The 57,671-nt window shown below is 70.5% G+C and carries 46 protein-coding genes, 1 tRNA gene and 1 riboswitch (1 of these 48 running past the window's edge); of the genes, 25 read left to right on the plus strand and 22 right to left on the minus strand.

Going from position 1 to position 57,671, the window contains the following annotated elements:
* Nucleotides 1-123: 123 nt before the first annotated feature.
* Together ACIBM5_RS21570 and ACIBM5_RS21575 are read right to left on the minus strand one after the other, a co-directional pair.
* On the minus strand, nt 124-2,193 hold the full coding sequence (locus tag ACIBM5_RS21570) for a cell wall-binding repeat-containing protein (RefSeq protein WP_396008321.1): 2,070 nt from the start codon (nt 2,191-2,193) through the stop codon (nt 124-126).
* A gap of 293 nt (nt 2,194-2,486) precedes the next feature.
* The gene (locus ACIBM5_RS21575) at nt 2,487-4,571 is read right to left on the minus strand and encodes a cell wall-binding repeat-containing protein (RefSeq protein ID WP_396008322.1); all 2,085 of its coding nucleotides are present in this window, start codon (nt 4,569-4,571) and stop codon (nt 2,487-2,489) included.
* 378 nt (nt 4,572-4,949) lie between these two features.
* Here ACIBM5_RS21575 and ACIBM5_RS21580 point away from each other — a divergent pair, with 378 nt between their 5' ends.
* Together ACIBM5_RS21580 and ACIBM5_RS21585 are read left to right on the plus strand one after the other, a co-directional pair.
* A complete protein-coding gene (locus ACIBM5_RS21580) occupies nt 4,950-5,945 on the plus strand; it encodes a glycosyltransferase family 2 protein (protein ID WP_391588122.1) in 996 nt (331 codons plus the stop codon).
* Nucleotides 5,945-6,358 carry a GtrA family protein gene (locus ACIBM5_RS21585; RefSeq protein WP_391588121.1) on the plus strand — a complete coding sequence of 138 codons (414 nt, stop codon included), beginning with the start codon at nt 5,945-5,947 and terminating at the stop codon, nt 6,356-6,358. The genes ACIBM5_RS21580 and ACIBM5_RS21585 overlap by 1 nt, the downstream gene beginning before the upstream one ends.
* Before the next feature lie 136 nt (nt 6,359-6,494).
* Here ACIBM5_RS21585 and ACIBM5_RS21590 read toward each other — a convergent pair whose 3' ends face one another.
* A complete protein-coding gene (locus ACIBM5_RS21590) occupies nt 6,495-8,585 on the minus strand; it encodes a hypothetical protein (protein WP_396008323.1) in 2,091 nt (696 codons plus the stop codon).
* Between ACIBM5_RS21590 and ACIBM5_RS21595 the strand changes: the two genes are divergently transcribed.
* From ACIBM5_RS21595 to ACIBM5_RS21605, 3 genes are all read left to right on the plus strand, one after another.
* Nucleotides 8,572-8,778 carry a hypothetical protein gene (locus tag ACIBM5_RS21595; RefSeq protein ID WP_391588119.1) on the plus strand — a complete coding sequence of 69 codons (207 nt, stop codon included), beginning with the start codon at nt 8,572-8,574 and terminating at the stop codon, nt 8,776-8,778. The genes ACIBM5_RS21590 and ACIBM5_RS21595 overlap by 14 nt on opposite strands.
* 354 nt (nt 8,779-9,132) lie before the next feature.
* A complete protein-coding gene (locus tag ACIBM5_RS21600) occupies nt 9,133-10,437 on the plus strand; it encodes an acyltransferase family protein (protein ID WP_396008324.1) in 1,305 nt (434 codons plus the stop codon).
* A gap of 83 nt (nt 10,438-10,520) precedes the next feature.
* A complete protein-coding gene (locus tag ACIBM5_RS21605) occupies nt 10,521-12,461 on the plus strand; it encodes a hypothetical protein (RefSeq protein WP_396008325.1) in 1,941 nt (646 codons plus the stop codon).
* A 105-nt stretch (nt 12,462-12,566) separates the two neighbouring features.
* Here the strand turns inward: ACIBM5_RS21605 and ACIBM5_RS21610 are convergent, their stop codons facing one another.
* From ACIBM5_RS21610 to rfbB, 6 genes are all read right to left on the minus strand, one after another.
* Nucleotides 12,567-13,451, minus strand: coding sequence for a glycosyltransferase family 2 protein (locus tag ACIBM5_RS21610; protein ID WP_396008326.1), 885 nt, complete (start codon nt 13,449-13,451; stop codon nt 12,567-12,569).
* 172 nt (nt 13,452-13,623) lie between these two features.
* Nucleotides 13,624-14,958: a lipopolysaccharide biosynthesis protein gene (locus ACIBM5_RS21615; protein WP_396008327.1), complete on the minus strand. Its 1,335-nt coding sequence runs from the start codon at nt 14,956-14,958 to the stop codon at nt 13,624-13,626.
* The gene (locus ACIBM5_RS21620) at nt 14,955-15,656 is read right to left on the minus strand and encodes a glycosyltransferase family 2 protein (protein ID WP_396008328.1); all 702 of its coding nucleotides are present in this window, start codon (nt 15,654-15,656) and stop codon (nt 14,955-14,957) included. The genes ACIBM5_RS21615 and ACIBM5_RS21620 overlap by 4 nt, the downstream gene beginning before the upstream one ends.
* Nucleotides 15,649-16,047: a DUF2304 family protein gene (locus ACIBM5_RS21625; protein WP_391588113.1), complete on the minus strand. Its 399-nt coding sequence runs from the start codon at nt 16,045-16,047 to the stop codon at nt 15,649-15,651. Before ACIBM5_RS21625 ends, ACIBM5_RS21620 begins: the two co-directional genes overlap by 8 nt.
* Before the next feature lie 18 nt (nt 16,048-16,065).
* The gene (gene rfbD / locus ACIBM5_RS21630; RefSeq protein WP_396008329.1) at nt 16,066-16,968 is read right to left on the minus strand and encodes a dTDP-4-dehydrorhamnose reductase; all 903 of its coding nucleotides are present in this window, start codon (nt 16,966-16,968) and stop codon (nt 16,066-16,068) included.
* On the minus strand, nt 16,965-17,948 hold the full coding sequence (rfbB, locus tag ACIBM5_RS21635; protein WP_396008330.1) for a dTDP-glucose 4,6-dehydratase: 984 nt from the start codon (nt 17,946-17,948) through the stop codon (nt 16,965-16,967). Before rfbB ends, rfbD begins: the two co-directional genes overlap by 4 nt.
* 53 nt (nt 17,949-18,001) lie before the next feature.
* Here rfbB and rfbA point away from each other — a divergent pair, with 53 nt between their 5' ends.
* The 4 genes from rfbA to ACIBM5_RS21655 all read left to right on the plus strand — a co-directional run bounded on the left by rfbA (nt 18,002) and on the right by ACIBM5_RS21655 (nt 22,654).
* Nucleotides 18,002-18,898: a glucose-1-phosphate thymidylyltransferase RfbA gene (gene rfbA / locus ACIBM5_RS21640; RefSeq protein WP_396008331.1), complete on the plus strand. Its 897-nt coding sequence runs from the start codon at nt 18,002-18,004 to the stop codon at nt 18,896-18,898.
* A gap of 45 nt (nt 18,899-18,943) precedes the next feature.
* A complete protein-coding gene (gene rfbC, locus ACIBM5_RS21645) occupies nt 18,944-19,552 on the plus strand; it encodes a dTDP-4-dehydrorhamnose 3,5-epimerase (RefSeq protein WP_391588109.1) in 609 nt (202 codons plus the stop codon).
* 140 nt (nt 19,553-19,692) lie between these two features.
* Nucleotides 19,693-20,661, plus strand: coding sequence for a UDP-glucose 4-epimerase GalE (gene galE, locus ACIBM5_RS21650; protein ID WP_396008332.1), 969 nt, complete (start codon nt 19,693-19,695; stop codon nt 20,659-20,661).
* Nucleotides 20,662-21,093: 432 nt separating this feature from the next.
* A riboswitch (cyclic di-AMP (ydaO/yuaA leader) is annotated at nt 21,094-21,315 on the plus strand.
* A gap of 4 nt (nt 21,316-21,319) precedes the next feature.
* The gene (locus tag ACIBM5_RS21655; RefSeq protein ID WP_396008333.1) at nt 21,320-22,654 is read left to right on the plus strand and encodes a transglycosylase family protein; all 1,335 of its coding nucleotides are present in this window, start codon (nt 21,320-21,322) and stop codon (nt 22,652-22,654) included.
* Nucleotides 22,655-22,883: 229 nt separating this feature from the next.
* Here the strand turns inward: ACIBM5_RS21655 and ACIBM5_RS21660 are convergent, their stop codons facing one another.
* Together ACIBM5_RS21660 and ACIBM5_RS21665 are read right to left on the minus strand one after the other, a co-directional pair.
* Nucleotides 22,884-24,917: a PIG-L family deacetylase gene (locus ACIBM5_RS21660; RefSeq protein ID WP_396008334.1), complete on the minus strand. Its 2,034-nt coding sequence runs from the start codon at nt 24,915-24,917 to the stop codon at nt 22,884-22,886.
* A gap of 139 nt (nt 24,918-25,056) precedes the next feature.
* The gene (locus ACIBM5_RS21665; RefSeq protein WP_396008335.1) at nt 25,057-26,205 is read right to left on the minus strand and encodes an NlpC/P60 family protein; all 1,149 of its coding nucleotides are present in this window, start codon (nt 26,203-26,205) and stop codon (nt 25,057-25,059) included.
* Between the two features lie 226 nt (nt 26,206-26,431).
* Between ACIBM5_RS21665 and ACIBM5_RS21670 the strand changes: the two genes are divergently transcribed.
* The 6 genes from ACIBM5_RS21670 to ACIBM5_RS21695 all read left to right on the plus strand — a co-directional run bounded on the left by ACIBM5_RS21670 (nt 26,432) and on the right by ACIBM5_RS21695 (nt 32,556).
* Nucleotides 26,432-26,761, plus strand: coding sequence for a hypothetical protein (locus tag ACIBM5_RS21670; protein WP_020552300.1), 330 nt, complete (start codon nt 26,432-26,434; stop codon nt 26,759-26,761).
* Nucleotides 26,762-27,077: 316 nt separating this feature from the next.
* Entirely contained in the window at nt 27,078-27,881 is an 804-nt protein-coding gene (locus ACIBM5_RS21675; RefSeq protein WP_396008336.1) for a hypothetical protein, read from the plus strand.
* The gene (locus tag ACIBM5_RS21680; protein ID WP_396008337.1) at nt 27,871-29,184 is read left to right on the plus strand and encodes a hypothetical protein; all 1,314 of its coding nucleotides are present in this window, start codon (nt 27,871-27,873) and stop codon (nt 29,182-29,184) included. The genes ACIBM5_RS21675 and ACIBM5_RS21680 overlap by 11 nt, the downstream gene beginning before the upstream one ends.
* On the plus strand, nt 29,184-30,695 hold the full coding sequence (locus ACIBM5_RS21685) for an SCO6880 family protein (protein ID WP_391588102.1): 1,512 nt from the start codon (nt 29,184-29,186) through the stop codon (nt 30,693-30,695). The genes ACIBM5_RS21680 and ACIBM5_RS21685 overlap by 1 nt, the downstream gene beginning before the upstream one ends.
* 58 nt (nt 30,696-30,753) lie before the next feature.
* On the plus strand, nt 30,754-32,097 hold the full coding sequence (locus tag ACIBM5_RS21690; protein WP_391588273.1) for an ATP-binding protein: 1,344 nt from the start codon (nt 30,754-30,756) through the stop codon (nt 32,095-32,097).
* Nucleotides 32,098-32,556 carry a hypothetical protein gene (locus ACIBM5_RS21695; RefSeq protein ID WP_396008338.1) on the plus strand — a complete coding sequence of 153 codons (459 nt, stop codon included), beginning with the start codon at nt 32,098-32,100 and terminating at the stop codon, nt 32,554-32,556. It begins immediately after the preceding gene.
* 242 nt (nt 32,557-32,798) lie between these two features.
* Here ACIBM5_RS21695 and ACIBM5_RS21700 read toward each other — a convergent pair whose 3' ends face one another.
* The gene (locus ACIBM5_RS21700) at nt 32,799-33,065 is read right to left on the minus strand and encodes a hypothetical protein (protein ID WP_391588100.1); all 267 of its coding nucleotides are present in this window, start codon (nt 33,063-33,065) and stop codon (nt 32,799-32,801) included.
* Nucleotides 33,066-33,184: 119 nt separating this feature from the next.
* Nucleotides 33,185-34,105 (minus strand): DMT family transporter, encoded by a 921-nt coding sequence (locus ACIBM5_RS21705; protein WP_396008339.1) that lies wholly within the window; start codon nt 34,103-34,105, stop codon nt 33,185-33,187.
* Nucleotides 34,106-34,354: 249 nt separating this feature from the next.
* Here ACIBM5_RS21705 and ACIBM5_RS21710 point away from each other — a divergent pair, with 249 nt between their 5' ends.
* Nucleotides 34,355-34,822 carry a DUF6328 family protein gene (locus tag ACIBM5_RS21710; RefSeq protein ID WP_396008340.1) on the plus strand — a complete coding sequence of 156 codons (468 nt, stop codon included), beginning with the start codon at nt 34,355-34,357 and terminating at the stop codon, nt 34,820-34,822.
* A 10-nt stretch (nt 34,823-34,832) separates the two neighbouring features.
* Here the strand turns inward: ACIBM5_RS21710 and ACIBM5_RS21715 are convergent, their stop codons facing one another.
* Together ACIBM5_RS21715 and ACIBM5_RS21720 are read right to left on the minus strand one after the other, a co-directional pair.
* The gene (locus tag ACIBM5_RS21715) at nt 34,833-35,102 is read right to left on the minus strand and encodes a hypothetical protein (protein ID WP_391588097.1); all 270 of its coding nucleotides are present in this window, start codon (nt 35,100-35,102) and stop codon (nt 34,833-34,835) included.
* A 76-nt stretch (nt 35,103-35,178) separates the two neighbouring features.
* Nucleotides 35,179-35,733: a MarR family winged helix-turn-helix transcriptional regulator gene (locus ACIBM5_RS21720; protein ID WP_391588096.1), complete on the minus strand. Its 555-nt coding sequence runs from the start codon at nt 35,731-35,733 to the stop codon at nt 35,179-35,181.
* Nucleotides 35,734-36,101: 368 nt separating this feature from the next.
* On the opposite strand from ACIBM5_RS21720, the gene ACIBM5_RS21725 reads away from it, so the two are divergent.
* Nucleotides 36,102-37,370, plus strand: a complete 1,269-nt coding sequence (locus ACIBM5_RS21725) for an MFS transporter (RefSeq protein ID WP_391588095.1) — start codon at nt 36,102-36,104, stop codon at nt 37,368-37,370.
* A 241-nt stretch (nt 37,371-37,611) separates the two neighbouring features.
* Here ACIBM5_RS21725 and ACIBM5_RS21730 read toward each other — a convergent pair whose 3' ends face one another.
* Nucleotides 37,612-39,228 (minus strand): SpoIIE family protein phosphatase, encoded by a 1,617-nt coding sequence (locus ACIBM5_RS21730; protein WP_391588094.1) that lies wholly within the window; start codon nt 39,226-39,228, stop codon nt 37,612-37,614.
* A gap of 223 nt (nt 39,229-39,451) precedes the next feature.
* Nucleotides 39,452-40,783, minus strand: a complete 1,332-nt coding sequence (locus ACIBM5_RS21735) for an NAD(P)/FAD-dependent oxidoreductase (RefSeq protein ID WP_396008341.1) — start codon at nt 40,781-40,783, stop codon at nt 39,452-39,454.
* Nucleotides 40,784-41,002: 219 nt separating this feature from the next.
* On the opposite strand from ACIBM5_RS21735, the gene ACIBM5_RS21740 reads away from it, so the two are divergent.
* Nucleotides 41,003-41,746, plus strand: a complete 744-nt coding sequence (locus ACIBM5_RS21740; RefSeq protein ID WP_396008342.1) for a TetR/AcrR family transcriptional regulator — start codon at nt 41,003-41,005, stop codon at nt 41,744-41,746.
* A 153-nt stretch (nt 41,747-41,899) separates the two neighbouring features.
* On the opposite strand, the gene ACIBM5_RS21745 is transcribed toward ACIBM5_RS21740, so the two are convergent.
* The 4 genes from ACIBM5_RS21745 to ACIBM5_RS21760 all read right to left on the minus strand — a co-directional run bounded on the left by ACIBM5_RS21745 (nt 41,900) and on the right by ACIBM5_RS21760 (nt 47,367).
* A complete protein-coding gene (locus ACIBM5_RS21745) occupies nt 41,900-42,352 on the minus strand; it encodes a universal stress protein (RefSeq protein ID WP_396008343.1) in 453 nt (150 codons plus the stop codon).
* A 95-nt stretch (nt 42,353-42,447) separates the two neighbouring features.
* Complete coding sequence (locus ACIBM5_RS21750) at nt 42,448-43,488, minus strand: phosphotransferase family protein (RefSeq protein ID WP_396008344.1); 1,041 nt, start codon at nt 43,486-43,488, stop codon at nt 42,448-42,450.
* Between the two features lie 155 nt (nt 43,489-43,643).
* A complete protein-coding gene (locus ACIBM5_RS21755; protein ID WP_396008345.1) occupies nt 43,644-44,789 on the minus strand; it encodes an acyl-CoA dehydrogenase family protein in 1,146 nt (381 codons plus the stop codon).
* A 682-nt stretch (nt 44,790-45,471) separates the two neighbouring features.
* On the minus strand, nt 45,472-47,367 hold the full coding sequence (locus ACIBM5_RS21760; protein ID WP_396008346.1) for an asparagine synthase-related protein: 1,896 nt from the start codon (nt 47,365-47,367) through the stop codon (nt 45,472-45,474).
* Nucleotides 47,368-48,039: 672 nt separating this feature from the next.
* On the opposite strand from ACIBM5_RS21760, the gene ACIBM5_RS21765 reads away from it, so the two are divergent.
* Nucleotides 48,040-49,386, plus strand: a complete 1,347-nt coding sequence (locus ACIBM5_RS21765; protein WP_396008364.1) for an MFS transporter — start codon at nt 48,040-48,042, stop codon at nt 49,384-49,386.
* 97 nt (nt 49,387-49,483) lie between these two features.
* Here the strand turns inward: ACIBM5_RS21765 and ACIBM5_RS21770 are convergent.
* Nucleotides 49,484-49,557 (minus strand) — tRNA-Met (locus tag ACIBM5_RS21770).
* 319 nt (nt 49,558-49,876) lie between these two features.
* On the opposite strand from ACIBM5_RS21770, the gene ACIBM5_RS21775 reads away from it, so the two are divergent.
* The 6 genes from ACIBM5_RS21775 to ACIBM5_RS21800 form a co-directional block, all read left to right on the plus strand.
* A complete protein-coding gene (locus tag ACIBM5_RS21775; RefSeq protein WP_396008347.1) occupies nt 49,877-51,301 on the plus strand; it encodes a cytochrome P450 in 1,425 nt (474 codons plus the stop codon).
* Nucleotides 51,302-51,383: 82 nt separating this feature from the next.
* Nucleotides 51,384-52,658, plus strand: a complete 1,275-nt coding sequence (gene lhgO, locus ACIBM5_RS21780) for an L-2-hydroxyglutarate oxidase (RefSeq protein ID WP_396008348.1) — start codon at nt 51,384-51,386, stop codon at nt 52,656-52,658.
* A 149-nt stretch (nt 52,659-52,807) separates the two neighbouring features.
* Nucleotides 52,808-55,027 carry an FGLLP motif-containing membrane protein gene (locus ACIBM5_RS21785; RefSeq protein ID WP_396008349.1) on the plus strand — a complete coding sequence of 740 codons (2,220 nt, stop codon included), beginning with the start codon at nt 52,808-52,810 and terminating at the stop codon, nt 55,025-55,027.
* Nucleotides 55,028-55,039: 12 nt separating this feature from the next.
* Nucleotides 55,040-55,768 (plus strand): tRNA (guanosine(46)-N7)-methyltransferase TrmB, encoded by a 729-nt coding sequence (gene trmB, locus ACIBM5_RS21790; RefSeq protein WP_396008350.1) that lies wholly within the window; start codon nt 55,040-55,042, stop codon nt 55,766-55,768.
* A 140-nt stretch (nt 55,769-55,908) separates the two neighbouring features.
* Complete coding sequence (locus tag ACIBM5_RS21795) at nt 55,909-57,591, plus strand: PrsW family glutamic-type intramembrane protease (RefSeq protein ID WP_396008351.1); 1,683 nt, start codon at nt 55,909-55,911, stop codon at nt 57,589-57,591.
* 40 nt (nt 57,592-57,631) lie between these two features.
* Nucleotides 57,632-57,671, plus strand: partial view of a YcxB family protein gene (locus ACIBM5_RS21800; protein ID WP_396008352.1) — the start only. It continues 449 nt past the right edge of the window; 40 of the gene's 489 nt are visible here — the first part of the coding sequence; it begins with the start codon at nt 57,632-57,634; its stop codon lies beyond the right edge, outside the window.

Raw genomic sequence — 57,671 nt, forward strand, 5'->3', positions numbered from 1 at the left:
CCCGGCGCCGCCCCCGCCGCCCCCCCCCCCCCCGCCCCGCCCCCCCCCCCCCCCCCCCCCCCCCCCCCCCCCCCCCCCCCCCCGGCCGGTCGCTCGTTGGGTGCGGGTGCGGACGCGCTCGGGTCAGCCCCGGTGGGTGGGCTTGGCCGGGAGCGATTCCAGCGGACTCCGGTCGGAGGTCGGGCCACGCTCGGCGGCCGGGCCGGGCGCGGCCGGCGCCTCGAGGCTGCGCGCGCCCGGGGCCGCCGGGACGTTGGTCGAGGTGACCATGCCGGGCAGGGCAATCTCGCCGGCGATCGTGTCGCGCACCGATGAGGACAGCGCGCCCTCGTCACCGAGCACCGCGACGTAGCCGATCGAGGCGCTGTTGACCCTGAGGTAGTCCTGCGTGGCCCAGTTCAGCCGGTCCGGGTCGCTGAGCAGGATCGGCGCGTGGTTGCGTGCCATCAGCGCGCCGCCGGACATCGCGTCGTGGAAGCTGCGCATGGTGGCCACGCCGGCCGCCGTCGGCGGCGGGTCGAACATGCCCTTGGCGGTCTCGGTCGCGGTCTCGATGGCCGTGCGACCCGTGATCGAGTAGTAGTACTCGGTCGGACTCCCGTACTTCAGCGCGTCCGCGGCCGGGTCACCGATGCCCATCACCTTGGCGTTCGGGTGCGCCAGGATGTAGTCGTACACCGAGGCGGGCAGCGTGTCGCCGTCGGTGAGCAGCACCACGGCGTTGTTGGCCGCGGCCGCCGGGCCCGCCGACAGCGCGTCGTAGTACTCGCGTCCGGTCGCGAACAGCACCCAGGCGGGATTCGGGTTGGTGGCGTCGGCGATCGCGATGGCGGTCTCGTACTGGGTGCGACCACCCAGCCACACCGCGTTGTAGCCGAGCGCACGCACCCGCGCCGCCACCGGCTCGAACAGCGCGGTCGAGTCACCCAGCAGATAGACCGTCTTGCCCGCCGGCAGGATCCGCCTGATCTCGGTCTCCGCCGACGCCGACAGACTGTTGCGATCCGTCAGCAACAACGGACCCTTCTTCGCCGCCGCGAGCGGAACACCGACCAGACCGTCACCGTAGTAGTCGTTACGGGTCAACACGACCGCATCGGCCTGCTCGCGGCCGTTGCCGGCCGGGGCGCCGACGGCAGCCCACTGCTCCTGGGACGCGGCGGTGGCGGTCTCCACCGCGGTGCGGCCACCGAGTCGGTTCACCACGTTGACCCGAGTGGACTGCCAGGTCGGCTCCACCGCGCAGTCGCCCGGTCGGCCCAAGGTCACCTCGGGGTCGTCCAGGTGCTGCATGGCAAGTGTGTCGCAGTGCCCGTTGTAGTCGTTCGTCTTCTTGTACTTGGTGTAGAGCAGCGTCGAATTGTCGGGCGACGGTGCCATCCGCGCGTACGGCGTGCCCGGTGTGAGCCCCACATCCACCACCCCGCCTTGGAGGTCGACCACCTTGGCCGGCCACTCCGCCTGGCTCTGGCCCGGCGTGGCCGGGGCGCGCAGGATGACGGTCGTACCACCGGGCGCGAACTCGGCGTCGGTGGCCGGGGAGGCGAATGCGGTCACGGTGCCGTCGGCGTTGCGCCGGATCACCCGGCGTTCGGTGTTGGGCGCGCCGTAATCCTGCAGCGACAACAACATGGAGCCGTCCGCCCCGACCGAGATGTTCGTCACCATTTGGCCGACCAGCGCCGGGATCGCGTCCTGGAGCACGAACGCCTCCGAGTCGCCGTTGGCGTAGATCGAGTAGATCCTGCCCCGGGTGACGAAACGCAGGTTGGCACCGCCCGGCGCCCACGCCAGCGCGAACGGCTCGGCGTTGTAGATCTCGCTGCCCAATTCGATGCGCCGAGCGTCCGTCCCGTCCGGGCGCGAGGTGTACAGCCGCCACCCGAACGACGCCGCGGGGTAGTCGTGGGCCCAGTAGGCCACGCGACTGCCGTCCGGCGAGAAGACCGCGCCACGCGACGCGGTCATGCCGGGCGGCAGCAGCGGACGGGACGCGTTGGTTTTCGGGTCGACCACGATCGCCAGTGGGCTGGGCGCGGTCGAGCCCGCACGGCCTTCGGCGGTGTACGCGACGAGGCCGTTGTTCCCCGCGTAGGTGGCCTGTGCGGGCGCGGCGGCGAACACGATCGTGCCGAATGCCGCCGCGGCCCCGGCCGTGATTCCGCACAGGAATTTATTGCGTATGAATGACATACGTATCTTTCGCCAAGGCGCACCAAAGATCCTCGCCGGCCCGGCCGATATCCCCACCCGCCGAACGACCGGCTTTCATCCCCGGTCACGCGATCATCAACACCGATGGCATGTTAGCGGGCCCCACCGCACAAAGCCATCGAGTTGTTCGGCGCATTCCGAGGCAAGGAAAGATCGTCGACGGCGGCCGAGAAATCGTTCGGGAAACGCAAAAGCCGGTCCCGACCATCCGAATGGAGGCCGGAACCGGCTTTTTTACGACGTCACCGTCGAAATATCGCGCAATGCGGAGATCAGCCGGCGTGCGGGAACTTCGGCAGGTTCGGCTTCTGCGCGACCAGGCCGGCCTTGGCCGGACCCAGGTCGGCGATCGGGCCGGACGTCGCCGGGGCTCCCGGAGCCGGCGCCTTCAGGCTGCGCGCGCCGCTCTCCGCACGCAGGGTGTCGGAGCCGGCCAGACCCGGGAGGGCGATCTCACCGGCCACCGAGTTGTAGACCGAGGAGGACAGCGCGCCCTCGTCACCGAGGATCAGCGCGTAGTTGACCGACGCGCTGTTGCCGCGCAGGTAGTCCTGCGTGGCCCAGTTCAGCCGGTCCGGGTCGCTGAGCAGGATCGGCGCGTGGATGCTCGCCATCACCGCGCCACCGGACATCGCGTCGTGGAAGCTGCGCATGGTCGCGACGCCGGCCCCGGTGGGCGGGTAGAACATCTGCTTGGCGGTCTCGGTCGCGGTCTCGATCGCGGTCCGACCGGAGATCGAGTAGTAGTCCCGGTCACCGTCGAGGTAGAGCGCCTCCGCGGCGGGATCGCCGATGCCGAAGACGTCCGCGTTCGGGTGCCGGCTCAGGTAGGCCTGCACCGAGGAAGGCAGGCGGTTGCCGTCGGTCAGCAGCACGACGGCGTCGTTCGACGCCGCGGCGGGACCCGCGGACAGCGCGTCGTAGTACTCCAACCCGGTCGCGAAGAGGATGTTCTTCGGGTTCGGGTTGGTGGCGTCGGCGATCGCGATGGCGGTCTCGTACTGGGTGCGACCACCCAGCCACACCGCGTTGTAGCCGAGCGCACGCACCCGCGCCGCCACCGGCTCGAACAGCGCGGTCGAGTCACCCAGCAGATAGACCGTCTTGCCCGCCGGCAGGATCCGCCTGATCTCGGTCTCCGCCGACGCCGACAGACTGTTGCGATCCGTCAGCAACAACGGACCCTTCTTCGCCGCCGCGAGCGGAACACCGACCAGACCGTCACCGTAATAGTCGTTACGGGTCAACACGACCGCATCGGCCGGGAGTCGACCGTCGGCCACACCCTTGTCGGCCCACAGCTCCGCCGAGGCGGCGGTCGCGGTCTCGACCGCGGTGCGGCCACCGACCCGGTTCACGGTGTTCTTGCGGGTCGGCTGCCACGCGGGCTCCACGGCGCAGTCGCCCGGGGTGCTCAGCTGACGCTCGGCCGTGTCGGCCACCTGCACCGCGAGGGTGTCGCAGTGGCCCTGGTAGCCGGTGCTCGCCTGGTACTTGGTGTACAGCAGGCCGTGGCCGTCGGGCGCGGGCGCGAGCTGGGCGTAGGGCGTGCCCGGGACGAACGAGCCGGGCACGCCCGCACCCTGTCGGTTCACCGCCACGGCCGGCCAATCGCTCAGCGGCTGGCCCGGCTGCGCGGGACGGCGCAGCACGGCGAATTGGCCCGACGGGTCGAATTCGGCATCCGCGCCGTCGGCGGCGAGCACCGAGGTCACCCCGGCGTAGGTGCGCAGCACGACCCGACCGCCCTGGGTGGGGCCGGCCCCGGTCGGGCGCAGCGAGATCAGCGCGGCGCCATCCTTGGCGATCGACAGGTGCGTGACGTCGTTGCCGGCGAGCTCGCCGGAGGGCTGGTTGTCCAGCGGGAACGCGTACGAGGTGCCGTTACTGAACACCGAGTAGAGCTTGCGGTCGGCGACGAACAGCAGCTCGCTGCCGTTGGGCCACCAGGCCAGCGAGGCCGGTGTCACGGAGGGCAGCCCCGGGCCCAGGTCGATGGCGCGGATGTCCGAGCCGTCGGGACGGGCGGTGAACAGGCGCCAGCCGGAGCCGGCGGTGGGGTAAGGGTTCGCCCAGAACGCCAGTCGGCTGCCGTCGGGGGAGAACACCGCGCCGCGGGATGCGTTCATCCCGGCCGGAAGCGGGAGCAGTCGCTTGGCGTTGGTCGTCGGGTCGACCACCACGACGCGCGGGCTCGCCGACGAGGAGCCACTCGTGTTCTGGACGGTGTAGGTGACGAGGCCGTTGTTCCCGGCCGGGGTCGCGCCCGCGGGTGCCGCCGAGAGTACGACGGTGCCCAGCGCGGCAGCGGCGCCGGCGGTCACGGCACAGAGGAATTTGTTGCGTATGGACGACATACGTCTCTTTTCGGAGCGGCGCATCGAGAGGAGACTCGTCGCCCGCGCACATGTTCCCCCACCTGCGCGACCGATTGTTCACACCCCCCGGCTGCGCAATCGGTGCAACCGAACGGGATGTTAGCGCGTGCGTACGACACTCGAGGGATCGCGATTGTCATCGTTCTGCATCAAGACAGCCATCGGGTTGGCGGCGGGCTCCGGCGGGCGGCGTGCTTCGGACGATCCGTGCAAGAATGATCGGCACTCCGACGGACAGCCCCACTCGCACCCGCCCAGCGCCGTCCGAGTGCGCCCGCAGGTGCCGAGGGCAGGCTTCCCAGAGATGTCCGTGGTGAAGATCTGGCTCTGCGCCCAGACGAGGAACCGGTGAAGTCAATGCTCTTGTCTCTCGTGGTGCCGTGCTTCAACGAAGAAGCCGTCCTCTCCACGTTCCACGAGACGATTCGCGAGGAACTGAAGGACATCGGGGCCGATGTCGAGATCTGCTACGTGGACGACGGCAGCTCCGACGGCACCCTGCGCATCCTTCGCCAACTCGCCGAGAAGGATCCCGCCGCCAAGTACGTCTCCTTCAGCCGCAACTTCGGCAAGGAGGCGGCGATGCTCGCGGGCCTCGAACAGGCGACCGGCGACGCCGTCGTGATCATGGACGCGGATCTCCAGCACCCGCCGGAGCTGATCCCGCGCATGCTCGACCTGCACCTCAAGGGTCACGAGCAGGTCATCGCCAGGCGCAGTCGCGAGGGCGACAAGCGGTTCCGCAGTTTCCTGAGCAGCTCGTACTACAAGCTCGTCAACAAGTGGGTTGACGTCGAACTCGTCGACGGCGTCGGCGACTTCCGACTGCTCTCGCGCAAGGCCCTGGACGCGCTGCTGTCGATGCGCGAGTACAACCGCTTCTCCAAGGGGTTGTACTCGTGGATCGGCTACGACTCGGTGATGTTCGAGTACAAGAATGTCACGCGTGAGCTCGGGCAGACCAAGTGGAGCTTCGGCAAGCTGCTCAACTACGGTCTCGACGGTCTGATCTCGTTCAACAACCGACCGCTGCGGGTGGCGATCTACTTCGGGCTCACGCTGTCCGCGGTGTCCCTCGCGTACACCCTCACGTTGGTCGGCATCGCGATCTTCCAGGGCATCGCCACCCCGGGTTACATCACGATCATCGCCGCCGTCACCGGCCTCGGTGGGCTGCAGATGACGATGCTCGGCCTGATCGGCGAATACATCGGCCGCATCTACTACGAGACCAAGCGCCGACCGCACTATCTGGTGCGCGAGAGCACGTCCGATCGGGTGGATGCGCCGCGCACCGTCGCGACCATTCGGGAAACCTCCGTGGACGTCGGCACGCGGGAGGTCACCCACTGATGCTGCGCCAGGCATTTCGTTTCGCGATCGTGGGCGTCGTCAACACCGGCACGTACTACGCCCTCTATCTCACGTTCAACCATTTCGTGCCGTATCTGGTGGCGCACATATCGGCATTCGTGCTGAGCATGATCGGCTCGTTCTTCATGAACTCCTGGTTCACCTACAAGACCAAGCCGACCTGGAAGAAGTTCCTGCTCTTCCCGCTCACCAACATCACCAACTTCGTGATCACCACCGTCGGCGTCTACGCGCTCGTCTCGTGGGTGTCGATGGACGAGCGGATCGCCCCGCTGGTGGCAGCCGCCGCGGCCATCCCGGTGACGTTCCTGGTGTCCCGCCGGATCATGGTCCCGGGGACCGAACAGGACAAGGACCTGGTGGGCACCAAGGCACCCACCGGTTCGCCCTGACTTCGACCGACTCCCGCGTACGCCCGTCCCGGCTGCGCTGGGCCACGCCGACAACGCCACGCTCGACCACCATCGCCACGACGGCCGCCTGCATCGGCGGCCGTCGTGGCGATCGTCCACGTCTACGGCCCGGCGCCTACTTGGTCTTGCCGGGCCCGGTCGCCGCGCTCTTGCAGCCGTTCGCGGGGAAGCCGATCGTGGGCATCGGCCCGGGCACCTCGCGCGGACCCAGGACCGGCATCGGGCGGAAGTCGTACGTGCACCGGGTCGGGTTGCTGAACAGCACGTCGACACCCAGGTCCGGGCGGTTGCGCCGAAGCACCTGGAGGGTGGTGGCGGTGTCCCAATCGTCGGTGTAGACCCGGAACGGCGTCTTCGGGAACTTGTTCACGATGCGTTCGGTCAGTTCCTGCGGTGTTTCCTTGGAACCCACCGGCGGCTTCACGTCCATGGACAGAGCCAGGTTGCGCATGAGCACGTCCAGCCACAGCGTGCCGTAATAGTTGCCCTGCCAGTCATCGGACATCTGGATGATCGTGGCGTGGTTCTCGTACCGCGGGTTGGCCTTTTGCGCCGCAAGGATCAGCTGTCCGAGTCGGGGATAGTCGAGCTTGCGCTCGAGGAAGCCGACACCCCAGCTCGTACCCTCCGGCTGCGGCTTGCGCCAGACCTCGCGATCCGGGCTCGCGTTGAACGCGATGGTCACCACGACGCACAGGGCCAACAGGCCTGCGGACAGCGGCCGGGTGAACGGCTCCCGATCGCGGCCGGGCCGCCGACGTGGGGCGACCAGGACCCCCGCCCCGAGGCAGACGATCCCGACCACCATCGCCTGATGCAGGAGCTTCTCGTAGTAGTACGAGGTCTCGCCCATCACCCAGGTCTGGTAGGCGAACATGGCCATCGCCGCGCCGCCGGCGACGATCATCCACAGGATGGCCATCCGCCGGACCGGGTGCCGCCAGGCGGTCCGCGAGACCAGGCCCAGGACCACGAGGAATATCAGCAGCATGAACAGGTGGCGGATTATCGGGTTGATCCCCCCGGCCGCATTGACCACCTCGGACTTGCTCGCGTACTTCCAGTTGATCATCGGCTCGACGAGCGCACCGATCATGGTGACCACGATCGCGACGCCGGTCCACCAGCGCTGCGCCCACAACTGCTTGCGGTAGCCGACCATCCACGCGATCAGCATCACGCCGGCCGCCGGGAGGAACAGGTAATAGGTGAACGACACCGCGATCGTCAGCGACGACAACACGCACAGTTGTTCGCGCAGCCGCCGCAGCGGCCGGCACACGACCGCGACCAGGAGTGCGAGCAGTCCCAGGCCCACGAACTCGCTGGGGAACCCGCGCATGAACATCGCGATGCCGTCGCCGAAGAACAGGTAGGCACCGGCGGCTGCGCCGACCACCAGGTAACGCCACGTCGACAACGTGCCGCCGGCCATCCAGCGCATCGCCCAGAGCACTGTGAAGACGAGGAAGACGAAGGTGGCGACGTAGCAGAACAGAAAGACGTTGAGTTCGGTGACCGTGGAGCCCGGATCGGTCCTGGCCCGCAGGAAGTTGTCGAACAGCCCCATCGCGAAGTGGCTGCCCTGCGGATACGCGCTCATGTCCGTGTTCAGGCTCACCTTCAGCTCCGACTGGTGCTGGAAGGTGTAGCCGCCGTGCGTACGGATGTTGTCGAACAGCGCGAAGTGGCGACCCAGGTCCTCCGCGATCGCCACGGTGGAGAGCCGGCCGACCAGGCCCCGGCCCATGAGCGGCAGCAGGGTGGCGACGGTGACCAGGGCGGTGACGCCGAGGGTGATCAGGTCGGGCAGCCCGTTGCGGCGCGGCAGCTCGGGTCGGCGTCCGGTCACCTCGGCGACGAGCACCGCCACGGTGAACGCCACCCCCGAGATCGGCACGGGGTGGAGGCCCCAGGGCCAGATCGAGAACACCAAACCCGCGAGGCACATGGCGCCGGCGCTCATTGCCACGGCCAGGACCAGTCGATCCAGGATCGTGCGTCCGGAACGCAGCAGCGACGCGACGAGGGCGAAGAAAATCAGCGGCAGCACGATCGACGCATGCACGGCGTAGAGCCCGGCCGGGACCAGCCAGGCCAGGGCCAGGGCGACGAGCACACCCGCGACCCGGCGCATCCCGCCGGTACGTGGTTCGGGGGGCGTGGAATGCGGCGCGGACGGATCCGACGCCGTGGTTGTCTTCACGCTGTTTGAGACTGTCACGAATCCTCGTTCGGGCTTGCGCTACCTGATGGCGGGTTCCGGTACTTCATATTCGATCGCCGGGCCCAAGTCCCGAACGATTCGCACCGCCGTGCGGGTGCGCAGTCGAATCGAGCGCGCCGAGGCTATCGAGGCCGAACTCGTCCCGACCGCCACGCAGGCGGACGATCGGTGAATTCCGGTTGAATTCCTGAACCGGAAACCTATCATCGGGCCGAATATCGACGGCGCTCCCGCGATGACGGGCCGCTCCGTGGCCGCCGCAGCCGGTATCGTGTGCGGCGCTCGCAGGCGAGCGCTCCGTCACCCTACCGGGAGCATCCGTCCCCGGGTCGTCCGGGCGCCGCGAACTCGACCGAGGCGCCACCACCCACGGCGGGGCTTGCCTGGGAGTGCCGAGACGCACCTCGTGGGGCGACCACGCTCGCCGCTCCGCCCAAACCGCACTACGAAGAGTCCCCCCGTGGCATCCATCCATGTAGGGGCCGGACGCACGAGTCGCTCTGGTGCACTTGAGGAGAGTTCACGCATGTCATGGTCGAGCTTCACACGGTCGCGAGGCAGTCTGGAGGAACTCTTCTCCGGTAGACAGAACAGCGTCGGGTTCATCCGACTGGGCCTGGCACTCGCGGTCGTCCTCTCCCATTCCCGACCGCTCGGGGTGAGTGAGGACAATCTCGGACTTCAGTTGTTCGACCATCAAACCGATGTCGGAACCATGTCCGTGTACGGCTTCTTCGTGCTCTCGGGCCTGCTGATCACCCGCAGTTCCCGCCGCGGCGGCATCGGCCGCTACGCGTGGCACCGCGGTCTGCGCATCTTCCCCGGCCTCTGGGTCTGTCTGCTCGTCACCGCGTTCGTCGTGGCCCCCTTGGTGGCGATGCACGAGAACGGCACCCTGAACGGCTTCTGGCACCACCCGCAAGGCCCGTTCGACTACGCCCGGGCCAACTGGTGGACCGGCGTTCGCCAATACGGCATCTCGGATCTGCTGAAAACCACCACGCCGTGGGGTGAACGCACGGGCGCGAGCGCATTCAACGGCTCCCTGTGGTCCCTTGCCTACGAAATGCTCTGCTACATCGGCGTAGGCATCCTCGCCTTCACCGGGGTCTTCGGGCGCGCCCGCCGCTTCGTACTCTTCCTCACTCTGGTGACCTACCTCTACATGCTCGACGACTACATCAAGGCGTCGGGATGGAGCGGGCCGCCGAACCAGACCGGGTCGGTGTACATGGTTCCCCTGATCGGGGAACTGCGCATGGACTTTCTCGTGTACCTGGGATTCCTGTTTCTCTTGGGCACCTGCGCGGAGTTGTACAAGGAGCGGCTGAAGGTCAACGACCTCGCCGCCGCGGTGTGCGCCGTGGCGTTGGGAGGTTCACTGCTGTTCGGCGGATTCTTCGTACTGGGCCTGCCCGCCTACGCCTATCTGCTCCTGTGGCTGGCCATTCGGCTTCCGAAGTGGTTCCACCGGATCGGCAGCCGCAACGACTACTCGTACGGCATCTACATCTACGGCTTCCTGGCCCAGCAGATCCTGGCGATGTACGACATCGGACGCTTCGGATTCGCCGCGTTCGCCGCGCTGTCCGTCGTCTGCACCTTCGCGTTCGCTTTCGTGTCCTGGCACTTGGTGGAGAAGCCGGCGCTCGGTCTCAAGCACTGGACTCCCTCGTTCAGGTTCAGGCGGCCGAGCGATGCCACCGTCGCGGATGATCCCCCGAAGACCGCCACGCCCGACACTCCGGAGCCGGCGCTCGCCATGGCACCGGTCAACGGCACGGCAAGCCGCCGCGATGCTCCCGGCGTAAGCGAGAAAGAACCTTCATGAGCCCTGTGGGGTGGCCGAGCACGACGCACGAGGCGCCAGAGTCGGTATCACCACGATCCGAACGGCGTCCGCCGGCGCGGTCGATGCTCCCTTTTCCAGGCCTGGCCTGCGCCGCCTGGATCCTGCCTGCGGCGTTCCACCTGCTGCATGTCGACTGGATGTCGTTGCCGCTGCTGTTTTTCGGCACCGCCTCCCTGGTCCGCAGCGGCGTCGCCCTATTCGACCGGCTCATGCTCACCTGTGTGCTGCTGCTGGGCGAGGTCATCACGGCCGGCCTGCTGTTCTCGCTCTGGCCCTGGGGTCTACACCCGGTGCCGATGGCGGGCACGCTGCTGACCGTCACCCTCGTGGCCGCCCTGGTCACCGGACGACGGCCGACGCTACCCCGGCGCGTGTTGCCCACCGATCTGCTCGCGCTCGCCCTGGCCGCCTACGCGAGCGCCCAACTGTATCGACCGCTGCGCGGCAGATCACCGAACGAGCGGCTCCTGTACACCGTGGTGACGGAGGACAAAGGCAGCCACTTCTCCATGTTCGACGCGATCCACCGCGTCGGCGGATACACGTACTTCCACGCCGCCGAGGCGAGCACGTCGATGAACCCGCAGATGGCCCGGGTCTACCCGCCGGGCTCGCACTTCCTCTACACGGTGCTCGACACATTCCTGCGTTCGACCACGGACGCCGGTCCCGCCGCGGAGGCCTACGACCGCTACTTCCTGTACACGATTCTCGGCTACGGCTTCCTGGTGCTCGCGCTGGTCTGGTCGGCCCGGTGGATCGCCGGGCCGACCGTCACCGGTTGGCGCCGGGCGCTGGTGTGCGCCGTGGTCGGCACCGTGGCCGCGACCGGTCAGCTGATCGGTGTCTTCACCCTCGGCCACGATTCGGCGTCGCTGGGGATAGCGGTCCTCGCACTCACCATCGCGGTGCTGGTGCGCCCGGCCGGCAGGGTCCGCGAGCAAGTGCTCGTGGTCGGGGCCGCGTTGGTGACCCTGGCCTTCGTCTACAACCTGTTCGTGGTGTCGGCCGCTCCCGCCGTGCTCGTGGCGGCCGTGGTGTATCGCCGACGCCTGCGCACCGCACCGATCTTCACCGCGATCGTCGGCACTATCACCGGCGCGATCGTGCTGATCCCCATCGTCGGGCCGCAGTTGACCGGCTTCAGCCAGACCAAACAGCTCCAGGCGGCCGGCGGCATCGAACCGATGAGTCGCAATCTGGTAGCGGCATGCATCGTGATCACCGTGGCGTCGCTGCTCACCCGGGCCGGGCGGCGTTCGCCCGTGTGGCGCGTGATGTCGGCTCAGCTCGTGCTCGTGACCGCGGCCGTGGGCGCCTTCCACCTCTACCAGACACTCACTCTCGGCGAGACGTCCTACTACTACGAGAAGGCGTTTCAGGGGCTGTACTCGATCGCGCTGATCGGCATCGGCTCCATCGGCCTGCTGCTGCGGCCCACCCTCGCACCGGAACCCGAGAATCCGCGACTGCGTCCACTCGCCCGCTCGGCAACCGGCCTGGCCGCGGTAATCGCCGGGGTGACCCTGGTCGGCGGCATCCAGTGGGGTCCGGTGCACACGGCGGAGGGGGCGAACGGACCGGACACCACGTATGCCGCGAGGTGGTCGAGCGGCTTCGACCGACAACGGGTCGGGGAGACCGCCAAGGTACTGCGCGCCCGCGGTTTCTTCGGCACCGGACCCTCGACGCTGTTCGTCTACTCCGACACGGGAACGGACAACTGGCGGATCTCCTTCCTCGACGCGATCCTCAAGCGACGCCTGGGCTCCCTCGACACCACCGTGACCGGGATTCCCTGGCTCGCCGGGCTCGCCTCGTACGGGCAGGGCGGCCGCAATCGCGAGCAGGAGGTGCGCCGGCTCGAACAGGTGGTTCGCGACAGTCCGAAGCCGCTGCGTCTGGTGATCACGAACCGGACGCTCGCGGAACGCTTCGAGCGGCTGGCCGCATCCCAACCGAAGCTGCTCCTGGAAGTTGTGCGAACACCGGCGATCGAGTGAGCCCACCGTTTCGCGGCGCATGCGTGGATGTCCGTCCACCATGACGAACGGGAGGGCCCGCCGACGATGTCGGCGGGCCCTCCCGTTTTTTCGGCTCGCGGACGTTCAGCCGGCGTGTCGGCCCGTTCCGTAGGTGTGCCTGGCGAGCATCCGCGCCCCGTCCCAATTGCGGCTGCGCACCATCATCGGCAACATCGTCAGCGCGTGCAGGCGCGACGAGAAGTGCTTACGGGCCACCTTCGCCGCCTCGTGCCACCCGTGTTGCTCCATGCGGTCGGCGACGTCGAGGAAAAAGCCCCGCTCCTCCACGAACCGGCGCCCGTCGAACGCCTGCAACGAGGACTCGCTCACCGCGTGCCTGCGGTACTGGAAGCACACGACGTCGGACACCACGAGTTGCTCGCCCGCCTGCAACAGGTCCAGGACCAGGGCGAGGTCCTGAATGACGTGCAGGTCCCGGCGGAAGTTGATCGCCTGGATGGCCTCGGTACGCCAGCACACCGACGGGAAGTACAGCCAGTTGCCGCGCAGCACACTGATCGCGAGCCGTTCGCCGCCCAACCGCCGCACACCTTCGATCTTGGGCGCGTAGATCCTGCGCTTGGTCTGGTCGACGAGGGTCTTCGCGGGCAGGCCGGCGCCGTCGATCACCTGGACGCCGGGCTGCACCATCCCCGCGTCCGGATGCGCGCGCAGCACCGCGCGAATGGTCGCGATGTAGTTCGGCAGAAGGACGTCGTCGCAGCCCATCATGACCATGTGGCCCAGTTCGGCAAGGTCGACGCACTTGCGGAAATTCTCGGTGACCCCGAGGTTGTGCTCGTTGCGCCGATAGCGCACCCGATCGTCGCCGAGCGCGGCGAACCACTCGGGAACACCCTTCTCCCGGCCGTCGTCGACCACGGTCAGTCGCCAGTTCGGGTCGGTCTGGGCGAGGATGCTGCGCACCGCGTGCTGCATCAGCCCGACGTCACCGTAGTACGGCATCATCACGTCGATCGTGTGGACTTGTCGCTCGCCCGCCCCTTCCGGGTGCACCGTCTCGGCGGGACGAACGGATTCAGCAGGGGCATCCGTGCGCTCACGCACCCTGAACTCCCGATTGTCGATCGATCCAGCACCCGCGAGGGGGCCTCCTCGTGGGCCACACGGCCCGTCGATCCTACTCACCTCGCGAGGCGCCACCGACGGGATCCGCCACGGCTCGCGCCGAGGGCGCGGGTCGGACGGGGGCGGGAAAACGCCGGGCACCGGCCCGGAGCATCGCCGCCATCAACAGTGCCGTCACCGCGGTCGCGGCGGCGAAGGCGATCTCGACACGCAGTCGGATGTCGCCGGGCGCGCAGGTGATCGCCACGAGCACGACGGTTCCGCCGACCCACGCGACGAGTTGGCCGCGGTGACGGTTCATCGCCATCACGCCCTGCCCGAGCACCATCGCAAGCATGTAGCACAGGGTCCCGGCCGAGAACCAGGCGAAGTCCGAAGCGCCCAGGACGCCTTCCGGAGCGTTGAAGAAGACCCTGATGATCCACGGACCGAACACCGTGGCGCCCAGCCCGCCGGCCACGCCAAGCGCCGTGACCACCAGACAAGCGCGCAGGACGAGGCCGCGGAAGGTGCGCCGATCGCCGTCGGTGAAGGTACGGGAGAGGCCGGGCAACAACGACGCTTGGAGCGACCCGAAGACGAACAGCGGCACCCGCGCCAGGATCAGCGCGCTGAGCAACGCGGTGACCAGGGCGGTCTGCTCCGGTTCGAACAGCTTGACGCTCAATACCGCGGTGTTGACCATCAGCTGGGCCAGCAGGGTCGACACGATCAGCAGACCGAGTCCTCGGTACAGCTCACGCCAGGCGAGCGTCGGGCCGGGCCGGGCCGCGCGCAGCACGGGCGGCAAGGTGGCCGACATGGCCAGGATCGGGGCAACGGTCAGGATCAGCGAGAACAACAGGGGCGAACTGCTGCCCGAGACGCCGAGCGCGACGGCGAGCACGATCCGCAGACCGCCGTCCAGGGCCAACTGCGTTCCGTACGCGACGAAGGCGCCGTGCCCCGCGAGTATGCCGCGCGTGACCGAGACGACGGTCAGACCCAGGAACGCGCCGCCGAGCGCAATCAACAGTTGTCGATCGCCGTCGAAGAGCCGGTCGGCCATCGGGCCCGAGGCGCCGGCGAGGAGCGCCAGCACGGCGAGCAACAGCCCGCCGGCCAGCATGCTCCCGCGCCACAGGACCGGCGCCGTGCCCGAGCCCGCGGCGGCTCGGGCGGCGACGATCCTGGTGATCTCCTGTTCGACCGGGAAGAACAGGCCCAGTCCGATCGAGAAGATGATGGTCCACAGGACCGAGACCCCGGACATGTCGTCGGGGTTCAACGAGTGGCCCGCGATCGCCAGGTGAATGTAGGAAGCACCGCCGAGGACGACCATGCCGGCGCCCACGAGGAGGGTGCCCTGGGGCAGCGCGCGGATCGCCCGCAGCAGCATCGTCTTCATCGGCGCGCGATCGCCAACAGCAGGGTGATGAAAGCGCGACCGAGGTAGACCATCGCCTTGGCGGGCGAGTGGCTCGGCGTGCCGGCCTGCCGGGCCCGCATCGCCACCGGAACCTGAACGACCTTGTGCTTGAGGCGGATCACCCGGACCGTGGTCTCGACGGTGTCGCCGAGGTATTCCACCGGATACCACTCGGCGAACAACCGAATGATGTCCCGATTGCACGCCCGAAAGCCCGAGGTGGTGTCGGTCAGCTTCGTCTTCGCCATCCGCGACAGCACTGCGGACAGCATGACCATCGTCCACTTGCGCGGACCCCGGACCGCGTAGTCGCCTTCACCGGCGAAGCGCGCGCCGATGACCAGGGACGCGTCGTCGAGCCGATCCACGAGCTTGGGCACGTACCGGGGATCGTGCTGACCGTCCGCGTCGACCTGGATGGCCACGTCGTAGTCGTGCTCGTAGGCGTAGCGGTAGCCGAGCCGCATCGCCCCGCCGACGCCGAGGTTGTACGGCAGTGTGGTGACCGTCGCACCGGCCGCGCGGGCCACCTTGGTGGTGTCGTCGGTCGAGCCGTCGTCGACGACCAGGAGGTCGACCTCGGGCAGTTCGCCCCGGACTTCGCGAATCACGTCCCCGATCGACGCGGCCTCGTTCCAGGCGGGGATGATGATCAGGACCCGCTTGTCGTTAATCATTTACGCATTCCCGCTTCGCCGACTCGGTACGGGTGAGGGCGATGGCATCCTTGCGCTCTCGCTCGACCAGTTCGGTGCGAATGAGCGCAACCTCTTCGGCGAGTGAGCGAGTTTCCTCTTCCAGCCGGCTCGATTCCCAGCTCAGGTGGATGCAGGTCAGGAGCAGGAAGACGAAACCGAGGAAGAGCACGAGGCTGACACCCGATTGCACGCCCACCGAAGTGGCCACCGAGTCGAGCATCTTCGGAAAGGCGCCGAGCGGTACCACGATCAGGCCGACGACGAGCCACAAAACTGCGTACTTCTCGCGCAGTTGGCGTCGCCTCAGCAGCTCCAGAATGACGATGACCACCAAAAATCCGGCGACCGCGGTGACAATCGTTAGTTTCATGACACGCTCGATTTTTGATCAGTCGGGCCGCAGGGCGACGAACCCCGGGCAATCCAATGCCTGTGCAAGCATGTCCCGCCAGTCGGCCATGGGTGACAGCCCGGCATCGGCCCATCGATCGTGGGCGAGCACACTGTAGGAGGGACGCTTGGCGGGGCGCGTGAAGTTCTCGGATGTTGTCGGACGAATCCGGTCGGCGTCCAGACCGGCTCCGGCGAACGTGGCTCGTGCCAGTTCGTACCAGGTTGCCCGTCCCCTCGCCGTGCCATGGTAGATCCCCGCCGGCGCGCGCCCCGCGAGAGCGGCCTCGCCCAGGCGAACCACCTGCCGGGCCAGGGCGGCCGACCAGGTCGGCTGCCCCGCTTGATCGTCGACGACGTCCAGGGTGTCGCGGTCGCGGGCCAGTGTCAGCATGGTGGAGACGAAATTCCGCCCGTGTTCGCCGTACAGCCATGCAGTTCGCACGATGTAGCCGCTCGTCGGCAACAGCTCCGTCACGGCCTGTTCACCGATCAGCTTCCCGCGCCCGTAGGCGTTCAGTGGTGCGGTGGGCGCGTTCTCCGAGTACGGCTCGGTGTTGTCGCCGGCGAAGACGTAGTCGGTGGAGATCTGGATCAGCCGCGAGCCGTGCGCGGCACAGGCCCGAGCCAGATGGCCCACCGCGGTGCCGTTGACCTCGGTCGCAGCCGACTCGGCCGACTCGGCGCCGTCGACGTCCGTCCACGCGGCGGCGTTGACCACGATGTCGTGGCCGGCCGTCGCCTCGAGCACGGCGGAGGCGTCGGTGATGTCGAGATCCGCCCGGCCGACGGCGGTGACCGTCGAACCGGGAACCGCGTCCAGGACGGCGATCAGATCGCGCCCGAGCATTCCGCGCGCTCCGGTGACGAGCCAGCGCGGGTTGTCGACCGACGTGGTCAAAGCGCCACCTTGTGTTGCAGCGGTTCCCACCAGGCGCGATTCTCGCGGTACCACGCGACGGTGGCTTCGAGGCCGAGTTCGAAGGACACGCGGGGAGTGTAGCCAAGTTCGTCGTGCAGTTTGTCGATGCTCAGCGAGTAGCGACGGTCGTGGCCCTTGCGGTCCTCGACGAAGTCGACGCTGTCCCAGTCCGCCCCACAAGCGGCGAGCAGGCGGGCCGTCAGCTCCTTGTTGGTGACCTCGGTTCCACCACCGATGTGGTAGACCTCACCGGGCCGCCCGGAGCGCATCACCAGTTCGATGCCCTGGCAGTGGTCGGAGACATGCAGCCAGTCCCGGATGTTCCCGCCGTCGCCGTACAGCGGCACCCGCTTGCCGTCGAGGAGGTTCGTCACGAACAGCGGGATCATCTTCTCCGGGAACTGGAAGTGCCCGTAGTTGTTGGAGCAGCGCGTCACCACGACATCCATGCCGTGTGTGCGGTGGTACGACAGGGCCAGCAGGTCGGAAGCAGCCTTGCTGGCCGAGTACGGGGAGTTGGGCGCGAGCGGCCAGTCCTCGGTCCACGAACCCACCTCGATCGACCCGTAGACCTCGTCGGTCGAGACGTGCACGAAGCGGGACACGCCGTGCTTGCGCGCGGCGTCGAGCAACACCTGGGTGCCCAACACGTTCGTCACGACGAACGGCCCCGAGCCCGCGATGGAGCGGTCGACGTGCGATTCCGCGGCGAAGTGCACCACCACGTCGTGTCCGGGCATCAGCTGATCCACGAGCTCGACGTCGCAGATGTCACCCTGAACGAACGTGTAAAGCGGATCCGCGGCGACGGCCGCAAGATTTGCCTGGTTGCCCGAGTAGGTGAGCTTGTCGAGGATGGTCACCCGAGGTTTTTCCTGCGGGACGGGGTCACCGGACAGTAGATTTCGAACGAACTCGGAGCCGATGAATCCGGCCCCACCGGTGATCAGAATCCTCATGGGCACAGGAGTCTAGCGACCGGCCGGCAAGCCACACAGCCTATGGTGTTCGCATGCGCGGCATCCTTCTCGCGGGCGGCACCGGCTCCCGACTCTGGCCCATCACTCAAGCCGTATCGAAGCAGCTCATGCCGGTCTTCGACAAGCCGATGATCTACTATCCGCTGTCGACTCTGATCATGGCCGGCATTCGTGAAGTCCTGGTCATCACCACTCCGGAGGACCAACCACAATTTCGGCGGTTGCTCGGCGACGGCTCGCGCCTGGGCATGCGGATCGAGTATGTCGAACAGGCGAGTCCGGACGGGATCGCGCAAGCCTTCCTGCTCGGCGAGGATTTCATCGGTGACGGACCCGTCGCCTTGATCCTGGGCGACAACATCTTTCACGGCGTGGGCCTGGGTCGACAGTTGCGCACCTGCGCGGACGTCGCCGGCGGTCGGGTGTTCGCCTATCCGGTTGCCGACCCCACCGCGTACGGCGTGGTCGAGTTCGACGCCGACGGCGTGGTGCGCTCCATCGAGGAAAAGCCCGAGCGGCCGAAGTCCCGCTACGCGGTTCCCGGGCTGTACTTCTACGATCATCGAGTCGTCGAGATCGCCAAGGGCCTCGAGCCGAGTGCCCGAGGCGAGTTGGAGATCACCGGCATCAACGCGGCCTACCTCGAACGCGACGAGTTGATGGTGACCGTCCTCGATCGCGGCACCGCGTGGTTGGACACCGGCACCTTCGCCTCACTGGTGCACGCGGCGGAGTTCGTCCGCGTCATCGAGGAGCGCCAAGGCATGAAGATCGGCTGCGTCGAGGAGGCCGCCTGGCGGGCCGGCTTCATCGACGACACGCAGTTGAAGGAGCTCGCACAGCCGTTGCTCAAGAGCGGCTACGGGAAGTATCTGCTCGACCTGCCGATCTACGGCGACGGCATCGCCCCGCGAGCCGAATTCGACTGAGCTCGCGCGCGACCGCCTCCGGATTCGATGGACAAGGACACGTACATGAAGTTCCACCCCCTCTCGATCGAGGGCGCCTGGGAGATCACGCCCCAACAGCACGGCGACTCCCGCGGCATGTTCATGGAGTGGTACCGCTTCGATCTGATGGCCGAACACGTGGGTCACCCGCTCCGGCTCGCGCAGGCCAACATGTCGGTGTCGGCACGCGACGTGGTGCGTGGCGTGCACTTCGCCGACGTGCCCCCGGGCCAGGCGAAGTTCGTGACGTGCGTGCGCGGTGCCGTATTGGACGTCGTGGTCGACCTACGGGTGGGATCCCCGACGTTCGGCACCTGGGAGGGGGTGCGTCTGGACGACACCGAGCGGCATGCGCTGTACATCGGCGAGGGTCTCGGGCACGGCTTCTGCGCGCTGACGGACGACGCCACGCTCAGCTATCTGTGTTCCGAGTCCTACGCTCCCGCGCGCGAGCACGCCGTGCATCCGCTCGACCCGGATCTCGCCATCGACTGGCCGACGGAGGGTGCGGCGCAGTTGTCCGCGCGGGACCTGGCCGCCCCCTCGCTCGCGCAGGCGATCGACGCCGGCATGTTGCCCGACTACGCCGAATGCCGCCGGTTCACCGACATGTTGGGCCGCGGTTCCGCGTAGTCGGGGATATCGGCGTCCGACACCCGGCCGCCTGCCGAGGGCCCACGGCCGAGCATGCGCTCGGCCGTGGGCCCTCGGTCGGTACGGGCGCCACCGTCGGCGAACCGGCCCGGCATCGTCCGGCTGGGTAGGGTCGGGACATGAAGTGGCTTGTCACCGGCGGTGCCGGATACATCGGGACGCATGTCGTGCGGGCGCTGCTCGCGGTCGGCGAGGATGTGGTCGTGGTCGACGACCTGTCCTCGGGCTCGCGCGAGCGGGTTCCCGAGGGAGTGCCGCTGGTGGTCGGCTCGGTGCTGGATCGGGCGTTGCTCGACGAGGTCTTCCGAGCGCACGCGGTGGACGGCGTGGTGCACATCGCGGGCAGGAAGCAGGTCCCCGAATCGGTCGCGCGCCCCCTCTTCTACTACGAGGAGAACGTCGAGGGTCTGCGCACCCTGCTGGCGGCCATGGTCGCGGCCGACGTCACCCGGATCGTGTTCTCCTCCAGTGCCGCCGTGTACGGCATGCCCGACGTCGACCTCGTCGACGAGGACACCCCGTGCGTGCCGATCAACCCGTACGGCGAGAGCAAGCTCGTCGGCGAGTGGATGATCAGGGCCACGGCGCGCGCACACGGCATCTCGTACGCCTCGTTGCGCTACTTCAACGTCGCGGGCGCGGGCGCGCCGGAACTCGCCGACAAGGGCGTGTTCAACCTCGTGCCGATGGTGCTGGAGAAGTTGACGGCCGAGCAGGCGCCGGTGATCTTCGGGGACGACTACGACACCCCGGACGGCACGTGCGTGCGCGACTTCATCCATGTGGTGGATCTGGCCGAAGCGCACGTGGCCGCCACCCGTCGGCTCGCGGCCGACCCGGACGCGCACCTGGTGCTGAACGTGGGTCGTGGCGAGGGCACATCGGTGCGCGAGATGGTGGAACTCATCGGCGAGGTCACCGGTTTGCGCGACCTCGCGCCGGAGCACCACCCGCGACGCGCGGGCGACCCGGCCCGAGTGGTCGCGAGCGCCGACCTGATCACCACCGAGTTGGGCTGGAAGGCCCGGTACGGCACGTCGGACATGGTGCAGAGCGCGTGGGCCGGCTGGCAGGCGCTGCGCGGCTGAGACGACGGGGTGGGGGCGCCGTGCCGATGGGTCGTCGGCGCGGCGGAGCCAGGCCGTGTCCGGCACGAAGTCGCCTGGGACGAATCGGACATGTGGCGTATCGAATGTGGGGTGAATCACGCCGGCCGCGAGTGCGGGCGCCCGCCCGGATGGGCATGGGTGCCCGCCGGCCGGTGCTACCCGCGATGCCAATGTGACCGGCGGGACGTAGGTGATCGTTTCCGGACGATCGGCATGCACCACAACCGGGAACCACTGTCACGCAAATCCGATGGATCCGGCACGGAACGCCAACTGCGGTCCTTTCCGTAAGGGATCATCTACATTGCGCTCATCCGCAAATCGGATATTCGACCTCTATCCGACACGGACTTGTGATCTACGTCCGAGCCTGCTTAGCGTTCGATCCGTCCGTATCCCACACGGACCCCGATCGCCGGTACGCCGAATCCTGTCGCCGGCCGTTCGGGAGGCTGACGAGCACCACACGACAGGAGCGGGGGAACCACAGGTGAACCGCCGCGAACGGCCCCGATCGAGACGATCGGACGCCGCGAACGGCTTGGGGTGAAGCCACGTCCTTCGGGATGTGGCCGGGCTATCGATCTCCGGCCCGAATCCGACAGCTCACCTCGTAGGCGTGGGAGAGGATCCAGCAATGCTGTCCGGAACCGGGCGTCATCGCCGTCGCAGCACCAGTAGGACCACGCGTCTGATCGCCGCGGCGGGTGTCGCCGGAGTCGGCGTCGCCATGCCGATCATCGGCGCGGGCACGGCCCAGGCCGCCTCCGTGAGCACCTGGGACAAGGTCGCCCAGTGCGAGAGCACGGGCAACTGGCAGATCAACACCGGCAACGGCTTCTACGGCGGCCTGCAGTTCACCCAGAGCACCTGGAACGAGTTCGGCGGCAAGCAGTACGCCGCGCGGGCCGACCTGGCGACCAAGGGTCAGCAGATCGCGATAGCCGAGAAGGTGCTCAAGAGCCAGGGCCCCGGTGCCTGGCCGGTGTGCTCGGTCAAGGCGGGCCTGACCCGAGGCGGCGCCACCCCCGACGTCGACACCGGCTCCTCGGCCGGCAAGACCGCGCCGAAGACGGCGCCCAAGACCGAGACTCCCAAGGCCGAGACCCCGAAGAAGACGGTCGCCGCGCCCAAGATCGAGGTCAAGTCCGAGGCCCCCAAGGCCGAGGCTCCCAAGACCGAGACCCCGAAGACCGAGCCGGTCGCCAAGTCGGACTCCGCCGCCACGTCGTCCTACGTCGTGGTCGCCGGCGACACGCTCTCGAAGATCGCCGGCGCCGCGCACGTGCCCGGCGGTTGGCCGAAGCTGTACGAGGCCAACAAGAGCGTGGTCGGCGAGAACCCCGACCTGATCTTCCCGGGCCAAAAGCTCACGGTCGACGGCAAGGCCGCGCCGACCACCGCCAAGACCGAGGCCGCCGCGCCCAAGGTCGAGGTGCAGAAGCCGGAGACCCCCAAGGCCGCGCCGAAGGCGGAGACCAAGCCGGCCGCGCCGAAGACCTCGGTCAAGACCGAGGCCGCCAAGAGCGACGCCAAGCCCGCCGCGAGCACCGAGAAGGCCTCCGGCGCCTATGTCGCCCCGGTCTCCGGCGCCACGCTCACGTCGAGCTTCGGCGCCGGCGGCTCGCGCTGGTCCAGCGGCAGCCACACCGGCCAGGACTTCGCGGTCTCGACCGGCACCACGGTGCGCGCGGTCACCTCGGGCACCGTCGTGTCGGCCGGCTGGGGCGGCGCGTACGGCAACGAGGTCGTCATCCGGCACGCGGACGGCAAGTACACCCAGTACGCGCACCTTTCCTCGATCTCGGTCAAGGCCGGGATGAAGGTGCAGACCGGCCAGAAGATCGCGCTCTCCGGCGCGACCGGCAACGTGACCGGCCCGCACCTGCACTTCGAGGTCCGCACCACGCCGAACTACGGCTCCGCGGTCAACCCGATGACCTGGCTGCGCAGCCACGGCGTCAGCGTCTGATCCACCGCTCTCCCGCGCCGTCCGGCGGGCGTTCCCTTCGGGGAGCGCCCGCCGTTCGCATGTTCGGGCGGGTGTCCGCGCGGGTGCCGCTCACGGCGGGCCGGATTCGCCGTCGGGACGGCCGTGTGGTGCCCGGCGTGCCGTCGAAAGGGCCGCACAGCGCCCCGTCGAGACGGCCCTACGGCGCACGGCGTCCCGGCGGAACGGCCGGGCGCCGCCCGGAACATCGTCAGGAAAGCCGTGCGGTGCGCAGCGCCCCGTCCGGTCCGAGCCACAGGACCACCGGCTGTCCGGCGCCGTCCGTCGCGCCGGTGGGACCGACCGCGACCGCGTGCTCGTCGAGCACGATCGGCGGCCCGGCCGCGCCCACCACGACCGGACGGCCCTCGGCGTCCCGGGTGCAGACGGCCGTCGTGCCGTCCGGCCGGCGCAGCGGGTACAGCGCCTCGTGACCCGCGCCCGCGGTGCGCGGATCACCCGGCGTCCAGGCGCCGGGCTCGACTTCGACCACACTCGCGATCTCCGCCGTGCCGGCCCGCCGGTGCGCGACGCCGACCCGGCCGTCGGCGCCCACCCACGCCGCAGGCGCCCCCACCGGCCGCTCGGCCGCGATCGTGCCGGGCGGACCGGACCGGTCGCCGACGAAGTCCCAGTACCGGATGCCCTCGCGGGCCGTGCCGAAGACGCTCACCCGGCCGTCCGGGCGGGTCACCGCGCTCGGCCCCTCGACGATCTCGCCGCCGCCCAGGTCCCGCCAGTTCGACCACTCCTCGCTGTCGGCGGGTCGGAAGCGGGTGCTGATTCCCTTGTCCCGATTGCGCACGAACAGATGCAGCCCGCCCGCGCCGTCGGCCCGGACCACCGGTGTGCCCGGGCCGCGTTCACCGTCGTCGGGGCTGCCCAGCCCCCGCCACGGGCCCAATCCGCCGCCGGGCGTCGTCTCGGTCGCGGTGACGATCTCGAACCGGTCCCGGTCGGAGCGCCGGGCGCCGCCGATCCGCAGCGCGAAGACCGCGATCCGGCCGTCCCGCGTGCGCACCGCGGCAGGTCCCGGGGCGAGTTCGCCGTCGCCGGGGCCGGGCATGGACTGCGCCGGGGTCCAGACCGCGGCGCCCACGCCCTCCTGGGTCCATCGGGTGATCCGGCCGCCGAGCACGGCCCACGCGGTCAGCCGACCGTCCGCGCCGAGCACCGGCCGGGGACCGGCGTCCGGAAAGCGATACGTGGTGCTCTGCGGCCAGTTGCTCCGAGCGGCGGTGTCGCGCACCTTGAGGTCGCCGCAGTCCACCCGTCCCGGGCAGTGCCGCACCCGGTCGGTCCAGCCGTACACCCGGGTGATCTCGTCCTTGCGCTCGCGGGCCGCCGGCGCGAGATTGTGCGGCCAGCGCTCGTGGTAGTAGCCCCGGTAGGCGATCGCCGCCGCGCTCGCGGCCGGCCGCGCGGCGTTGTATCGGCGCAGCGCCTCCCAGGTGAACTGCGCGGCGGCGGTGTGGTCCTGGTGGTCGGAGACGCCGCCGTTGTCCGAGTGTGCGGGGTGTGCCCCGTCGTGCCGCTGTCGATCGGGGTCCGGGTCGAGCGTGCGCACCACGGTCGGCGTCTGGGCCCGCATCAGGTCCGCGAGCGAGTCGATCAGGCCGTCCCGGGTGTAGGAGTACGGTCCGCCGGCCGGCTCGTCCCGGGCGGCCAGCGTGTCGAGTTCGCGTTCCCTGCCGTTCCACAACGTGCGCAGCCGCCCGCGTGCGCCGATGCCCTCCTCCTTGCGCGTGTTGAGGAACACGAGCTTGATGTTCGGGGCGTCCACCAGATGGTCGAGTTCGGCGTGCGCGCCGTCGCGCAACCGCACGCTGTGCCGCTCCCAGCGCGCCGCGCGGTCGCCGAGGGCCATGAACGCGTACGCGGCGCGCGCTCCGTTGTTGCGCGCCGCCGCGTACGCCTGCGGATCCGGGCGCCCGCCGGGGCCGTTGCGGCCGTCCGCCTCGCCCGCGGTGAGGAAGACCGTCACACTGTCCGTGCCGGTGCGCACCGCCCGGTCGACGTCGGGGTTCATGAAGTAGAGGTCGTCGTCCTGATGCGCGACCACCTGCATCACCGCACCGGTCGTGCCGGGCCGCGGTGCCAGGGTCTCGATCCCGATCGGCGAGGTCGGCGCGTGATACGGGGGCGAGCCGTACGGCCCGGTCACCTTCACCACGGCAAGCGCGAAGCCGAGCGCCAGGACACCGACCACCGCGGTGAACCTGCCGGTGCCGGGGATCATCGCCATGTCGGCTGGGACCTTTCTGCCGTCGCGGGCGAACCGGCCTCATCATCGCCGGTCGTCGACCGCGACCCGGACCCGGCACACCTGCACCCGGCGCGCCCGGCACGGTGCGCCCGGCCCACGCGCCGGATCGCCGCGGCGGTCAGCGCGCCCGCGCGCCGCCCGTTCCCGCAGTGCGCGGCTCGGCCGCGGCGGGCAGTCGGGTCGGCACCTTGCCGCCCCCGGCCGGGGTGCGACCGGGGTCGGCGGCCGGACTGCCCGCGCCGGAGTCGTTGTTCGCCGAACCGGGGCTGCGGTCCGGCAGCGCCTTCGCGCCCTCGGGGGTGACCCGGGTCGCGCCGATGTAGTCCGGCTTGTCGATCGGGCCGAACTTGATCACCGTTCCGGTGTAGGGCGCGTGGATCATCTGGCCGTTGCCGACGTACATCCCGACATGGTGGATGCTGCGCGGGTCGCGCAGGTCGGTGGCGAAGAACACCAGGTCGCCCGGCAGGAGTTGGTCGCGCGAGGGATGCCGGCCGGCGTTCCACTGGTCGTTGGCCACCCGGGGCAGCTTGATGCCCACGGTGTCGTAGGCGGCCTGGGTCAGCCCCGAGCAGTCGAACCGGCCGCCGTCGGCCGCGGTGCCCTCGCCGCCCCACAGGTACGCGGTGCCGAGCTTGGTCTGCGCCCAGTTGACCGCGCCCGCCGCGAGCGCCATCGGCTGCAGCGGGGTCTGCACGACGCCGAAGCTCTGCTCCAGCGAGCGGATCGACTTCACGTAGTCCTGGGTCTGGGTGTACGGCGGGATGCCCTTGTACTGCATCACCCGGTACGCGCCCGCGTTGTACGCGGCGAGCATGTTGTTGGTCCGGTCGCCGGGCACCGAGGCGACATATTTGGCCAACGAGCAGTCGTAGCGCGCGGCGGCCGGGATCGCGTCGGCCGGATCCCACGGGCTCGACTTGCCGTCGCCGTTGCCGTCGGTGGCCCACTCGGGCCACGTGGTGGGCATGAACTGGGCGATGCCCTGGGCCCCGACGTTGCTCACCGCGGTCGGGTCGAAGCCGCTCTCCTGGTAGAGCTGCGCGGCCAGCAGCGCCGGCGAGATCTCCGGGCAGAGCCTGCCCCACTTGTCTATGGTCGCCGCGTACGCGGCCGGCACCGTGCCGGGCGCGAGCGACATCGTGCCGCCGACTCCGCCCTGGCTGCCGGATGCGGATTGCATCGCGCCCACGCCTACAGTGAGAAGACCGACCAGACCGAAGGGAATCGCGAATGCGATGCCACCGGCCACCCAGGCTTTGCGCATCGCAGGCACCCCCGATTCTCCGCGACCGGGACGGGGCCGCGACGGACACTCCGAGCACATTGTGCGCGCCACGATTGCTCAGCGCAATCACCCGTGATACACACAGTGAGCAGACACACTTGCCGAGGTGGTAGCCCGATCGGCTTCCCCACAGCACAATAAACGAACGACCCACTCCTCCAGTCGAATGCGACCGGAGACAACCAAAAGCCCGACCTCGGGGGCGGTGAACAACGTGTTTCTTGGCGAAGGCAACGGCAACGGCAACGGCGACATCAATACGATCATCGGCGGCATAGCTCCGAACTGGGGCCCGTTCGCAAGGCTGGGCGGCGAAGCCCGGATCATGGTCGAGGTGATCATGGCCGTGGCCCTGCTGCTCTGCCTGGCCATTGCGATCTGGGGCGCGGCGAAACAGCGCATAGGGGCCACCGCGATGCGCGACACGTTCAGCGCGGAGCAGGGCAAGGGCCTCATCATCGCCGGCCTGACCGGCGTCTTCATCATCGGATCGCTCGGGACGCTGTTCACGATTGTGTACGGAATGGCGATCTAGACCGATTCGCACCCTGCCGTCCCCAAGGTGGCGAATCCCGTGGTGTTTTGTCCCGGGCGCGGCGCACTCCGGTGCGCCGTGCGCCCCGAAACCGGAATGCCCCATTCCGCATCCGGGGCAGAGCAGCAATTCCGGTTCCTTTACCGGACAATCGAGCCTGTGTTCACACGACAGCGCGGTGCCACCGGAATGACTTCCCGTCTGGGAAGATCGTTCCGGCTGCAACCGAACCCGGCGGCGCTCCGCCCCCGGGGACTGTGTTGTGCGCGCAGGTCGTCCGTATCTTCCGGCCTGCCGCGGTGAGGGGGGACAGGCCATGAGCGACGAGGAACCCGCCACGCGTACCCGCCTGCCCAGACCGACCTCCTCGCCGGAGAGTCCGGAGCCCAGGCGCAACCCCATACTGTCCGGGATCGGCGTCGTGGTGGTGATCGCCGTGGTCATCGTGTCCCTGCTGTTCGCCGCCAACCGCTCCGACGACGACGGCTCGACCGCCAAGGACGCCGGGCAGACCTCCACGGCCGCCGAGGCATCCGGCGGACCGCCGCTGTCCGCCGCGCAGTTGCCCGAGCGCACCGAGTCGGGCGTGCCGGTCGGTTACCCGCAGACCGCGGAGGGCGCCCAGTCGGCCGCGGCCAACTTCGTCGTCGCGTACGGCTCGGACCGGATGTTCCGGGCCCAGCCGCGGGCCGCGATCATCACCACGATCACCGATCCGGCGATCCGCGACGGTCTGCTCGCGCGTGTCGACCAGGCGTTCCGGGCACAGACGGCGACTTTCGGCCTTCAGCCCGACGGGAACCCGCCCAAGGGTCAGACCTTCGTTTGTCGGGCCGTGCCGATGGGCACCAAATCCGTTGCCTTCACTCCCGCTTCGGCGACCGTGGAGGTCTGGAGCGTGGGCGTGGTGGGCATGGCCGGGGTCGGTTCCACCAAGCCGGTGGCCGAGGCGTGGAACACCACCACGATGAAGCTGTCCTGGGTGAACGGCGATTGGAAGCTGGTCGAGTTCAGCCAGAAGGAGGGCCCGACTCCGGTCTCCGGACTACAGGATCCGTCCAGCGCCAACGACATCGCCAAGGCCGACGGGGAGTTCGGGGAATTGCGCCATGCACGCTGACCGGGAACGCCGCAGCCCTCGCAACCGATTCCTGACCCTCGGCGGGACACTGGCCGCGGTGCAGGCCCTCCTCGTGCTCGGTGCCACGCGCGGGTGGGCCGAACCGACACCCGGCGCCACGACACCGCCGACCGGCACGCCGGGTGCGACCGCACCCGCGAGCAAGCCGGAGTGCGACCTGCTCACCGGTCCGGCGAAGGACATCTGCAACAACGGCGGTCCCGGCGCCCCGGGGACCGGCACGCTGGGCACGGTCACCGACCCGCTCGGCTCGATCGCCAAGGGCTGTGCCGACGCGGCGACCTGGATCATCGACAAGCTGGCAGGCGCGGTCAACGACACCACCCAGGTGGACTTCACCAACCCCGGCTTCCTGCGCCAGTACGCGGTGGTGTTCGCCGCGTCCACGTTCCTGACCCTGATCCTGTGGATACTGGCCGTCGCCAAGCGGGCCGTGCGCGGGGTCCCGATCGGCACCGCGATCAGCGAGGCGATCGGCTACCTGTGGCTCGCGGTGATCGCGTCCGCGTTCACCCCGTTGATCCTGTACTTGGCCGTCTCGATGACCGACGCGATCACCGCGGCCATCGCGACCGGCACCCAGCAGGACACCAACAAGTTCCTCGGCGGCTTCTCCAAGGCGCTCGATCCCGCGAGCGATCTCGGCGGCGGACCGGTGATGCTCATCTTCGTGTCGCTGCTCTCGATGGCCGCCGCGGCCGTGTTGTGGGTCGAACTCCTGGTCCGGGCGGCGATGTTGTACGTCGGCGCGATCCTGGGCACGGCGGTGTACTCGGGCCTGGTGGACAAGGCGATGTGGCACCACGTCCGACGCTGGGCCGGGATCATGATCGCGGTGCTGCTGGCCAAGCCGGTGATCGTGATCGTGCTCGGACTGGCCACGGCGGTCACCGCCGGCGGCAAGGACGACGCGTTCTCCTCGGTGCTCTCCGGCCTGGCGATCCTGTTCCTGTCCATCTTCGCCAGCGTGCTCATCTACCGCTTCGTGCCCAGCATCGGCGACGACATGGCCGCGCTGCACAGCAGCCGCAAGGCGATGCAGTCGGCCGGTCCGGCCTCGATGGTCAACGGCCCGGCCACGTACATGAAGCAGGGCATCCAGGCACACGCCTCGCGGGGATCGACCGGTTCCGGCTCTGCCCCGGTGACCGCGAACGCCGTATCGTCGGGCATTGCGGCCCATGGCACCAGGGGCGGAGGTTCGGGCGGCGCCCCGACGCCGGCACCACCGCCTCCGGCCAATCCCGCGGCAACGCCTCACGCGAGGAACGGTAAAGAGTAATGACTACGCAACCGGTAGCCCGACGCCGAACCTTCCTGATCGGCAAGGCCAAACCCACGGCGGTCATCGGCAAGAACCGCGAGCCCGGCGAGATCTTCCTGATCATCGCGGCCGGCGGATTCGCCCTGTTGTGGGGCCTGTTGATGCCGATCCTGGTGCTCCGCATCCTCGGCCTGGTCGGTTTCCCGCTGCTCGCGTTCGCCGCCGTGTACATGCCGTACAAGAAACGCACGTTCTACAAGTGGTGGGAGATCAACCGCACCTACAAGCGCACCCTCAAGCGCGGTGCCACGTACCGGTCGGCGGTGACCGAGGCGGGCACCAAGCTGACCGGGCAGGGCGTCGCGGTCGGCGCGCCGCCCGGTGTCGGTCGGGTGGCCTGGTCCAGCGTGCCGTTCGGCCCGGACGACCTGACCGTGCTGATGCACCTGGAACGGCGCACCGTCACCGCCGCGATCGAGATCGAGGGCCCCGGTGTGGGGCTGCGCGACTCGGAGGACCAGGAGGCACTGGTCGAGCGGTTCGGCACCCTGCTCAAGCACGTGGCCAACGGCGACGGCTTCGTCACCCGGCTCCAGGTGCTGGCCCGGACGCTGCCCGCCGACCCGGACGCGCATGCCAAGGACGTCGCCCGGCGCGGCGACCACAAGGCGCCGATGTGGGTGCAGGACTCCTACGAGCAGCTCCAGTCGATGGTCTCCACCTCGTCGGAGCAGCACCGCGCCTATCTGATCGCGTGCATGCACTACACCCGCGACCTGGCCGCCGAGGCCAACGTGATGGGCAAGGGCGACAAGGGCCTCGGCGTGGTGATGGCCCGTGAACTCACCGACGTGTGTGCCCGGTTGACCGAGGCGGACATCCGGGTCCGGCAGCCGCTGAACGAGGCGCGGCTGGCCTCGCTGATCCACTCGATGTACGACCCCGAGCACCAGATCGACGCGTTCGAGGGCATGCAGGCACGCTACGCGTGGCCCGCCGAGTTGGACGCGACACACCCGAACTACCTGGAGGCCAAGACCCGCGAGTCGGACTCGGCCGAGCCGTGGTGCCACGCCACCGCGTGGATCAAGGAGTGGCCGCTGACCCCGGTCGGCGTCAACTTCCTGGCCCCGCTCCTGGTGCACACGCCGGACGTGATCCGCACGGTCGCGGTCACCATGGACCTGGAGCCCACCGACATCGCGATCGAGCGCATGCTCACCGAGAAGACCAACGACGACGCGGACGCGGCCCGCGCGGCCAAGATGAACCGCGTGGTCGACCCGCGCGACATGGCCCACACCGGCCGGGTCGACCAGCGCGGCGAGGACCTGGCGGGCGGTGCGGCGGGGGTGAACATCGTCGGCTACATCACGGTGTCCTCGCGCAATCCCGATCAGCTCTCCCGGGACAAGCGCACCATCCGCGCGTCGGCGGGCAAGTGTTTCCTCAAGCTGGAGTGGTGCGACCGCGAGCAGCACCGCGCGTTCGTCAACACGCTGCCGTTCGCGACGGGTATTCGAAAGTGAGTGTCGGCGGTATCGCCGCCGGGGACGGGATGGATGGGGTGATCACGTGTCGGGTCTGATGTCCACGTTGACCCAGGGCTTCTCCGGCATCATCTTCGGCCGGGGCGAGACCCAGCGGCTGCCGGTGCGCACGTCCACCGGCCAGGCCCAGGCGATCTACCTGCCCACGGCCGCGCCCGGGCTCGGCGACTCGGGTGTGATCATCGGCCGCGAGGTGTACTCCGGCAAGGGCTACATCTACGACCCGTTCCAGCTGTACGGCCAGCAACTGCCCGCGCCGCACTGGCTGGTCCTGGGCGAGTCCGGGAACGGCAAGTCGGCGCTGGAGAAGACGTACGTATTGCGCCAGTTGCGCTTTCGCGACCGCCAGGTGGTGGTCCTGGACGCGCAGGGCGAGGACGGCGTCGGCGAGTGGAACCTGATCGCCGAGGCGCTGGGCGTCAAGCCGGTCCGACTCGACCCCAACGACCTCTCCGGCGACGCGGTGCGGCTCAACCCGCTGGACCCGGCGATCGCGGTCACCGGCCAACTGGCGCTGCTGCGCACCATCATCGAGGTGGCGATGGGCCACTCGCTCCAGGAGCGGGCCGGCTACGCGCTCAAGGCGGCACACACGCACGTGATGCGCACCGTGCACGGGCGGCAGCCGATCCTCCCGGACATCGTCGAGGCGTTGCGCAATCCGACCCCCGAGTCGTGCGAACTGCTCAGCCTGGACGTCAAGGACGTCCGGGTCTGGGGACTGGACGTCGCGCTGGTCCTGGACCGGCTCACCGACGGTGACCTGCGGGGCATGTTCGAGGGGCCCACCACGGACGGCATCGACCTGGACTCGCCGCTGATCATCTTCGACCTGTCGCACATCGACCGGAACTCGATCGCGATGCCGATCCTGATGGCCATCGTCGGCGTGTGGCTGGAGCACACCTGGATCCGGCCGGACCGGGTCAAGCGGATCTTCCTGGTCGAAGAGGCCTGGCACATCATCAACAGCCCGTTCGTGGCCCAATTGTTCCAGCGCCTGCTCAAGTTCGGCCGGCGTCTGGGCCTGTCCTTCGTCGCGGTGGTGCACCACCTCTCCGACGTGGTGGACGGCGCGGCGGCCAAGGAGGCGTCGGCGATCCTGAAGATGGCCTCGACCAGAACCGTGTACATGCAGAAGGCGGACGAGGCCCGGGCGACCGGAAAGGTGCTCGGGCTGCCCCGGTGGGCGGTGGAGATCATCCCGACCCTCACCCCCGGCATCGCGGTCTGGGACGTCAACGGCAACGTGCAGGTGGTCAAGCACCTGATCACCGACACCGAGCGTCCGATGGTCTACACCGACCGCGCGATGACCGAGGACGCGGTGGAGGAACGGGTGCGTGCCGAGGCGGCGTTGGCCGACGATCCGGCGGCGTAGATGGGGTCCTACGGACACCCGCCGTCGCCGCGCGAACCCACGCCGGGCCGGGCGCCCTCGGAGGGCGTGCCCGACGGCCTGCTGATCGCGGGCCTGCTGCTGCTGATCGCCGGCACCGCGGTGATCTGGCTGTCCACCGGGCTGGCCGCGCTGGCGAGCGGCAAGGACTGGCCCGACGAGGTCACCTACCGGCACTCGGCGCTGGCGCTGCGCGCGGTGTTGGGCGATCCCGACGACCTGCCGCACGCGTGGCCGGACACCCCACCGGGGCAGTTGCCCTCCCCCACCGCGTTCTGGGTCTCGTTCGGCTTCGTGGTGCTGATCCTGCTGATCGCGGTGGGATGGGTGTTCTGGTGGTGGTTGCGCCGGGCGACGGCGAAGGCCGTCCGGGCGGCCGGCGCGGAATCGCCGAATTCACCTGCCCCGAAGCGGAATCAGCGGCTCCCGAACGGGGAATGATGCGCGTGCGCACCTCTGCCGAGGGCGCCCCACGATCGTGGCCGGGCCTGGTCGCCGCGTGGCCGTACGGTGACCCGGCGATCGGCCCGACCCACCATGTTCGTGGGCGCATGCCCCTGTCCGTGCTCCGACCTGCGTGAACTCGTCGGCCTGCGGCGGGTGTTCGGGCCCCATGAGCCGGCCACGGAGGCCGGCCGGGCCGGATGGGGTCGGCCACGCTTCGGCTCCGTCGCGACGGACGATCAGTCCGTCCAGGTCATGCACTCCTCGCAACGGTAGGCGCGGGGGCCGGACTTGTATTCCACCTTGTCGGACTTGCGGTAGTACTTGCACGCGCGGTTCTTGCAGACGACCGGGTGGCCGTCGACCGCCTCGATCGGTAACGGCACCGTGTCGTAGGTGCACGGGGTGGGCGGGAGCTTCTTGTAGTAACCCCCGGTCGCCGGCAGCGCGGTCGGGTCGAACGGCGAATACGCGGCCCCGTCGGAGATCCCCTCGGACACGCTCATGCGCACCTCCTGTGCTGTGCCGGCCGTGTGCCGCTGGTGCCGCACGCTAGCCGAGAATCGGGGACGAGACGGGCGGTTCGGGACGGTTTCCGCCCGAAGGGCCGACGGGGCCGCGGGATTCAGCCGCGCGCGGGGTTGCCGGCCGCGCGGTGGTGCACCGCGATCGAGGTGAGCACCAGGACGCCGCCGAGCAGCCGTGTCGGCCCGAGCCGCTCGCCCTGGAGGAACGCGGCGAGCACGGTCGCGGTCAGCGGTTCGAGCAGCACCGCCACGATGCCGCCGCCCACGTGCGCCCGGCCGAGCGCGGTGAAGTAGGCGATGTACGCCCCCGCGGTGGGCACCACGCCGAGGAAGAGCACCGCGCCCAGGGTGTCGGTGCGGATCGGCACGGCCATCCCGACCGCCAGTCCCGCGGGCAACAACAGGCAACCGCCGAACAGGAATCCGAGCCCGGTGACGGCGACCCGGTCGAGCCCGGGCAGGGCCGGGCGGGTGTCCAGGGTCAATACCGCGAACCCGCCGGCGGCCACCAGCGCGAAGCCGACGCCCACCGGTGCGCCGCCGGCGCCGCCGGCGGGTGAGCCGAGCAGCAGGGCCAGGCCCAGGGCGGCCACGACCAGGCTCGCGATCGCGAGCCGGCCGAGTCGGCGTCGCTCCAGCAGCGCCGAGCCGGTGGTCACCAGGAGATGCACGGCGACCATGGTGGTGAGCGTGGCCAGACTCACCGAAGTGGCCGCCACGGCAGCGAAATAGGCCGCCTGGAACACCGTGAACAGGGCGCCGACGCCCGCGATCCGGGCCAGTTCGGCCCGGTTCGGGCGACGCACCCGCAGCCGCCCGCAGGCGAGCGCGTAGCCGGTGATGAACAGGCCGCCGGCAAGCAGCCGATAGGCCGCGACGGCCACCGGGTGCAGCCCGGCGCGGGCGGCCAACACCGAACCGGCGATCCCACCGGTCCCCCACAGGACGCCGGCGACAACGAACAGATCGAGCCCGGACCGGGTGTTCCGGGCAGCATGAAGGAAGGTACGAACGGACATGGAAAGGCTCCGACTTCGACGCCTACAGGACAACGTCGGAGCGGGGCGGCACCGGTTTCGGCCAGGCCGATCGGGGGCCGCGACCCGGGACTACCGGATCGGACCCCGGGACACCCCGCTCAGTGGCGGGGCGGCGGGCAGACGGACCAGGCGTGGTGCATGGCCGCCACCCTAGTGCCGCGCGGCACGATCGTGAGGTTCGCGGTTCGCACCAGGTGCGAAACGTTTCTTCCAGGGCAGCAGCCCACCATGGACGAAACGTCGAAGGAACGGCTCGACCGCGAGCTGAACGAGTTGATGCAGGGGTTGCGCGTCGCGATCCCGGGTGTGCAGTTCATGTTCGCGTTCTTGTTGACCGTCCCGTTCGCGCAGGGCTTCGCGCGGGTGAGTGAATTCCAGAAGGACGTGTTCCTGGTCGCGCTGATCTCGACCCTGCTGTCCTCGATCTTCTTCATCGCACCGGCCGTCCAGCACCGCCTGCTCTTTCGCGGGCACGCCAAGGACGTGCTGCTGCACCGGTCGAACCGCTACGGGATCGCCGGCGCGATCGCCCTGTCGGTGGCGCTGACGTCCGCGGTCCTGCTCGTGGTGGACTACCTGTTCGGTCGCACCTGGGCCCTGTCCGTGGCGATCCCGCTGGCCGCGTTGATCACGTGGGTGTGGCTGCTCCAGCCGCTGATCACCCGCGTCCGCCGAAACGGCGACCTGCTCCCGTGACCGGAGCGGGTCAGACCCATTCCAGCAGGCGGGCCGCGTGGGCCCGGACGGGGCACGGCTCGGGTACCCCGCAGCCGCAGCCGCCGGTGTCGACCGGCCGGTGTCGGATCAACGTGCGGGTGACCACCATGCGGTAGTCGAGCAGCGGATCCTCGGCCGGGCGCGGGCTCCTCGGGCGCGGCGCGCGCAGGATGCGCGGGGCCGGCCTGGACAGGCCCGCGGGCAGCGGTCGGTCCAGCCGCTCGATGTCCGTGCGTTGCCTCGGAATGCGCACTCGCATGTGTCCGGTCCCCTTCTCGTCCGGTGTCCCACCGTGGCGGTGCACCCGAGCGTGGCAGCGCTCGGGGCCCGCCGGATCACTCCGTGTCCAGGCGCCCGCCCGCGTCCGGCTGGGATTCCTCGACCCGCGCCAGCATGCCGCGCAGTCCGGCCGCGAGCGCATGCCGTTCGGCCGGCCCCAGGTCCTGGAGCAGGCCGGCCTCGAAGACCGCGGCCTCGCGCACCACGCGCAGCCACACGTCCCGGCCGGTGGTGGTCAGTTCGACGATCACCCGCACCCGGTTCTGTTCGTCCCGGGTCCTGGTGACCAGGTCCTCGGCGACCATCCGGTCCAGCCGGTGGGTCATCGCCGCGGGGGTCAGGCCCAGTCGGCGGGCCAGGTCGCCGGGGCTGAGCCGGTAGGGACGGCCGACCAACACCAGGGCCTTGAGCACCTCCCACTCGGCGTTGGTGATGCCCAGCGCGGTGAGTTGGCGGCCGTACGCGACGCTCATCCGGCGGTTGAGCTTGGACAGCGCCGCCACGATCGTCTCGACCTGCGGGTCCACCTCGGGGAATTCGCGCTGGAAGACGGCGAGGTACTCCTCGATGTCGCCTTCGTCCGCTGTTGCCTGCTCGGCCCCCTCTGTCATGCCGGGAAGTATCCCACCTCCCACCCGCTCGCTCGTCGCCCTCGCCGGGCGATGCCGTTATGCATTGGACGCCAAGGCTATAGATCCGTATAGTTTAGCTCTGAAGTCTTCAGGCTTGAGGACTCGGACTCATCGGATCAGGCACGGCGGCGACGCCGGCGTGGGCCCGGGCGACAGCCCGGCCGCCCCCGGCGCGCCCGCCTCGACGCGGATACCAGGCGACCACCTCGCCGGACCCGGGCATGCCCGGACGCCGGTACGGGTCGGGTCGGCCGCCTTCGCGCGCCTTCGGATGCCCGAGCCCGGCCTGCGGACCGATCCCCGCGGGCCGGAGCGGCCGGCCCGCGCGACCGGTAGTCGGGAGGTGTGTGGTGGCGACCCAAGGCGCTCTGCGTCGGATCCAGCTCGGTAACGCGCTCAGTGCGTTCGGCAGCGGTTTCACGGTGCCGTTCCTGTTCGTATACGTGACGCGGGTGCGAAACCTGTCGGCCGGTCAGGCCGGCCTGATGTTCAGCGTGCTCGCCATCGCCGCGCTGTGCGCGCTCCCGATGGTCGGTCCGGCGATCGACCGGCGCGGCCCCCGTCCGGTGGTCGCGGTCGGCTCGGTGGTGGCCGCACTCGGCGCGCTGACCCTGGGCCTGGCCCGCGGCGAGGCGCTGGTCATGGCCGGCGCCGCGCTGCTCGGGGCCGGTGTGGCCGCGATCCAGCCCGCGCTGGCGACGATGATCGTGCGGTGTACGACGGCGCTCACCCGTGCTCGCGCGTTCGCGCTCCAGTTCACCTTCAACAACCTGGGCCTGGGCATCGGCGGACTGATCGGCGGCATGATCGTCGACCCGTCGCGGCCGGCCAGTTTCACCCTGCTGTTCGCCGTCGAGACCGCGATGTTCCTGGTGCTCGGCGCGGTGTGCGGCACGGTCCGGCTGCCCGCGATACCGGCCGCTCCGGCCGGAACGGCGCCGGGCTCGGGCTTTCGGCACCTGGTGAAGAACCGCGCGATGGTCCGGCTGTGTGTGGTCGGCGCGGTCATCTTCTTCACCTGCTACGGCCAGTTCGAGTCGGGCCTGGCGGCGTTCGCGACCGAGGTCAGCCGGATCTCGCCGAGCATGCTGGGCGTCGCGCTCGCGGCCAACACCGCGGTGATCGTGCTCGGTCAGCTCACCGTCCTGCGGATCACCCAGCGCCGCCGGCGCAGCACGGTGATCGCGGCCACCGGCCTGGTCTGGCTGCTCGCCTGGATCGTGACGGCGCTGTCCGGCCTGGTGCACGACGACAAGGTCGCGGCGGCGGTCACCATCATCGCCACGTACGCGCTGCTCGGCGTGGGCGAGTCGCTGCTCGCGCCGACGCTCGGACCGATGGTCGCGGACCTGGCTCCCGCGCACCTGCTCGGTCAGTACAACGCGGCCCAGTCCCTGGTGAAGCAACTCGCCATGGCAGCGGGCCCGGCCTTCGCCGGCGTCATGGTCGGCGCCGGCCTGTACGGCCCCTACCTGGCCGTCCTGATGGCCTGCTCGCTCCTGATCACCATCCTCGGCCTACGCATGCGCCACACCCTCAACCCGACCCAAAACGGCGTCGTCATCGCCGAGTCCACCCCCTCCCGCCAACCCACTCCCCACCCCCTGCCGGCCTGACCGACACCAACCACCAAGCCAAATCAGCCCGGCCGGCGCATGAGCCCACTCAGCCCGGCCGGCGCATGAGGCCACCCCAAGGCAACCCACGCCCAAGGTCGCACGAAAGCCAAATCAGCCCGGCCGGCGCATGAGCCCACTCAGCCCGGCCGGCGCATGAGGCCACCCCAAGCCGACCCACGCCCAAGGTCGGACAAAAGCCAAATCAGCCCGGCCGGCGCATGAGGCCAAATACCCCCGATCAGCCCAACGGGAACTCGCACCAGACCGTCTTGCCCTCGTCGGTGAGCCGACTCCCCCACGACTTGGCAATCGTCGCCACGATCGCCACCCCGCGCCCGCTCTCGTCGTCGGCCGCCGCCCGACGCCGCCGCGGAACGTGGTCGTCCGCGTCGGAGACCTCGACGATCAGCCGCTTGTCGGTGCGCCGAAGGCGCAACCGCATCGGCGCGGCCCCGTGGGTGAGCGCGTTCGCCACGAACTCGCTGACCGCGAGCACGCCCATCTCCCGCAATTCCTCACCGACCTGCCAACTGGCCAGCACACCCGAGGTGAAGGCCCGCCCGCGCGCGGCCACTTCGCTGCCGCCCAGCAGATCCAGCGACGCGGTCCGGAACAGGCGCGCCTGGGCACCCTCGCGGCGCGGCAGTTGCAGCACCAGCATCGCCATGTCGTCGTCGTGTTCCTCGGGCAACTGCATGTGCGCGATGAGGTGGTCCCGGACCGCCTCGGGTTCGCCCACCGACGACAGCAGCGCGGCGCCCAGCGTGTCGATGCCCTCGTCCAGATCCTCGCCGCGGCGTTCGACCAGGCCGTCCGTGTACAGCACCACGGTCGAGCCCGGGTCGAGGGTGATCCGCCCCGAGGTGTGCGGCCAGCTCGCGCCGGTGCCCAGCGGCGGCCCGTTCGCGTCGTCGAGCTTGTGGATCACGTCCTCGCCGTCACGGACCAGCGGCGGCAGATGGCCCGCCGTCGAGTAGGTCAGCACGCCCTCCCCCGGGTCGTAGACCGCGTAGGCGCACGTGGCGATCTGGGTCGCGTCGATCTCCATCGCGGTCTCGTCGAGCAGTTGCAGGATCTCGTGCGGCGGCAGGTCCAGGCGCGCGTACGCCCGTACCGCCGTCCGCAGTTGGCCCATCACCGCCGCGGCGCGCACGCCTCGGCCCATCACGTCGCCGATCACCAGCGCGGTGCGCCCCGCGCCCAGGGTGATCACGTCGTACCAGTCGCCGCCGACCGCGGCGTCGGTGCCACCGGGCAGGTACTTGGCGGCCACGATCAGGTCGTCGGGGTTCTCCAACCGCTGCGGCAGCAGGCTGCGTTGCAGGGTGACCGCGGCCTGCCGGTGCCGCCGCTCGCTCTCCCGCAGCCGGTCGGTGGCCTGGACCTGGTCGGTGACGTCGACCGCGAAGACCAGGACGCCTCGCGTGTCGCCGCCGCGACCGGCCGCCTCGGGGCGGACCGGCGTGCACACGAACGTGTAGTAGCCGTGCCTGCGCTCGCTCTCCGGCATGCCGGGGTAGGTCTCGCCGCGATGGTCGACCCGGCGGGCGCGCACGGTTCGCCCGCGCCCGGTCCGATAGACCTGATCCATCAGCGTCAGCAGCCCGTGCTCGGCGAGTTCGGGCAGCGCGTCCCGGGCCGGAACACCCGACCTGCGTGCGCCGAAGACCGCCCGATAGGCGTCGTTGACGTAACACAGCTCGTGGTTCGACCCTCGGGTGACCGCGATCAGCGCGGGAGCGTGGGCCAGCACGTCGCGCAACGGGAAGGTGTCGTTCGATTCCTGGCTGCGTGCCGCCGGCACCGAGCGGCGCCGGTCACCGGCCAGCCGGGCGCCCCACCGAGTGATGTTCAACCGCTCGCTTCCTAGAGAGTTCGTTCACGCAAAGCGCATGGAGGTTTACCGCAGGTGACATCACCAGTGTGGGCGAAAGTCGGCCGTGAGGGAATCACGTCCCGTGACCGGGCCCCCGTTCGGGGTACCACAGGAGTGCGCTGTGGCAATGTACGGGACCCGGTCGCGGCCCACTCGCCCCTCGGGCAACGCTTCAGCCTACGAGCCCCTCGGCCGGCCGTGCCTACCCGGTGCGCTTGCGGTCCCCCCGGGTGGCGTACTCGAACTCGGCGCGCGGGTGTTCGATCGAACCGAGCGAGACGATCTCCCGCCGGAACATCAGGGACAGTGTCCATTCCGCCATGATGCGCATCTTGCGGTTCATCGTGGGCACCCGGCTGAGGTGGTATGTGCGGTGCATGAACCACGCCGGCAGGCCCTTGGTCTTGATCCCGTAGACCTGGGCGACGCCCTTGTGCAGGCCGAGCGAGGCCACCGAGCCGGCGTACTTGTGCCGGTACTGCTGCTGCGGCCGGTCGCGCAGCGTGGCGATGATGTTGTCGGCGAGCACCCGCGCCTGGCGTACCGCGTGTTGCGCGCTGGGGCCGGTGAATTCCTCGCCCGGCTTGGTCAGATCGGGCACCGCCGCGCAGTCGCCCGCCGTCCACACCCCCGGGACCCCGTCCACCTCCAGCGTTGCGCGCGCCTTGAGCCGGCCCTTGTCGTCCAGCGGCAGATCGGTGGCGATCAACATCGGGCTGGGCTTGACGCCCGCCGTCCACACCAGCGTGCTCGCGTCGACCTCGGTGCCGTCCGAGAGCACGACGTGCCGGTCGCGCGCCGACTCCAGCCGGGTGTTCAGGCGTACGTCGATGCCGCGTCGGCGCAGCTCGGCGACCGTGTACCGGCCCATGTCCTCGCCCACCTCGGGCAGGATCCGCGGCGAGGCCTCGACCAGGATCCAGCGCATGTCCGCCGGGGTGATGTTGTGGTAATACCGGCAGGCGTAGCGGGCCATGTCCTCCAGCTCCGCGAGCGCCTCCACGCCCGCGTAGCCGCCGCCGACGAAGACGAAGGTCAGCGCGTGGTCGCGGATCGAGGGGTCCCGGGTCGAGGACGCGGTGTCCATCTGTTCGAGCACGTGGTTGCGCAGCGCGATGGCCTCCTCGACGGTCTTGAAGCCGATGCCCCACTCGGCGAGCCCCGGTATCGGCAGGGTCCGTGCGACCGAGCCCGGTGCGACCACGAGCAGGTCGTAGGAGGCGTCGTAGGTCTCGCCGTTGAGCAGTTCGATGGTCGCGGTCTTCTTCGCGTGGTTCACGTGCTCCACGGTCCCGGTCACGATGCGGCACTTGGGCAACACCGAGCGGAGCGGGACGACCACGTGGCGCGGCGAGATGGCGCCGGCCGCGGCCTCCGGGAGGAACGGCTGGTAGGTCATGTACGACTGCGGTTCGACGACGGTCACCGTCGCCTCTCCCGCCTTGAGTTTCCGTTGCAGGCGAAGGGCCGTGTACAAGCCGACGTAGCCGCCGCCGACGATCAGGATGCGCTCGGGCCGAGTCGAGGTCGTCATGCGTCCCACTCTGCCCCTTTCCGAGCGCCACAGACAGATCTTCGACTGGTTTGCGTGCCCCGCACGGGTGGTGACGAGAGATCAGCGGTCAGCGATATCTTCACAACCGTGCTGTCGGATTCCGCTTCTGGGGTGGGGTCGGTTCGGGTAGTCTCGACGCCCTGGGCAAAGCGGGGTCTGGTGGGGGAATCGACACACTTGCCTTCCGGGGGAGACGCTATGAGCGGCGCTTCGCGTACGCGTACCACGAAGACGCAGGACACCGGCGGCGACGGCGTCGGGGGGCGACACACCACGACGATTCCACCGGCTCGCAAGCCGCAACGGAGCAGGCCGGCCGATCCGTCGCCACAGCTGCGCACCGACGCCCGGCGCAATCTGGAGCAGGTGCTCCGGGCGGCCCGCGAGGTGTTCGGCGAGCTGGGTTACGACGCTCCGATGGAGGAGATAGCCCGCCGCGCCGGCGTGGGGGTGGGCACCATCTACCGCCGCTTCACCGGCAAGGAGGCGCTGGTCCAACGGATCATGATCGCCGAGACCAACCGGCTGACCACCGAGGCGGTCAACGCGCTGGACGAGGAGCCGGACGCGTGGTCCGCGCTCGCCAGGTACTTACGCCGCGCGGTCGGCTCGGGTGCCGGCCGATTGTTCCCCGCCCTCAGCGGGCGGGTCCCGGTAACCGAGGAGATGAGCTCCTCGCGCGCCGAACTCAACGATGCGGTGGGCATGTTGGTCGACCGCGCCAAGGCCTGCGGACTGCTCAGGGCGGATGTCTCGGACGCCGACATATCGCTGATGATGTCGTGTCTGCTGCCCCCGTCCGGACTTCCGCACTCGCAACGACTGACCATCGCCGGTCGGTATCTGGAGATCCTGCTCGACGGCCTGCACGCGGGACACTCGTCCCCGCTGCCCGGGAAGCCGTTCACGCAGGACGAGTTGGACACCCTCTTCCTGAGTTGAACCGGGGCCGGGCCGAACCGGGGACGGGTCGAAGCGGCCCGAGCCGAACGGAGTTCGAACCGAATGGAGTTCGAACCGAATGGAGTTCGAACCGAACCGATCCTCGGGCGCAATCGAGCCCACTCGGGGCGCAACCGAGCCGAGCGAGCGTGATCAGCTGCGCACCACGAGCACCGGACAGGCCGCATGGTGCACCACCGCCGTGCTGACCGAGCCGAGCAGCAGGCGGGAGAAGCCGCCGGAGCCTCGCGAGCCCACCACGACCATCTCGTGCCGCTCGGACATCCCGAGCAGCACCTCGGTCGCCGTCCCCGAGTACACCTGGACCACGGCATGTCCGCCGAACGGCCGCTCGCGTTCGCCGTTCACCTCGGCCACGGTGGTCTCCGTCCGGGTCCGCAATTCGGCGAGCACCCGCTCCAGGTCCTCCTGGTAGTGCGGGCCGGGCGCGAGCACGACATAGCCCGGGGACGCGGGCTGCGCGGTCACCACGTACAGCGGCAACCCGCGCAGTTCGGCCTCGGTCATCGCCCAGTCCAGGGCCCGCCGGGCCGGCTCCGACCCGTCCACGCCGACCACGACGCCCTTCGGCTCAGCGTCGGCCATGGGCCCTCCTCGTCACCGAATCCGGATGTGGAGGGCCCCATACCACCCGGATGTCACACACTCACCTCTGCACGCGAACGCCACCCGGACGGCGGTCAGGCGTGCGCGAGGATCTCCTGCGCGCGGTCGGCCAGCGCACGCAGACCGTCGCCGGTGAACCGCCCGGCCGCGTCCTGCGCGCCCATCGCGCCCGCGGTATAGCGATCGAGCACGCCGGCCAGGATGCAGGCCAGCCGCCAGCACGCGAACGCCTGGTACCAGCGGATGTGCGACAGATCCCGACCGGTGGCCGCCGCGTAGCGGGCGGCGAACGCGGCCCGGTCGATGAAGCCCTCGCTCGCGGTGCCGTCGGCGGGCAACAACGCCCCGTCCTCGCCCGCCTCGACCCAGTACATGAGCGTGGTACCCACGTCGGCGAGCGGGTCGCCGAGCGTGCACAGTTCCCAGTCCAGCACCGCGCGCACGGTGCCGTCCGGGCCGAGGATGACGTTGTCCAGGCGGAAGTCGCCGTGCACGATCGTGGCGCCCTGCTGCGTCGGTACGGACGCCGCCAGCGCGTCGTGCACGTCGTCGATCGCGTCGATCCCCGGCACCCGAGTGGCCTCCCACTGGCGGTGCCAGCGACGCAGCTGTCGCCCGATGTAGTCCTCGCGACGGCCGAGCTCGCCCAGACCCACCGCGTCCACGTCCACCGCGTGGATCGCCGCGAGCACGTCCGCGAGTTGCTCGCCGGCCCGCTGCCGGGCCTGCGGCGTGAGCATCGTGGTCGCGTCCTCGGCGGAGCGGATCACATGCCCGTCGACGAAGTCCATCACGAAGAACGGCGCACCGTTGACCGTCTCGTCCGTACACAGGCCGAGCACCGGCGGCACCGGCACGTCGGTCCGCCCGGAGCCCAGCGCGGCCAGGATCCGGTGCTCGCGCCCCATGTCGTGCGCGGTCGCGAGCACGTGTCCGAGCGGGGGTCGGCGCAGCACCCAGCGGTGCGCGTCGGCGTCCGAGACCATGTAGGTGAGGTTCGAACGGCCGCCGAGCACGAGGTCGAAATTCAGCGGCGGGTGCACCGCGACCCGCTCGGCCAGCCACTTCGTGATCGCTTCGGGCCGCAACGCCTCGGTCATGGGACCCTCCGTCATGTTCGCGCTCCGCTCCGGATGCCGAGGTTCGGATGTCGAGTTGCCGTGCTCGGATGTCGAGGCTCGGATGGCACGTTCGGATGCCTTGTTCCGACGCCCTGTTCCGATGGCCCTGTTCCGATGCCGTGTTCAGATGCCGTATTCCGATGCCGTGTTCAGATGCCGAGGGAACGGCCGATGATTTCCTTCATGATCTCGTTCGTCCCCCCGTAGATCGATTGCACCCGTGTGTCGATGAACGCCTTGGCCACCGGGTATTCGAGCATGTAGCCGTATCCGCCGTGCAGTTGCAGACAGCGGTCGACCACGCGCTTTTGCAGGTCGGTGGTCCACCATTTGGCCTTCGAGGCGGCGACCGCGTCCAGCTCGCCCGCGATGTGCTTCAGGATGCAGTCGTCGACGTAGGTCCGCGCGATGTCCAACTCGGTGTCCATCTCAGCCAGTTCGAACCTGGTGTTCTGGAACGATCCGATCGGGCGGCCGAACGCGGTGCGCGTCTTGACGTACTCCAGGGTGTGCGCGAAGACCGTCTCGGCACCGGCGACCGCCGCACTCGCGATGCCCAGGCGTTCCTGCGGCAGGTTGTTCATCAGGTGGTAGAAGCCGCGATTCTCCTCGCCGAGCAGGTTGTTCACCGGCACCCGCACGTCGGAGAAGAACAGTTCGGCGGTGTCCTGCGCCTTCATCCCGATCTTGTCCAGGTTGCGCCCGCGCTCGAAGCCCGGCATGTCCCGCTCGACCACGATCAGGCTGATCCCCTTGCTGCCCTTGGCCGCGGGATCGGTCTTGGCCACCACGATCACCAGGTCGGCGTTGATGCCGTTGGTGATGAAGGTCTTCGCGCCGTTGAGCACGTAGTGGTCGCCGTCCCGGATCGCGGTGGTCCGCACTCCCTGGAGGTCGCTGCCCGCGCCGGGTTCGGTCATCGCGATCGCGGTGATGATCTCGCCGGAGCAGAAGCCGGGCAACCAGCGCTGCTTCTGCTCGTCCGTGGCCAGGTCGTTGAGGTACGGCGCGACCACCTCGTTGTGCAGGCCGAATCCCACCCCGGACGCGGCCACCCGGATCAGTTCCTCGGACAACGTCGCGAAGTAGCGAAAGTCGGACACCCCGCCGCCGCCGTAGCGCTCGTCCACGTCGATGCCCAGCAGTCCCTGCTTGCCGGCCTTGAGCCAGACCGAGCGGTCGACGATGCCGTCCTTCTCCCACTGGTCGTGGAACGGGACCACCTCACGCTGAAAGAACTCACGCGCGGATTCGCGAAAGGCGATGTGCTCGGGTTCGAGGTGCCGGTCCCTCATGTGCGTGCTCCCCCTGCGGTCAGCGGTGTCGCGGTGGATCGACCCGGATCGGACATTCCTACCGGTCGGTAGGTGCCACGCTCGCATGCTAGGTGCGCACCGGAAGCGGATCAAGGCCCGGGGGCACGCGGGCGTGGAACGCCGGACGGAAACGTCCCCGGCCGCGTTGCGCACGAGGAGCCCGCCGGGGAGAGGCCGAGCGTCCCGGGGCAGGGCGCAGGCGAGTCGTGGTGCGGCAGGCCGCACGTCCGCTCCGCGCCCGGGGTTCGGCCCGGTGCTCCGCATCCGTGTCGCTCGTCCGCTACGCGGCCGGCCATGCCCTGTTCGGCCCGGCCGACTCGGGCTCGGTGGCCTGTTCGGCCCGCCACCCCGCGCCCGCCGCCCGGGCCGCGCCACGTGTCCGTCCGAGCGCGACCGGCCCGGCCTCGCCAGGCCCGATGCCGGGCCCGGGAAGCACGAAGCCGCACCCGCCGGGCTGCGCACGCCGGCCGGGCAGGCCCACGTGGCTCGTCTCGGCCCACTGGCGCAGATACCTCGTGGCACAGCAGGCCCGGCGGCCGCGCAACCGAACGTCCCGGCAAGCCGCACCCGGGCAAGCCGCGTGGCCGCGTGGCTTGCCCGGGTGCGGTATCGGTCCGTGCCTGCTGCCGACCGGCCCGTGTCCGGCGGATCTCGGCGGGGCCTACGCGACCGCCGCGATGCGTACGCCCGGGGCCGAGCTCGGGGTTGCGTCCCAGCGCATTACCCGGCCCTCCCAGACGCCGCGCAGCCACAGTTCGGCCGAGACGATGTCGGCGAGGGCACCCAGGGGCAGGTCGGGGCCGGTGGTGGTCGGGTCGCCCTTGCTCAGGTTCGGGCCGCCGATCGCGTGGTCGAGGGTGCGCCGTACCTCGACCGGGTCGAGTACGCCCAGTTCGGCGAGCAGCGGGTCGGCGAACAGGTCGCGCAGCACCCCCGCGTTCAGGCGCAGGCCGCGTCGTTCGGCCTCGGTGTAGTCGGCCCGGTGCACGGTGCCGAGGGTGTGTCGCGGGATCAGCCCCTGTACGGCCGCGGTGAGCAGCGCCCTGGGGCCGTCGTCCCGATCCCGTGCCCAGGCCGGCAGCGACAACCCGGCGCGCACCACGGCGGTGTCCAGGTAGGGCGCCTGGACCCGCACGCCGATGCGCTCGGCGAGTTGTTGGCAGGCGCGTTGGCGTTCCGCCGCCCGGCGGACCGCGACCCATGCGGCGCGGTCCCCCGGACGGCCATGGACCGCCGGGTCCGCGGCGACGACGGATCCGGCGGAGACCACCGACTCGCCCGCGAGGCGGCGCAGCGACACGGCGAGACGGCGGCGCATGTCCGGCGTCGTCCAGACCGCCGTGGGGGCCGCGGAGCACCACGCGATCGCGGCGGCCGGGCCCGCTTCCACCCGGCCGGAGCCCGCGAAGACCTCCGCGAGTTGGTCGAGTGCCTGGGGGAAGGTGGTGCGGGCGACCCGGTTGGCGGTGCTCGCGAGGTCGTGGCCGCGCATGCCCAGGTTGCGCGCCCAGGTGCGGGCGTGCCGGGCGGTGGTCAGCCGGCGACGGTCCATGGCCAGGTCGGCGAGGTAGGCGAGCGGGGTGCCCAGCACCGCGTCACCGCCGTAGCCGGTGATGTGCATGTCGATGCCGGCGTCGCGAATGGCGTTGAACGTACGGGTGGTTCGGGCCATGCCGATCAGCGAGAAGCCGGGTTCGTCGGGCATCACGGCGCCGCTGAGCACGTCCTCCAGGCCGGTGTAGGGCAGGTGGTCGACGTCGCCCGGGACGATCAGGTGGCGCAGCCGCGCCGAGCGGGCCACGATGTCGGCCGCGGACTCCGGGTCACCGGGGGCGCACGGCTCGGCCCACGTGACCGCGATCAGGTCGCGCGATTTGGCCATCGCCACCGAGCGGGCGCCCAGCAGCGCGAGCACCGCCGAGTCCCGTCCTCCGGACAGATCCGCGCCCGGGCGCTTGGATCCGGCCACTCGGCGGCCGACCGCGTCGGACAGGGCCCGACCCAGTGCGTCGGCCGCGCCGGGGAAGTCGAGCGGGGAGCGGTGCTGTTCGTAGAGCCGCACCCGGGCGACGCCGTGCGCGACGTCCAGGGCGTGGCCGGGTTCGAGCCGGTTCACCCCGGCGAACATCGAGCGTCCGGACACCAGTTCGGGCACGTCGGGGCAGGCGAGGCGGGCCGCGAAGGCCTCGGTGTCCAGGCCGGCGCGGGTCAGGTCGGCGAGCGGGAGTGCGTGCGAGGCGTAGACCACGCCGTCGGCCGGCTCGGTGTGGAACACCTGGCGGACGCCCGCGAGATCGCCGAGCACCACCGTGCGCAGGCCGGTGCGCAGCACCACGTGGTAGCTGCCGGCCCACCCGGTCAGGTGTCGCAGCGCGCCGCCTCGGGCGACCGCGAGTCCGACCTCCAGCTCGGCGTCGGTGGCGCCGCACACGCCCAGCACCGCCATCCGCATCCCGCCCCGGCTGACCACCCGGACCTCGTCCGCGGGCCAATTCCCCACCAGCCACAGCGGATCGGAGCCGTCCCACAATGTCCTGGCCCCGGTCGGCCGGGTCACGCTCCGACTTTCGGACGCCCCTGCGAACCAGCGCATCTCGACCCCCTTCGGGTTACGGCCCCGCGCACATCACCATGGATACCGGCCGTACGTGCTCCGACGTTTCCATGGAACCAAGGTTAGGCAAGCCTGAGTAGAGCGCATCCGACGGCGCACGGGGACACGCACCCGGCGCATGGTGCCTTTTGACCGTGCCTGCGTACTGACGCGGCGTCAAGTACGTTCTGTCAATGATTGCGACCCGGCCTTGGCGATGGCTTGGCCAAGGGTTGCCCGGCAGCGGCACGACCGGGAACGACGCGTGGAATCGGGTCGCGAGACACCCGGGATTGGCGAATATCTCCCTTACCGCCGGTGGCCTGTCCGGTTACGCTGAGGCGGACGGAGGGTTGCCTTTGGGGGCAAACTATGCGCGGCAGTCCCAAGCAGGATCAGTCGGGGCGCTCGGGCCCCGATGAGGGGGGTCGGGAGGTTCCCGATCCGGGGGTAGTGAGCGGAGGCGTCGGCGCCGGGTCCGACGGCTCCTTCGGCGACTCCCCGGCCGGCGCCGACCAGGCGTCCCCCGAGTGCCCCTCCACCCTCCACGCCTACCCCGACCAGGGGCCCGCGGAGCCCGCCGACACCCGTCCCCGGCCCCCGCGCGAGCGCGGACCCAACGGGCGGCTCGGCGAGTTGCTCGGCGTCGCCGGGGTCAGCAATGCCGGACTCGCCCGCCGGGTCAACGATCTGGGCGCCCGGCGCGGACTCTCGCTCCGCTACGACAAGACCTCCGTGGCCCGCTGGGTGGGCAAGGGGATGACTCCACAGGGCCCCGTGCCACACCTGATCGCGGCCGTGCTCGCGGAACGCCTCGGCCGCCCGGTGCCGCTGGAGGAGATCGGCCTGGACGACAGTCGGCCGGTGGATCCCGATCTCGGTCTGGCCTTCCCACGCGATGTCGGGGAGGCAGTTCGCACCGCCACCGACCTGTGGAGGCACGACCACGTGAATCGACGCGAGTTGCTCGCCGGGACGTTCGCCGTCACCGCCTACGGCACGCCGATGGCCCGCTGGTTGATCACCCCCGCGGACGCCCGCGCCGAGCACCGCGGCACCGGGCCGCACGTGGGACACAGCGATGTGACCAAGCTGCGCGAGGCGGCCGAGGAGGCCCGGCGCTGGGACAGCAAGTACGGCGGCGGCGACTGGCGGGCGTCGATGGTGCCGGAGTGTCTGCGCTGCGACGCGACCCCGCTGCTGCGCGGCAGCTACCACGACGACGTGGGCCGCAGGCTGTTCGGCGCCACGGCCGAACTCTCCCGGCTGGCCGGGTGGATGGCCTTCGACACCGGCCAACACGAGGTCGCGCAGCGCTACTACATCCAGGCCCTGCGGCTGGCCCGCGCGGCGGCGGACGTACCGCTCGGCGGCTACGTGCTCGCGTCGATGAGCCTGCAGGCGACCTACCGCGGCAACCCCGACATCGCGGTCGACCTGGCCCAGGCCGCCATCGAGCGCAACAAGGGCATCGCGACCTCCCGGGTGACCGGCTTCCTGCACCTGGTCGAGGCGCGCGCCCAGGCCCGCGCCGGCGACGCGGCGGGATGCGGGCGCGCGCTCAACGCGGCCGAGGCCCACCTGGAGCGGGCCCGCCCGGGCGACGCCGACCCGGAGTGGATCGACTTCTTCACGTGGGACCGGCTGTGTGCGGACGGCGCCGAGTGCTACCGCGACCTGGGCGTGCCCGAGCGCACCCGCTACTTCACCGTGCAGGCGCTCGCGGGCCTGCGCGGCGAGGCGTACCAGCGCTCGCACGGACTGCGGCTGGCCGTGGGTGCGCAGGCGGAGTTGCGCGCGGGCGAGGTCGAGTCGGCCTGCGCGACCGGCAGGCAGGCGCTGGAGATCGCGGACCGGGTGCACTCGTCGCGCAACGCGGCCTACCTCAACGATCTGATGATCGGCCTCAAGCCGTACGCCGACGTGCGCGCGGTCAAGGACTTCACCGAACGCGCCCGGCTGGTCGGCGGGATCACCGTCTGAGCCGCACCGGACCGTCCTCGGCCCGGCGAACGACCTCGGTGAATGCCACCGGAAACGCCACGGGCCCGACATTTTCATGTCGGGCCCGTGATCCAAGTAGCGGGGACAGGATTTGAACCTGCGACCTCTGGGTTATGAGCCCAGCGAGCTACCGAGCTGCTCCACCCCGCGTCGGTAGACCCAACTGTACGCCATCGCGACCGCGCCCACGACCAATTACCGCGACGGCCGGCCGGACCGGCCGCGGGAGACCGGGGACGGGGACGCGCACCGGCCCGCGGGGAGCGAGGACCGGGCAGCCGGGCCGGAGACCCGGGCCGGCAATCGACTCCCCTACGGGAAAAGGCGGTTCGTGTCCGATTCGCACCGGTGGCAGACGGCCGCGGGCACGATATGGTTCCGGGCCGTAGAAGGGGCGGGTCGCCCACCGGGGCGGGCCGACGTGCGCCGGCGACAGCCGTGGCAGCGGCAGAGCGGGATGTGTCCTGAGATGACCGAGAGATCCGGCTGCCCGTTCGTGGCCCTGTCCGGCCCACGTTTCGAGACCGACCCGGCCGGGTTGTACCGCGAACTGCGCGAACGGCACGGTCCGGTGGCGCCGGTCGTGCTGAACGGCGGCGTGCGGGCGTGGCTGGTCCTGGGTTACGCCGAACTCCTGGCCGTGCTGCGCGATCCGGACCGGTTCTCGCACGACTCGCGGTTGTGGCGCGACCGGAACGAGGGCCTGGTCCCGGCCGATTGGCCGCTGTCGCCGATGGTCGAGTACCGCCCCTCCGTCCTGTGCGCCGACGGCCCCGAACACCGACGGCGCAGCGCGGCCGTCGCACAGAGCCTGGGCCGGGTCGATCGGCGGGCGCTGCGCGGCGAGATCGAGCACATGGCCGATTCGCTGATCGACACGTTCGTCACCCGCGGCGAGGCCGACCTGCTCACCGAGTACGCGCAGCGCCTGCCGCTGTTGGCGATGGGCCGGATGGTCGGCATGTCCGCTCCGGACGGACCGGACCTGGTCCGGGCGATCAACGGGATGTTCGACGGCGGCCCGGAGGCGCTCGCACATCAGGCGGCCTTCCACCGCATGATGACCGACCTGGTCGCGGCCAAGCGGATCACGCCGGGCGCGGACGTCACGTCCTGGATGATCGCGCATCCCGCCGGGCTGACCGACGCCGAGGTGATCGAGGACCTGCTCGTGATCACCCCGACCGAGCCCACCGCCAACTGGATCGGCAACGCGCTGCGCATCCTGCTGACCGACCACACCCTGCACGCGTCCCTCACCGGCGGCCGCCGCACCACCGACGAGGCGCTCGACGAGGTGTTGTGGCAGGACCCACCGATGCAGAACGCGGCCGGCCGCTGGGCCACCGGCGACACCCTGCTCGGCGGCACCCTGATCCGCGGCGGCGACTTCCTGCTCCTGGGCATCGCGGCCGCCAACGCCGACCCCGCGGTCCGCACGGCGGGCACCGAACTGACCGGGAACCGGGCCCACTTGGCCTGGGGCGGCGGCCCGCACATGTGTCCCGCCCAGGACCACGCACGCCTGATCGCCAAGACCGCCGTGGACGCGCTGCTCGACCGGCTGCCCGACCTGCACCTGGCCGTTCCCCAGGACGCGCTCACCTGGCGCGCCTCCCCCTGGATCCGCGCCCTCGCCACACTGCCGGTCGCCTTCACCCCCGACCGCCCGATCCACGGCGGCGCCCCCTGGCCGGCCCCCTCCCCCCGGCCGGTCCCGACCCCGGCGCCGGCTCCCGCGCCGCCGACACCTTCGCCCGAGCCCGCACCCGCGCTCGCCCCGCCCGTGCACCCGGCCCCGGTCCCCGAGCCCACACCCGAGCCCGAGCCCGACCCGGCACCGGCCACATCCACCGCGTGGTGGTCCCCGGCCAGGTGGCGCCGCGGCCGGTGACGGCGGACACCATCGGGCAAGCCCGTCCCGGGCCCGGGTCGGGCAGCCTAGGGTGGGTCCGAGGCCGGACGGAGGTGTGCTCATGACGTTGACCTACGACGTGGTGGTGATCGGCGGCGGGATCGTCGGTCTGGCCACCGCATACGCGCTCACCGAACGCGACCCCGGGCGCACCGTCGCCGTGGTCGAGAAGGAGACCTCCTGGGCGGTCCACCAGACCGGCCGCAACTCGGGGGTGATCCACTCCGGCCTGTACTACCGGCCCGGCAGCCTCAAGGCCCGCTTCGCCGTCGAGGGTGCGCGTCGGATGACCGAATTCTGCGCCCGACACGACATCCCGCACGATGTCCCCGGGAAGCTCGTGGTCGCCACCAGCGTGCATGAACTCCCGCGACTGCGCACGCTGTTCGAGCGTGGCCTGGCGAACGGCGTGCCGGTCACCGAGCTGACCACCGAGCAGGTTCGCGAACGCGAGCCGCACGTGTTGTCGGTCGGCGGCCTGCACGTGGCCTCCACCGGCATCGTCGACTACGCCGACGTGTGCCGGACCCTGGTCGACCTGCTGCACGAGCGCGGCGTCGCGCTGCGCACCGGTGCGGAAGTGGTCGACCTCGCCGTGCACCCGGACGAGGTGGTCGTGCAGACCCGGCTCGGCGAGTTGCGCGGGCGGGTCCTGGTCAACTGCGCGGGGCTGTACAGCGATCGGATCGCCGCGCTGGCGGGCGATCCGCCGCCGGTGCGGATCGTGCCGTTCCGCGGCGAGTACCACGAACTGGTGCCCTCGCGCCGCGGGCTGGTGCACGGGCTGGTCTACCCGGTACCCGATCCGGCCTTCCCGTTCCTGGGCGTACACCTGACCCGGGGCATCCACGGCGACGTGCACGTGGGGCCGAACGCGGTCCTGGCGCTGCGTCGCGAGGGCTACTCGTGGTCGCGGATCGCGCCGCGCGAGCTGGCCTCGACCCTGGCCTACCCGGGCCTGTGGCACATCGCGCGCCGGCACTGGCGGTACGGCGCGGGCGAGTTGCTGCGCTCGGTGGCCAAACCCGCGATGGTGCGCGAGGTGCAGCGGCTTCTCCCCGAGGTCACCGCGAACGACCTGGTCCGAGCCCCGGCGGGAGTGCGCGCACAGGCCGTCCGCCCCGACGGCGAACTCGTCGACGACTTCCTGATCACCGGCGGCCCGCGCACGATCCACGTGCTGAACGCGCCCTCGCCCGCCGCGACCGCGTCGCTGCCGATCGGCGACGAGATCGCGGCTCGGGTCGCGGAGCGGCTGGGGAGTGCCTTCAACCCCGCATCGGGCGCCGCGGCGTCCGGTGCCGGGCCTCGGCGTGCCGGAGAACCACCGGCCTAGTGGTTCCGTTCGGGCGGTTCGCCGGGGGCGGCGAGGCGCGGTGCGGGCGTCGTGGTGCTCGGCGAGGTGAAGGCGCGCCCCGGGGGCTCTGGCCGACCGCCGAGCCGTTGCGCGATCATGGTCGCGGACCGGCCGATCGGGGGACTGTCGTGGCCATCAATCCCGCTGTACTGCGGGCCCTGTTCGTGGGCGCAGCCGTGCTCGTGGTGTGCGGGCTGCTCGGCGGGCTCGCGCCCGCCCGCGCCGACACCCCGGGCGCCCGGCTGGTGATCTCGCCGGGCGGACAGCTGCGTCCCGGCGACGCGGTCACGCTCCGGGGCTTTGGGCACACCGGATGTCCCACCGGTCGGGTGGACGTGATCGGGTACGACGCGCGGTTGCGCACGAACGTGCTGGGCACCGACCGGTTGATCGCGGCGGACGTACCGATCGACCCCGCGCAGGACCACGGCTTCACCGTGCGCTTCACCCTGGACCCACCCGTCTACGTCGGGGTCCAGGGCTTCCGCACGGTGTGCACGAACCGGGGCCGGGAGGTGTTCCCGGCACCGATGGCCCAGACCACGTTCGACTATCCGCAGGCCGAGCCGGGCAACCCGGACGGCTTCCCGGCCCCGGGTCCGCCGCCGGCGAACCTGGCGAGCCGACGGCTGGTGCTCGAACCGGCCCGGCCCACACCCGACGGCTTCGTCACCGTCTGGACGAACCTGCGCTGCGGGCCGGCCACCGCGACGCACAGCGGCGGACTCTTCTGGGACGGCCGCTTCGTCACCACGTTCTACGCCCCGGCGGAGCCGAACGGGCCGCAGGCGCTGATCGAGTACCAGCCGCTGCGCCTGCACGTCCCGCAGACACCCACCCGCGGCGCACACCGGATCACCGTGTCTTGCCTGTCCGATTCCGCCGAGTTCGGCGTGGTGGACGCCGGCGTCGTCCTCGATGCCGAACTCACGCTCCCGCCCGTCGCGTTCGGCCTCTCCACCGCGCGGGCCGGCGGCGGCGACCGGATCCGCGCGACCGGATCCGGTTTCACCGGTTGCGCCGCGGCGACCGGCGCCACGCCCGCCGGGCTGGTGATCCGCCGCGGCGACCGGGAGCTGGCCCGGGTCCCGGTCGGCCCGGACGGTCGGGTCGACGCCGAGCTGACCGTGCCCGCCGGGTTGCCCGAGGGGCCGGCCGAACTGACCGCGGCGTGCGCCACCGAGCGCCTGGACGGCAGCGTGCGGCTCGCGTTCACCGTGCTGCCCACCCGGCAGCCGGCCCGGGACGTGCCCAGCGGGGCCGCCGACCGCGCCGAGTCCGCGCGCGGCCTGCCCTCCCCCGGCGACCTGCTCGACCACCCCGCGCCGCTCGCCGGCGCGGGCGTCGGCGCCGTGCTCGCCCTCCCGTTGGTGGGTTTCGCCGCCGAGCTGTTCAACAAGACCGTGGAGGAGAACCGGGGTCGCATCCGTCGCCGGCTGCGACCGGGCGCGGCCCGACCGCGTTCGCTGCCCCGGGCGCCGCGGCTCCAGGTACTCGCCTTCGTGCTGCTGTCCGCACTGGGCACGGTCGCGGTCGAACCGAACGTGGCCCTGGACACGAGCACGTCCGCGCTCGCCCTGTCCCTGCTGATCGCGGTCCCGCTCACCGTGCTCGCCTACGCGGGCGTGTCCGAGGCGTATCGCCGACACGTCTCGCGGGTCCGCGCCTTCCCGCAGCTGATCCCCGGTGCCCTGGTGGTCGCCCTGCTGCTGGGTACCGGCTCCCGGCTCGCGCACCTGGTGCCGGGCTACGTCTACGGCCTGTTCCTCGCCTTCACGCATGCCGGCCTGCGCCGGATCTCCGCGCGCGAGGACGGGCGGGCCACCGCGCTGGGCGCGTGGACGCTGGCCGGGGTGGGCCTGAGCGCCTGGGTGTGGCGCATCCCGGTCGAACACGTGCTCGCCGGCGACGACACGCCGGCCTTCGGCTGGGTGCTGGCCGAGAACGTGCTCACCCAGACCTATGTCGCCGCGGTGATCGGCCTGGTCTTCGGCCTGTTGCCGGTGCGCTTTCTGGACGGCCACCTGCTGTGGCGGTGGAGCCGATGGGGCTGGGCGGCGGTGTACGCGGTCGCGGTGTTCCTGTTCCTGCTCACGCTGCTCGACCCGACCGGGGTGAGCACCGGGGCCACCCGGGGGATGTGGTTGCGCGCGGCGTGGCTCTTCGGTGCCTTCCTGGTCGCGTCGGTGCTGTTCTGGGCGGTGTTCCGGCTGCGCCCGGCAACGCCGCCGGGCCCGCCGTGGGCACCGCACGTGCCCGTCGGAGCGACGCTGCCCGGTCCGTCGGGCCCGCCGCCGCCGATGCCCGGGGTGCCCCCGACGATCGGTCGTCCCCCGGATTCGCCGTAAAATCCTTGTCTTATGTCCCCTCTTCCCGGCGCCTCGACCGCCTCCGGCGTCCCGATCACCGATCGCCCGATCCGTCATCTCGCGACCGTGCGCAGCTTCACTCCGCGGCGCGGCCGGGTCACGCTCGCCCAGCGCGACGCGCTGGATCGGCTGTGGGAGCGCTGGGGGTTCGACGTCGCGGACCGTCGGCTCGACCTGGGCGAGCTGTTCGGCGACGACCGCCCGGTGGTGCTGGAGATCGGCTTCGGCATGGGCGAGGCGACGGCGGCGATGGCCGAGGCCGACCCGGGCACCAACGTGCTCGCCATCGACGTGCACACCCCGGGCCAGGGCAGCCTGCTGCACGACGCCGAGCGCCGCGGCCTGACGAACATACGGGTGGCCAACGGCGACGCGATCGAATTGCTTCGGGACATGTTGCCGCCGGCCTGCCTCGCGGGCATCCGGGTCTTCTTCTCCGACCCGTGGCCCAAGACCCGGCACCACAAGCGCCGGCTGATCCAGCCCGGCTTCGCCGCCCTGGCCGCCTCGCGTCTGGCGCCGGGCGGGATCCTGCACTGCGCGACCGACTGGGCGCACTACGCGGAATGGATGCTCGAAGTGCTCTCCGGCGAGCCCGAACTGGTCAACACCGTCGACGGCTACGCTCCCCGACCGAGCTGGCGGCCGGTCACCCGCTTCGAACAGCAGGGGCTCGACAAGGGCCACGAGGTCGCGGATCTGCTCTTCCGGCGCCGCTGAGCCGGGCACCGGCTCGAACCCGGCCCCGTGCGCGACCCGGCGGCGCGTACCGACCCCGGTCGGACCACCGATACCGACCACGTCACAGCCGACCCGAGAGAGGGGCACCGCGCCGCCGCGCGGCGTTATCGTCACCCCATATGGACGCATCGCAAGGACCCGACGCGCCGGCCGGTCCGGTCCCCCCGGACCGGGCCGCGTACGAGTTCGCCCTGTACGAGCCCGGACCGGTCGAGAAGTCGCGGCTGCGCACGCTCGCGGCGAACCAGACCGCGCGAATAACCGTGCTCGTCACCGCGCTGCTCGGCTGTGCCGTCACCGTTGCGGTCATGCTCGGCGACACCATCGGCGTACAGGGGCTGCTCGTCGGCGCGTTGTTGGCGCTGGTGCCCGCTCCGCTGGTGGTGAGCGCGATCGTGTGGCTGGGTCGGGTGCGGCCGTTGCCGTGGAAGAGCCTGCTCTTCGCGTTCGCGTGGGGTTCGTGTGCGGGTGCGCTCGTGGCGCTGCTCGCGAACAGCTGGTCCTTCGACAAGCTGATGGACCTCAAGGGGGAAGAGGACGCCGAGCTGCTGGGGCTGACCATCGTGGCGCCCGTGGTCGAGGAGTGCGTCAAGGGACTCGCGGTCCTGCTCCTGTTCCTGACCATCCGGCAGAGCTTCCGCGGCGTCCTGGACGGACTGATTCCGGCGGCGGTCAGCGCGGCGGGTTTCGCGTTCACCGAGAACATCCTGTACTTCGGCCGCGAGTTCGCCGCGAGCGAGGACAGCGGCGACGGGCTGGGCACCACGTGGGGCACCTTCATCGCCCGCGGCATCATGTCGCCGTTCGCCCATCCCCTGTTCACCTCGATGATCGGCCTCGGCTTCGGCCTCTCACTGGCGGTCCGCTCCCGACCGGCGCGGATCCTGCTCCCGCTCGGCGGCTACGTGTGCGCGGTCGGGCTGCATGCGGCCTGGAACGGCTCGGCCACCCAGGGCCTTGCCTTCCTCGGGGTGTACTTCCTGGTCATGATGCCGATCCTGGGCGGGCTCGTCTGGTACGTGGTGATCGTGCGCCGGGACCAGTTGCGCGCGGTCGAGGACGAGTTGCCGGGATACGTCGCGGCGGGCTGGTTCCGACCGCACGAGCCGCTGTTGTTGTCCTCGATGGCCGACCGCTCGCGCGCGCTGCGGACCGCGAAGGCCATGCTCGGCCCGGCCGGGGCGGCGCGACTGCGCGCGTATCAGGCGGACGCCACACTGCTCGCCGAACTGCGCCGGCGGGCGAGCCGCTCGCGCAAGGGTCCGGCCCCGGAGTACCCGGAGCAGGAGCGCGAGCTGCTGGATCGGGTCTGGGCCGCGAAGCCGATCCTGGGCCGGGTGATCGACCACACGATGCCCTCGCCGAGGTGGCGCTACATCAAGCCGCCGCCCGGGTGGGCGCCGGGGATGATGCCGTTCGGCCCGCCGGGCACGGCCCCGTACGGGGCAGCGCCGTACGGGGCACCGACCGGCTGGGCGCCACCGCCGGGCACGGCCGCGTTCGGCCCGCCGCCCGGGTGGCTGCCGCCGGGTCGGCATCCGGAGGCGCATCCCGCCTGGGGGCCTCCGCCGCCCTACGGCGTGCCCGCGCCGTGGGAGCCGCCTCGGCACGCGGCCAACGGGGCGTGGAGCGGTCCGCCCGGCCAATCCGGCGCACCGTGGGGTCCGCCCCCGGCGTCGGCCGCCGGCGGCGTGCCCGCGCAGCCCGGACCGCTGGGCCCGCCCGCGTGGTACGCCCGCCCCGGCGACACCCCACAACCACCACCGCCCGAGGCGACCCCCACGGAACCGCGGGAGTCGTAGCCGTAGCCGGCTCGGGCGGGCCGCATGCGACCATGGCCGGGTGCATATCTCGACCACCTACGTCCCGACCGAGGCCGATA

It is taken from the genome of Embleya sp. NPDC050493 (genome assembly GCF_044458105.1).
GTDB lineage: Bacteria > Actinomycetota > Actinomycetes > Streptomycetales > Streptomycetaceae > Embleya.

Bases quoted from the DNA above. Each gene is read 5' to 3' on its own strand.
- ACIBM5_RS21705 (WP_396008339.1), bottom strand. From the start codon at position 34,105: ATGTCCGTTCGTACCTTCCTTCATGCTGCCCGGAACACCCGGTCCGGG.
- ACIBM5_RS21740 (WP_396008342.1), top strand. From the start codon at position 41,003: ATGAGCGGCGCTTCGCGTACGCGTACCACGAAGACGCAGGACACCGGC.
- ACIBM5_RS21610 (WP_396008326.1), bottom strand. From the start codon at position 13,451: ATGATGCCGTACTACGGTGACGTCGGGCTGATGCAGCACGCGGTGCGC.
- ACIBM5_RS21720 (WP_391588096.1), bottom strand. From the start codon at position 35,733: ATGACAGAGGGGGCCGAGCAGGCAACAGCGGACGAAGGCGACATCGAG.
- ACIBM5_RS21675 (WP_396008336.1), top strand. From the start codon at position 27,078: ATGAGCGACGAGGAACCCGCCACGCGTACCCGCCTGCCCAGACCGACC.
- ACIBM5_RS21585 (WP_391588121.1), top strand. From the start codon at position 5,945: ATGCTGCGCCAGGCATTTCGTTTCGCGATCGTGGGCGTCGTCAACACC.
- rfbC (WP_391588109.1), top strand. From the start codon at position 18,944: ATGAAGTTCCACCCCCTCTCGATCGAGGGCGCCTGGGAGATCACGCCC.
- ACIBM5_RS21700 (WP_391588100.1), bottom strand. From the start codon at position 33,065: ATGAGCGTGTCCGAGGGGATCTCCGACGGGGCCGCGTATTCGCCGTTC.
- ACIBM5_RS21655 (WP_396008333.1), top strand. From the start codon at position 21,320: ATGCTGTCCGGAACCGGGCGTCATCGCCGTCGCAGCACCAGTAGGACC.
- ACIBM5_RS21690 (WP_391588273.1), top strand. From the start codon at position 30,754: ATGTCCACGTTGACCCAGGGCTTCTCCGGCATCATCTTCGGCCGGGGC.
- ACIBM5_RS21735 (WP_396008341.1), bottom strand. From the start codon at position 40,783: ATGACGACCTCGACTCGGCCCGAGCGCATCCTGATCGTCGGCGGCGGC.
- ACIBM5_RS21710 (WP_396008340.1), top strand. From the start codon at position 34,355: ATGGACGAAACGTCGAAGGAACGGCTCGACCGCGAGCTGAACGAGTTG.
- ACIBM5_RS21745 (WP_396008343.1), bottom strand. From the start codon at position 42,352: ATGGCCGACGCTGAGCCGAAGGGCGTCGTGGTCGGCGTGGACGGGTCG.
- ACIBM5_RS21795 (WP_396008351.1), top strand. From the start codon at position 55,909: ATGGACGCATCGCAAGGACCCGACGCGCCGGCCGGTCCGGTCCCCCCG.
- ACIBM5_RS21570 (WP_396008321.1), bottom strand. From the start codon at position 2,193: ATGTCATTCATACGCAATAAATTCCTGTGCGGAATCACGGCCGGGGCC.
- ACIBM5_RS21775 (WP_396008347.1), top strand. From the start codon at position 49,877: ATGACCGAGAGATCCGGCTGCCCGTTCGTGGCCCTGTCCGGCCCACGT.
- ACIBM5_RS21665 (WP_396008335.1), bottom strand. From the start codon at position 26,205: ATGCGCAAAGCCTGGGTGGCCGGTGGCATCGCATTCGCGATTCCCTTC.
- ACIBM5_RS21755 (WP_396008345.1), bottom strand. From the start codon at position 44,789: ATGAGGGACCGGCACCTCGAACCCGAGCACATCGCCTTTCGCGAATCC.
- lhgO (WP_396008348.1), top strand. From the start codon at position 51,384: ATGACGTTGACCTACGACGTGGTGGTGATCGGCGGCGGGATCGTCGGT.
- ACIBM5_RS21695 (WP_396008338.1), top strand. From the start codon at position 32,098: ATGGGGTCCTACGGACACCCGCCGTCGCCGCGCGAACCCACGCCGGGC.
- ACIBM5_RS21715 (WP_391588097.1), bottom strand. From the start codon at position 35,102: ATGCGAGTGCGCATTCCGAGGCAACGCACGGACATCGAGCGGCTGGAC.
- ACIBM5_RS21605 (WP_396008325.1), top strand. From the start codon at position 10,521: ATGCTCCCTTTTCCAGGCCTGGCCTGCGCCGCCTGGATCCTGCCTGCG.
- ACIBM5_RS21750 (WP_396008344.1), bottom strand. From the start codon at position 43,488: ATGACGGAGGGTCCCATGACCGAGGCGTTGCGGCCCGAAGCGATCACG.
- ACIBM5_RS21685 (WP_391588102.1), top strand. From the start codon at position 29,184: ATGACTACGCAACCGGTAGCCCGACGCCGAACCTTCCTGATCGGCAAG.
- rfbB (WP_396008330.1), bottom strand. From the start codon at position 17,948: ATGAGGATTCTGATCACCGGTGGGGCCGGATTCATCGGCTCCGAGTTC.
- ACIBM5_RS21600 (WP_396008324.1), top strand. From the start codon at position 9,133: ATGTCATGGTCGAGCTTCACACGGTCGCGAGGCAGTCTGGAGGAACTC.
- ACIBM5_RS21620 (WP_396008328.1), bottom strand. From the start codon at position 15,656: ATGATTAACGACAAGCGGGTCCTGATCATCATCCCCGCCTGGAACGAG.
- ACIBM5_RS21615 (WP_396008327.1), bottom strand. From the start codon at position 14,958: ATGAAGACGATGCTGCTGCGGGCGATCCGCGCGCTGCCCCAGGGCACC.
- ACIBM5_RS21660 (WP_396008334.1), bottom strand. From the start codon at position 24,917: ATGGCGATGATCCCCGGCACCGGCAGGTTCACCGCGGTGGTCGGTGTC.
- rfbA (WP_396008331.1), top strand. From the start codon at position 18,002: ATGCGCGGCATCCTTCTCGCGGGCGGCACCGGCTCCCGACTCTGGCCC.
- galE (WP_396008332.1), top strand. From the start codon at position 19,693: ATGAAGTGGCTTGTCACCGGCGGTGCCGGATACATCGGGACGCATGTC.
- ACIBM5_RS21680 (WP_396008337.1), top strand. From the start codon at position 27,871: ATGCACGCTGACCGGGAACGCCGCAGCCCTCGCAACCGATTCCTGACC.
- ACIBM5_RS21575 (WP_396008322.1), bottom strand. From the start codon at position 4,571: ATGTCGTCCATACGCAACAAATTCCTCTGTGCCGTGACCGCCGGCGCC.
- ACIBM5_RS21580 (WP_391588122.1), top strand. From the start codon at position 4,950: ATGCTCTTGTCTCTCGTGGTGCCGTGCTTCAACGAAGAAGCCGTCCTC.
- ACIBM5_RS21625 (WP_391588113.1), bottom strand. From the start codon at position 16,047: ATGAAACTAACGATTGTCACCGCGGTCGCCGGATTTTTGGTGGTCATC.
- trmB (WP_396008350.1), top strand. From the start codon at position 55,040: ATGTCCCCTCTTCCCGGCGCCTCGACCGCCTCCGGCGTCCCGATCACC.